Raw genomic sequence first — 55,687 nt, 5'->3', positions numbered from 1 at the left:
TCCGCGTCCGACGGACTGGCGCCGTCATGTACGCTTTCTCCCGATCGATCCGGTATGAGTCATGCTGAAGCTGCTGCCTGGGCCGGGAGGGCCCGACATCCGCCGGTGAGATGAAGCTTGCCCGACCGGGACCTCGTAGGCAAGGCAAGGGCAACTCCCCGAGCGGCGCCTTGCCCTTCGGCACCGTCTTGCTACCTTTCTACCGCTTGGCCATCGGTACGCCGAGGTCAGGTCAGTCCGATCCGGCGTTCGAGCGTCCGGTCGGCAACTTTGGTCAGCAGGTTATCGGAGCTTGTCGTCGTGGAGAAGAAAGAGACCATCGCCCATCACGAGGCCGGACACGCCGTGATAGCGCGCGTGCTGGACATCCCGGTAAGCTACGCGACCCTCGATGCACACGACGGCGCTGGCGCCGTCGTGACGAGGTCCAGCGCGACGCACCTCGCCCTGGACGACCTTGAGACGCCGGAGAAGTACGCCATTGTCGCGCTGGCCGGCCCGCAAGCGCAGCATCACTATCGTCCCATGTCACTCGCGGCCCAGAATCACGCGTGCGAGGGTGGTTGGCGCGTGGATCGCGCCAACGCGACCAGCCTCCTGGCGATGCTGGTTTTGCGGCAGCACGGCAAGCCGGCGGTGCCGGGCAGCTACGTTGAGTTGGACGGCCCCGAGACAGAGGAGTTCAGCCGCCTATTCAGCCGTACGACCCAAAAGACTGCCGATCTGGTCGAGGAAAACTGGCCTGCAATCCAGCGCGTCGCTGCGGCCCTGCTAAGCCGTCCCGGGCTTACCGAGGATGATATCGACGCCCTAATCGCGGCGCACGACAACTAGCAGGACTATTTTATACCGACGGTTAAATCTGAGTTCGAGCCCTGCCTTCCCTGCCGGGTAACCTCCCATAATATTTAACTGTATCGTTGCCTCATTTGAGGTCGGGCTCGACAAGCTTTGCAAGCTTGCGCAGCGACTCCTGCCAACCGAGATAACATGCCTCGACTGGGATCAGATCGGGTACGTTCTGCTGAACCACCGTCATCTCCGTTCCAACTGAAACGGTCGTCAACGTGACCGTTACTTTCATCTCGCCCGGAAGGTTCGGATCATCGAACACGTCGCTGTAGACGATTGTCTCGCCAGAAACGAGTTTCAGATAGGTCCCGCCGAATGAATGGCTTTGCCCCGTCGTGAAATTTCGGAAGGACATTCTGTGCTTGCCGCCTTCCTTGGCCTCAAGCTCATGGACAGTGCAGGTAAAACCGAAGGGCGGGAGCCAGCTCGCAATCGCATCAGGTTCCAGAAAGGCGCGGTAGACCTTTTTGGGTGGGGCAGCAAAGACCCGGTGCAGTTTAACAGTGTTAGGCATAGATCATATCCTTTCATAAGTTCCCCAGGGCGTTCCCAGCCGCGTTTTACGTATGAACTTCTCTTAGGACGAACGACCTGCACGCCTTCCGACAATCCGCAAAGGTTTCTTCCAATCCATTCTTCGTAAGCTTTCAGTCAGCCACTCGCTGAGAAACGTAACCGCCGCGATGATCGTCCTGCGCGTGAACGGTACATCTCTCAAAACGAATTATAGCTTCTTGTGGCGATCGGCGAGCGCGGTCAGGCGTGCGCGCTCAATCCTTTGAGTTGCGCATCGACGAATTGCGCAAGTTGCTGCCTGAGATTTGGCGATGGTACGGCGACCATACGGTCTTCGAGCCCGAGCGAAATGATCCCGTGCGTGGCTGAAAACATGGTTCGCGCGATCAATAACAGCTCATCGGGATCGCGCTTCGATAAAAGCCGCGAGAGCGGCGAATACATCAGCGCGAACGCCTCCATGACCATATCGAGAATATCTTTGGGAAATGGGCGGTTTTTCTCCATACGATGCTCAAATAGCGATCGGAGCAGATTCGTGTGCTCCACGGCGAACTCGAGATAACCGGTCGCCAAACCATGGAGCTGGGCGCGCGGGTCTTCGCTGGGAACCATGCGTAGTTTCGATGTGAGCAGCTGAACCGTCTCGCGGTTCACGGTCAGGATCAGGCCGTCAAAGTCACCGAACTCATTGTAAACGCTCCCAATCGAGCATTCCGCGGCTTCGGCAACGTCTCGAACTTTCAATGAAATCAGTCCCTTAGACGCGATAATGCGTCGTGCGGTATCGAGCATCAGTGTGCGCCTGCGACTTTTTTTCTGATCGCGCAAAGATTCTTCTTGAACAATGTTCATTTTTCCCGTACCGAATTTTGAACAATGTTCAAAATAGCAGGAGGCCCTTGAATATGCAAACGGTCGTTCTTGAAAACATAGCTCTTACCGCTGTCGACGATGCCCATGCCCTCGCGACCGGCGTCGGCAGGATTGCCGTCAAACTCGTCATGAAGCTCCTCCTATCTCCAATCGACCGGATGGCCCAAGCCAGCGACGTTGCGGGCGTGCTGGTCCACCGCCGCAAGCGGCAGCAGACAGGAAAACGCCGTTGTCCGTTTTCTTTCGGCCACCTGAAACACCTGACATGAGGCCGATCGATGCGCCAATCCCTCTTCCGACTGTTCGACATACTGAGCGACCTGTATCGGCAATCGTTATCCCCGATAACAAGCCTGAATCGTTCACTGGCGGCGGCTCATCAATCTCACATCGCGGCTCGGCGCGCGCTTGCGATCGCAATCGCCGAACCTGAAGTCTTAACGAAGGAGCTACTATGTCACAGCATATGACGCATTCCGATCGTCCCACCAGCGCATGGGTCAACTTTTCCTACATCTGCTTCGTAGCATCTGTCCTGATGGTGGGCGGGGGTATTTTCGCGCTTCCGCTGGATTGGTGGACACGCGCCTACTTCGCAATGGGAATGGGGATGTTGATTCAATCCTGCCTAACGCTCGCCAAGACGGTTCGTGACCTTCACGAGAGCAACCGCATGATCAACCGGATTGAGGAAGCGCGGACGGAAAAGCTCTTGAGCGCCGAGCGGGCTTGACACCAAAATTTCCAAACTGCGGCCCCCCCGTCAAACTTGCCGTTTTGCAATTCAAAGCCATCACAGGAAGCCAATGATCCGGGAACTGATGTCATCACGCCGTTTTGCGCCGTTGTTTTGGGCTCAATTCTGCGCCGCGCTAAATGATAACGTTTTGAAGAACGGCCTTGTCATCATCCTGCTGTATGGGGCTACGACAACGCAGGGCGGCGGCACTCTGGTGACGATCGCCGGCGCGGTTTTTATTTTTCCCTTCTTCGTACTCTCGGGCCTCGGCGGCGAACTCGCAGACAAATACGTCAAGTCCGTCGTGGCGCGACGGTTGAAGTTCGTAGAAATTTTCGCCGCCGCTTTTGCTGCTGTCGGATTCTTCTTGCACTCGATTCCGTTTCTATTCCTGGCGCTCTTTATGTTCGGGACCGTTGCCGCGCTTTTCGGCCCTGTAAAATATGCCATTCTGCCTGATCAGTTGTCCGTCGGAGAACTTGCGACGGGTAATGCGCTGGTGGAGGGCGCGACTTTTCTCGCGATCCTGATCGGCACCATCGCTGGCGGCTTACTGGTCTCCGGTACGGCCCATATGGGCTGGGTCGCCTTCGCGATCGTGCTGCTTGCGTTCCTGTCATGGGCGTTCGCTTCCCGCATACCGATCACGACGCCATCGGCGCCTGAACTAGCCATAACAGCCAACCCCTGGACCTCGACCCTTCGTCTGCTCAGATCACTTTATGCCGAGCGGCGGCTCTGGGATGGCATGCTAATCGTGTCGTGGTTCTGGCTGGCCGGCGCCATCGTGCTGTCGCTGCTGCCCACTTTGATAAAGGATATCATCGGCGGCACCGAGACTGTCGTGACAATGTGCCTCGCGATCTTCGCCATTGGCATTGCCGCGGGTTCGCTGTTTGCCGCTCAGCTTTCGCATGTGAGGCCGAACCTCGCGCTGGTCCCGATCGGCGCGATCGTGATGGGCATTTCCGGCCTCGACATCGCATGGGTGGTGGGTCACGCCACGCCGGCCTCCGGTGTCACGCCGACAGCCTTTCTTACCTCGGTTGATGGCCTGTGGATCGTTGCCAACTTCGCGATCTTCGCCTTCGGTGGCGGCCTGTTCGTTGTCCCCTCCTTTGCCGCCGTACAGGCGTGGTCTATGCCGTCCGAGCGCGCTCGCGTGATTGCAGCTGGCAACATCCTCCAGGCAGGCTTCATGGTGGCGGGCTCGCTGATGGTCGCGCTGGTTCAAGCTGCCGGGCTTTCGATCGCATGGATCTTCTTTGGCCTCGCGCTCGCGTCCTTCGGTTCGATCTTCTTTGTTCTCAGTAAATGGGGCAAGGAAGGCGTCCGCGATTTCGGTGCGCTGTTGTTTCGGGCACTCTTTCGGGTCGAAGTACGGGGATTGGAAAATCTCCCCGAACCTGGCACCCGCATGCTGATTACCCCCAACCACGTCAGCTTGGTCGACGGCCCGCTGATACATGCGACATTACCGATTGACGCCAGCTTCGCGGTCGACACCGGAATCGCAAAGGCATGGTGGGCCAAGCCGTTCCTTCGACAGATCAGACACTACACCATGGATCCGTCCAGGCCGCTTGCAGCACGCGACCTGATCAAGCTTGTCGCGTCCGGGGAGCCGGTCGTCATCTTCCCGGAAGGCCGCATCACGGTCTCTGGCTCTTTGATGAAGGTTTACGACGGTACTGCAATGATCGCGGACAAGGCGGACGCCGTCGTGGTGCCGGTGCGGATCGAAGGCGCCCAGCGCTCATATCTGAGCTACCTGAAGAACGGTGAGATCAAGCGCAGTCTTTTCCCGAAAGTCACGATCTCCATCTTGCCGCCGGTGAAGCTGGCGATTGCCCCCCTCTTGAAGGGCAAGGCGCGGCGCAATGCCGCCGGTAGCGCGTTGCAGGACGTCATGATCGACGCCATGGTGAAGAACGCGATGCTGGACCAAACGCTGTTCGATGGACTGGCACACGCGCATCGCGATCGCGATACCGGTAAGCCGATTATTGAAGACGCGCTTGGCACGTCCTTGACCTACCGTAAGTTGATCCTTGGTGCGCAAGTATTGAGCCGCAAGCTCGAACAAGGCACATCCATCGGCGAGAACGTCGGCGTGCTATTGCCGAACTCGGCCGGCGTGGCGGTCGTATTCATGGCGCTTCAGACCATCGGCCGCGTGCCGGCGATGCTGAACTTTTCGGCCGGCATCTCGAACGTGCAAGCGGCGATGAAGGCGGCGCAGGTTCGCACTGTCCTTACGTCGAAAGCGTTCGTTGAGAAAGCCAAGCTCGACAAGCTCGTGGCGGCGGTCGCAGGCGAAGCCCGCGTGCTCTACCTCGAAGACATCCGGGCCGGAATTGGCTTTGCCGACAAGCTGGCCGGCCTGTTAGCCGGGTCCGCGCCCCGAGTTGCGCGCAAGGCCGATGACCCGGCGGTCGTGCTGGTCACGTCCGGCTCGGAGGGGACGCCTAAAGGTGTGGTGCTGTCCCATCGCAATATCCTCGCCAACGCATCACAGGCAATGGCGCGCGTCGATGCCAACGCCAATGACAAGGTTTTCAACGTCCTGCCGGTGTTCCATTCCTTCGGGTTGACCGGCGGCATGATGATGCCCCTGCTGACGGGCATCCCGATTTTCATGTATCCGTCACCCCTGCACTACCGGATCGTGCCCGAGTTGATCTACCAAACCGGTGCCAGCATCCTGTTCGGAACCGACACCTTCCTCGCCGGCTACGCACGTTCGGCTCACGCTTACGATTTCCGCTCGCTACGGCTGGTGCTTGCGGGCGCGGAGGCCGTCAAGGATCGGACGCGCCAGATCTACATGGAGCGCTACGGTTTGCGTATCCTGGAAGGGTACGGCGTCACCGAAACCGCGCCGGTGCTCGCCATGAATACGCCAATGGCAAATCGCCCGGGCACGGTCGGCCGGTTGTCGCCGCTGATGGAGGCGCGCCTCGATCCTGTCCCTGGAATCGAGGAAGGCGGACGTCTTTCGGTTCGCGGCCCGAACGTCATGCTCGGCTATCTGCGTGCGGAAAACCCGGGTGTGCTGGAGCCCCTGCCGGGCGGATGGCACGATACCGGCGACATCGTCAGCATCGACACTGCCGGCTTTATCACGATCAAGGGTCGCGCCAAGCGCTTTGCGAAAATCGCCGGCGAGATGGTTTCGCTGTCGGTCGTCGAAGCGATGGCGACCACCCTCTGGCCGCAAGCAATTTCGGTCGCGGTTTCGATTCCCGACCAGCGCAAGGGCGAGCGGATTGTGCTGCTCACGACCCAGAAGGATGCCAACCGTGCCGCGATGCAGCGCCACACCAAGGCGTCAGGGATATCGGAATTGGCCGTCCCCGCCGACGTCTGCGTAGTGGACAAGGTCCCACTGCTTGGCTCCGGCAAGACCGACTACGTGGCGGCGACAGCGCTCGGCAAGGAGACGGTACGGATTGCCGGGCGCGAAGTAGCGTGACTGATACACTTTCATCAGGCGTGGTTCTCCTCCATGGCCTGGCAAAAACGCCACGCTCATTCAGGCGAATGGAACGAGCGCTGCAAAAGGAAGGCTTCGCGACGCTGAACCTCGCCTATCCGAGCCGAAAATATCCGCTGGAGGTACTCGTCGAAAATGTTCACACTGCTATACATCCGTTTGCTATGCAGACGGACGCGCTTCACTTCGTCACACACTCCATGGGTGGACTACTCGCGCAATTCTATCTGGCAAGATATCGACCGATCCGGCTACATCGCGTCGTCATGCTCGGCCCACCGAATGGCGGCAGCGAGGTCACGGATTTTCTAAAGGAAACTGCGCCTTATCGTGCATTTTATGGACCTGCCGGTCACCAACTCGGGACGAGCCGGCTGCAATCTTCCGAGCGGCTTCCACTACCGGATTATTCTGTTGGGATCATAGCGGGAAACAAAACGATCGATCCGATCTCGTCCTTCTTTATTGTACCGCAGCCAAATGACGGCAGAGTTTCGGTAAAGAGCACCAGACTAAAAGGCATGAGCGACCATATCGTACTTGGCGCAACGCACTCCGGTTTATTGAGACACCAGAGCGCGATCAATCAGACTCTGTCCTTTCTGCGTGATGGCCAATTTCTCCGGACCGCTATAGACAGCCATCTTCGAAGCTTTTAGCTGAACGGTAACATCGATCGGAGAATTGACCGCCCCACAGGCAAACCGCGCCGGTGGCGGAGAGAAAGCCCACCATAATCGAGTGATGTTGGACCTGTGCAGACTGATCAAGCGGATGTTCACGGGTCTTTTCCGGAGCCGATCATTGTTAGGGTACCCCCGGTTGCTGGAAACTTTGCGTAGCAACAGTGACCACCGCCTCCCGAGACGGGACAGCTCATCGCCCCGAGTCCAGTTCCTTGGGTAGAGCGATGCCTTAACTCGCAACCGCGTGCCGGCCCACGCAGATGATGCGCTTGCACTCGCAAGATGGTATCTTTGAGTCACGCTTTACCCCTCCTATGGGTTTCTACCGACCTCGGAATGCGTGGTGAGCCGTTCGTTCGTCTGGCTTGTGATGAACTCGATTACCTTCAAGAGCCCGCATAAAGAGTTGCTTATGCAACTGGCGTCGGACTCACCTCGAATTCCTATACGCGTTGCGATAGCCACTGAGAGCCCCGGAGTATGTCGAGAGCTAACGGGGCATTTGCCGCTAACGGGCTCCTCGTTGCGCTTGAATGCAAACATGAAACTCGGCCTCGACGTGTCAATCGCGGATTAAGGAAGATCATGAGGCGCGCTTGGACTTGTCTGAAAGGAATGGATGCAATGACTCGTTGCTCTATCCTGTTTGCCGCGCTGCTTGCAGGTCCCGCCTTCGCACAGGATGCCGTACCAACGGCGTCTGTGGCCGATGCGCCGATCTGTACCGACCGGCCGACCAAGTCCAACTTCGCCTGCACGGTCCCCAAGGGGCTGGTGCAGATCGAAGCGGATGGCTTTACCTGGCTGAACAACACCGCGGGAGGTAACCGGACCGATCAGCTGCTGTTCAGCAATCCCACCGTGAAGTATGGCCTGACCGATAGTTCTGACATCCAGCTGAACTGGGTACCCTTCACGCGGGTGCGGACCGGCGATGCTGTCGGCAATGTGTCCACCCAGTCGGGCATCGGCGACGCAACCGTGCGGTTCAAGCGGCGGCTCACCGGCCCCGAAGGCGACTTCCAACTCGCCGTTCTGCCGTTCGTGAAGTTGCCCACAGCACCCACTGGCATCGGCAATGGCAAGGTGGAGGGCGGCATGGCCGTGCCCATCAACATCAGTGTGCCGAACGGCTGGACGGTGACGCTGGGACCGCAACTCGACGTTCTTGCCGACTCTGATGGCCAAGGCCGGCATCTTGGAGCGACGGGGCTCGTGAACGTAGCGAAGCAGATCGGCAAGTTCACGATCTACAATGAAATCTGGACCAGCCAGAATTTCGATCCTGCCGGGACCGTACAGCAATACAGCTATGATACGGCTTTGGTTTGGCTACCACACCCGACTCTGCAGTTTGATATCGGCGTCAACATCGGCCTCAATCGCAACACGCCCGCCATTGTAAGCTACGTCGGCGTCTCCACACGCTTCTGATGAGGTTGGCATGCTCGCTCATCTTCGCCCAGCGATCACCAGTGTGACAATGTTCACGGCGGTTCTCGACGTTGGCTAAGCGACCATCGCGCTATGGAAGGCAGCACCATCTTGCGCCTGACGAAGCGCCTGGAGCGCTTCCGCATTTCTCAACCTGCGCGCAACCGCAGCGAGCACGTTCAGATGTTCGCCAGATGTCGCTGTCGGCAGAAGAAGCAAAAACACGATATCCACGGGCTCCCCATCGATAGCCTCGAAATCAATCGGCTTCTGAAGGCGCGCGAGTACACCAAAAGCGCTCTTAAGACCTGGAATCCGTGCATGAGGAATGGCAACTCCGCCACCCACGCCGGTCGACCCAAGCCCTTCGCGCTTTAATATTTCGCATGAGACCGTCTTTTCATCAGAACTGGCGGCTACAGCCGCACGAGCGCAAAGATTGCTCAACAAATCGGTTTTGGTTGATGCCTGGACGTCCACAAGAGTGTTTTCCTCCGAGAGATAATCGGCAAGTTGCATTGTGCTTTCCACATTGTTTTTCTATCGTGAGTGTCAGTCTGGTGAGCGAAGCCGATAGCCGACCCCGGTTTCAGTCAGAATGTATTGAGGGCGCTCAGGGTCCTTCTCGATCTTCTGTCTGAGTTGGCGGACATAGACGCGTAAATATTGCGCGTCTGTCATCGAATCCCATAGCTCCCCAAGCAGAAACTTGTGTGTCAGCACCTTACCCGCATGCTGCACGAGGACACGGAGCAGGTCATATTCTTTGGGCGAGAGCTTTGCCTCTCTTTCGCCCATTCTAACAATGCGCCGAACGAGATCGACGGAGAGGTCACCTACCTTAAAGATTGGGCGTTCGCCCTGCGCTTGAAGCTGGTGGCGCAGTGCCGCACGCATGCGTGCGAGCAACTCTTCCATTCCAAACGGTTTTGTCAGGTAGTCATCAGCACCGTAATCGAGCGCCTGGACCTTCCCGGCTTCGTCGCCGCGGCTTGAGAGGACCACGATCGGAACGGATTCGCTGCGAGCACGGATCATCCGCAAGAGTTCGTGTCCCTGGATGTCCGGCAGTCCGAGGTCGAGAATGATCAGATCGGGTTCTTCCTTAAGCAATTCCATCCCCATCTTCCCGTTCGGCGCCTCGATGATCTGGTAGCCTTGTGTCGTCAATCCCATGCGTAGCAGCTTACGAATCGGCGGTTCATCATCGATGATGAGAACCTTGGATGCGGGTGCGTTCATGCGGCGGTATCCAGCGGCTGAGATTGGAGTGGAATCGGCAGGCGGATGGTGAAGGCTGCACCCGACCGGTCTGGCCGATTAGCCGCGACGATCGTGCCGTTCATCGCCTCGACGAAACCGCGCGAGATGGCCAGCCCAAGGCCGGTTCCAGCCCGGACCTGATCTGTCTTCTTTGCGCGGTAGAACTTGTCAAAGATATGCTCGAGATCAGCCTGCGGGATGCCATCGCCTTCGTCGACGACCTGGACACATACTTCATCGCCATCGCGCCAACTCTGAATTCGGATCGTCGTGTCCGGCGGGGCATATTTTGCGGCGTTGTCGAGGAGATTGAACAAGACTTGCTCGAACAGAACCGCATCGATTCCAACCATCGGAGGCTCAGGCGCCAGTTGCACATCGATCTGATGATGGAGAAGGATCTTATTGGCGCGCCACAGCGCGCTGCCGATGATCTCACTCACATCATGCGGAGCCAGGTTCGGCACGACCGCTCCAGACTCAAGCCTGGTCATGTCGAGAAGATTGGCGATGAAACGATTGAGCCTCTCAGACTCGTCGATAATAGTAGCGAGGAGATCCGCCTTTTCGATCTCGCTCAACTTGCCCGACAGATCGCGCAGCGTTCCGGCCGACCCCAGAATCGCCGCAAGCGGCGTCTTGAGGTCATGGGAGATCGAGGTGAGCAGCGCCGACCGCAACCGATCGGTCTCGACCGATCTTTTGACGCGATCCATATCCTCGACCAGATGAACGCGCTCGATGGCCAATGCGCTCTGGTCGATCAAGGCGTCCAGCAGACGGCGCTGGTCGGGCGTGAACAACGGCCCCGACCGATCGCTATCGATACCCACGACGCCGATGGTGCCGCGACCCGTGCGCATGGGCAGGAATAGCCATTTAGCCCCGGGCAGCGTGTCTGAGGCGCGACCCGCGGGACGGTCATTTTGCCACGCCCATTTCGCCGCACCGATGTCCGCTTCGTCCAGCGTATCTTCCGGTGGGTAGCCTGCCTTCACGACAATGCTTCCCTCCTCTGGCAGGAGGAAGACCACCCGGACCTTAAGCATCAACGCGGTCTGGTAGGCAGCGGCCCAGAGTACGTCATCTAGCGTGCCGACGCCCGCAAGCTTGCGGCTGAAGGCGTACAAAGATTCCGTGGTGCGGGCGCGTGTTGCCGCCGCAATGGCCTGAGTGTGGACCCTACCAGCGACATTGGAGACGAACACCGCCATGATGACGAAGAAGGCAAAGGCGGCGATGTTCGTCGGATCGGAGATCGAGAATGTATATAATGGCTCCATGAAGAAGAAATTGTAGCTAAGGGATGCAGCGACGCTGGCCAGGAGAGATGGCCAGAGGCCGAAGCGCACGGCAACGGCGACAATCGCCGTCAGGAAGACGAGATCAACGGTCTCGATGCCAACAAGTGGCAGGATCAACTTTCCGACCGCGAGCGCCCCGGCGACCGCCGCAAGCGACGCCGCAAAGGGGAGCGGATCCGCAAACTTTGGCTTCGGCGTGGTCTTCACAGATTTCTTCGAAACGATCTCTCCTGAGGTCTCGTCACCACCGATCACATGGACGCTGATGCTTCCAGAGCGACGAACCAGGTCATGCACTATCGAGCCATGCAGGATTTCGAACCAGCGCGAGCGGGTCGACTTACCGACGATGATATGGGCGGCGTTGGTGGACTGCGCGTATTTGATGATGTCGTCGGTGATCCGCCGGTCGCCACCTGGGATGGTGTTGGCATCGCCACCCAACGTCTGCGCGAGGCGCAGCGTATCGGCGATACGATCTCGCTCCTCCTCGGTGAGCTGGAGGCTCCGTCTGCCTTCGACCGACAGCGCGATGAATGATGCATGCAGGCGGTCGGCGAGGCGTTTGGCGTAGCGCACGAGTCCGGCGGCGCGGGGATCCTCGCTGACGCAGACGAGCACGCGCTCGCCGGCCGGCCATGGACCCTGGATGGCACGCGACCTCATCTCGGTGAGGAGCTGCTCGTCAACGCGCTCCGCGGTACGACGCAGCGCAATTTCCCGGAGTGCCGTCAGATTCGCCGGCGAGAAGAAGTGTTGCAGGGCACGCTCGGCCTGCTTTGGAACATAGACCTTGCCGTTTTTCAGGCGGTCAATCAGGTCGTCAGGCGTGAGATCGACCAGCTCGATGGCATCCGCCTGGTCGAAAACGACATCTGGAATGGTCTCGCGGACACGCACATGGGTGATCTGCGCGACCACGTCATTCAAGCTTTCGATGTGCTGGATGTTGACCGTGCTGTAGACGTCGATGCCGTGGCTTAAGAGCTCCTGCACGTCGAGATAACGCTTCGGATGGCGGCTGCCCGCAGCGTTAGTGTGTGCGAGCTCATCCACGAGCACGATCTGCGGCAACCGCGCAATGACCGCGTCGATATCCATCTCGTCGAGATGCTGCCCGCGATAGTCGGTCTGCCGGCGCGGAATGACCTCGAGGCCTTCCAACAGGGCGGCCGTCTCCTTGCGGCCATGCGTCTCCACCACACCCACCACAACGTCGCAGCCGTCGTTCTTCCGGGCGCGCCCTTGCTGGAGCATTTCGTAGGTCTTGCCGACGCCGGGAGCGGCGCCGACGAAAATCTTCAGCTTGCCGATACGTCTATCCTCACGCCGGGCAGCCTCCAGGAGGGCCTCCGGCCACGGACGTTGATCGTTATCGAGGTTCTGTTCTGCCATCAGGTTCTCCCGGATGGCCCACGCGGCCAGTCAACTCTTATCGCGCCTCGACCTCATTCAGGGCAAGGTTGAGGGCGAGAACGTTCACGCGCGGCTCCCCGAAAACCCCCAGAGCCCGACCCCGGATTTGCTGGTTGACCAACTCGCGGAGCTGAGCCTCCGGGATGTTTCGCGCCTTCGCTACGCGGGGAACCTGGAAGAGCGCTGCCTCCGGAGAGATGTCCGGATCGAGACCGCTGCCCGTGGTCGTCACCAGATCGATCGGCACCGGCATACCGGGGTTCTCCTGCCTGAGCTTTTCGACGTCGGCCTGTACGCGCTTGAGGAGCGCCTTGTTGGTCGGGCCTAGGTTTGAGCCCATCGAATTGGCCGCATTGTAGGGTGCCGGAACGGTCTTGGAGGAATCAGCGGGATCAGGACCGAGAGTCGCCGACGGCCGCCCGTGGAAATAGCGTTCGCTCGTGAATTGCTGCCCAATCAACTCAGAACCAATGACCGTTCCGTTGCGCTCGATTAGGCTTCCTTGCGCCTGATGAGGAAAGATCGCGCCGGCGATCCCCGTTATGGCGAGAGGATAGATGAGGCCTGTGATCACGGTAAGTGTGATGAGGAACGTGATGGCGGGACGGATTTCTCTCAGCATGATGTCTCTCCTCAGGCGAGGTGCAGGGCCGTGACCACGAGATCGATGGCCTTGATACCGATAAAGGGGATGATGACGCCGCCCAGGCCATAGATCAGCAGATTACGGCGAAGCAGCGGGGCGGCGCCAATTGCCCGGTAGGCCACGCCTCTCAGGGCGAGCGGAATCAACCCGATGATGATCAGCGCATTGAAGATGATTGCCGATAAGATCGCGCTTTGCGGGCTCGCGAGATTCATGATGTTGAGTGCGTTCAATTGTGGATAGAACGCGACGAACATCGCCGGGATGATGGCGAAGTACTTCGCCATGTCGTTGGCGATGGAGAAGGTGGTGAGCGCGCCGCGCGTCATCAACAGTTGCTTTCCGATCTCAACGATCTCGATGAGCTTGGTCGGATTGGAATCGAGGTCGACCATGTTGCCGGCTTCGCGGGCCGCCTGGGTGCCGGTGTTCATGGCAACGCCGACATCAGCCTGGGCAAGCGCCGGCGCGTCATTGGTGCCGTCGCCGCACATCGCGACAAGCTTGCCTTTGGCCTGCTCGTCGCGGATCAGGCGCAGCTTGTCTTCGGGGGTTGCCTGAGCGAGGAAGTCATCGACACCCGCCTCGGCCGCGATCGCGGCCGCCGTGGTCGGGTTGTCGCCGGTGATCATGACCGTGCGGATACCCATGCGCCGCAGCTCGGCGAAACGCTCGCGGATGCCGCCTTTGACGATGTCCTTGAGATAGATGACGCCGAGAAGCCTGCCGTCCTTTGCTACGGCAAGCGGAGTGCCACCGGATTTTGAGACGGCTTCGGCAATCGCGTTGATCTCGCGAACGACATCGGCACTCACCGTCGGCTGCAGGACCCGCACAGCGCTCCCTGCGGCCGGGGACGGCGAGCCGTTGAGATAGTTGAGGATCGCATCCACAGCCCCCTTGCGGACCCATGAGCCGTCAACCTCCATTCCGCTCATGCGGGTCTGGGCGGTAAAGGGAATGAACTTGCCGTGCAGCTCCGCAAGATTGCGCTCGCGGATGCCGTGCTTTTCCTTGGCCAGCACGACGATCGAACGGCCTTCGGGAGTCTCGTCCGCAAGCGAGGCAAGCTGCGCGGCGTCCGCGAGTTCCTGTTCGCTAACTCCTCGAAGGGGCTTGAACTCGGCAGCTTGCCGGTTGCCGAGCGTGATCGTGCCGGTCTTGTCGAGCAGGAGCGTGTCGACGTCGCCGGCCGCCTCGACCGCGCGGCCGGACATGGCGAGCACGTTGAAACGCACAAGGCGATCCATGCCGGCGATGCCAATGGCCGACAGCAGCGCACCGATCGTCGTCGGGATCAAGGTCACGAAGAGTGCGATCAACACCACGACGGAGATAGCACCACCGGCGTAGGCGGCGTAGCTCGGGATCGTCACGGTCGCGAACACGAAGATGATGGTGAGCCCGGCCAAGAGGACGTTCAGCGCGATCTCGTTCGGCGTCTTCTGCCGCTCGGCGCCTTCCACGAGCCGGATCATGCGGTCGATGAAGGTCGAGCCGGGCGCGGCGGTGATGCGCACGCGGATCCGGTCGGACAACACCTGGGTGCCGCCCGTGACCGCCGAACGGTCACCGCCGGATTCGCGGATGACGGGCGCGGATTCGCCGGTGATTGCCGCCTCGTTGACCAAAGCGACGCCGTCAATCACCTCGCCATCGGAGGGAATAGTATCGCCCGCTTCCACGAGCACAACGTCGCCGACCTTCAAGCTCGTGCCGGGAATCTGCTTGTAGCTCTTGCGGTCGGTTCCCGTGAGGAGCTTGGCCTGGGTTTCTGTGCGGGTGCGCCGCAGCGACTCCGCTTGCGCTTTGCCACGGCCTTCGGCGACGGCTTCGGCGAAGTTCGCGAACAAGACGGTGAACCACAGCCACAAGACGATCTGGAACGTGAAACTGACGTTCTCCGCGCCCGTCACGATATCCTTTGCGAAAAAGATCGTTGTGAGCGCCGAAACGACGGCAACGACGAACATCACCGGATTTCTAGCGAGACTCCTGGGATTGAGCTTCTTGAAGGATTCGCCCAACGCAGGAACAAGGATGCGGGCGTCCATCATGCTCATGGGTTTCGACCGGCTCATATGAAAAACTCCAGCGTGTGATTCGTGGCAGGCCGGCAAGAGAAGACTTCAGGCCGGCGCAATCCATTGAATGACGGCGCGAACGGAGATCACGAGTCCTAGGATCATCAGCAGCACGCCGAGCAGACCGATAATGATTCCGGTCACACTGGCGAACGCATCCACCCGTGCCCTATTCCGTCGCTCTGGTCTCGTTGGCTCCATTGATCATGACGGACTGTCAAAATGTCTGCCCCTGGATCATCGAGATGTGATCGACGAGCGGCCCGAGCGCGAGTGCCGGGAAGAACGTCAATCCGCCGATGATGACGATGACGCCCACGACGAGGCCAATGAAGAGGCCGCTGGTCGTCGGAAACGTTCCGGCGGACTCGGGTATGGACTTCTTGGCGGCGAGCGAGCCGGCTATGGCCATGGCCGGGACAATCATGATGAAGCGTCCGACCAGCATCGCGATGCCACCGGTGATATTGTAGAAAAGGATATTCCCGGTAAGCCCGCCGAAGGCGGAGCCGTTGTTGGCAGTCTGCGACACGAAGGCGTAGAGCACCTCGCTGAAGCCGTGCGGCCCGGGATTCGCGATCGAGGCGACGGCCGTGGGATAGACGACGGCGATCGCGGACCAGCCGAGATACATCAGCGGCAGAATCAGGATGGCGAGCATGGCCATCTTGACCTCCTTCGCCTCGATCTTCTTGCCGATATACTCGGGCGTCCGCCCGACCATCAGGCCTGCAACAAAGATCGCAATGATGACGAACAGCAGCATGCCGTAGAGGCCCGCGCCGACGCCGCCGATGATGATCTCGCCAAGCTGCATGTTGATCAGCGGGATCATGCCGCCGAGCGCGGTGAAGGAGTCGTGCATGGCGTTGACGGCGCCGCAGGAGGCCGCGGTCGTGACCACGGCGAACAACGCCGACAGGGGGATACCGAAGCGAACCTCCTTGCCTTCCATGTTGCCGCCAGTGAGGCCAAGTGCGTTCAGGCCCGTCGTTCCGGACGCCTCCGCCCAGTAGCAGACGACAACGCCGGCCACGAACAGGATGCCCATCACAGCAAAGATCGACCACCCTTGACGGCGGTTGCCGACCATGCGGCCGAACACGCTGGTCAGTCCCGCGCCGATGGCGAAGATCGCCACCATGTGGATCAGGTTGGTGATGGCGTTCGGGCTCTCGTAAGGGTGCGCGGCGTTAGCGTTGAAGAAGCCGCCGCCATTGGTGCCAAGATGCTTGATCATCATCTGCGAGGCGACCGGCCCTTGCGCGATCGTCTGCTTGGCGCCTTCGAGCGTGGTCGCTTCCACATATGGGTTGAGATTCTGCGGCACGCCAAGCGCTACAAGGACGATCGCACCGGCCACGCAGATCGGCAGCAGGATGTAGAGCGTCGAGCGGGTGAGATCGACCCAGAAATTGCCAACGGTCCGCGACGATGCGCGTGTAAAGCCACGGATCAGGGCCACCGCGATCGCCATGCCCGTGGCGGCGGACAGGAAATTCTGATGCGTTAGCCCGAGCATCTGCACGAGGTAGGACATCGTGCTCTCGCCGCCATAGTTCTGCCAGTTGGTGTTGGCGATGAAGCTGACCGATGTGTTGAAGGCGAGATCTGGAGCGACAGCCGTCATGCCCTGCGGATTGAGCGGTAGGAATTCCTGAAAGCGCATGAGCGCGTAGAGGAACAGGAAGCCCGCGACATGAAAGAACAGCATCGCGATCGTGTACATGATCCAATGCTGCTCGCGGCTCTCATCGATGCCGGCGATGCGGTAGAGGCCGATCTCAATTGGGCGTAAGACTGGCGACAGGAAAGTGCGCTCGCCGTTGAAGACGCGGGTCATATAAGCGCCGAGCGGAACAACCAGTGCGACAATGATCGCGCAAAAAATCAGGATCTGAATCCAGCCGTTGGCAGTCATGACATGTCCCTCAGAACCGCTCGGGCTTGAGCAACGCGTAGGTGAGGTAGACGAGCAAGCCTCCAGAAACGAGGGCGGCAAGCGAGTAATCGAAGATCATGGAAGCCCTCTTAGAGCTGGTCGCAGGCGTAGGTGTAGGCAACCGCCAGCGCAAAGAACCCGAGGCCGATGACCAGCATGAAGAAGTCCAGCATTTGCCCGCTCCTGCCGAGTGAACTGTTTTGGGTCGTCACGGCGCGCTGACAGCCCTCACTCTGTACGTGGCACCACAGCGCATAGGAATTCGAGAGGGAACGCGGCTCCGCGGTATAGGAATTCCATAAAGATCAGCGCACACTCTTTCTTGGCTCAGAGGGTGTCGGTCGCCAGCCCGCTGCGGCCGCGCAGCTTTCTCCTGAGCGCAGACAGCCGTCTTCGTCGCCGCCGGGCTGGCCCCCAAATCTTTTCTTGATCGGACGAAAGAGTCTGTTTGGACTTGCGACCCTCTGCGGCCATCTCATCTATTGTGGCGCACTGGCAGCCATACGGCGCGAGGCTCTCTTTGGCCCTGCACCCACCAATTTCAATGAGGCTGCCGCATACGGCTTGACTGCGTGCATGGCGCGATTGGCATCTGGTCATCGCCATTCCGCGTCAGTGATATGGCTTCTTTATTTTGCGCTTATGAAATTACCTGGCCTCCCGCCTCGATTTCCTCTGTCGAGATGTGCACCTTGCCGAGTGTCCGACGGCACTTTGCGGCCCCGTCGGTCGGAAGCAAACGCCGCAGCAAAGCCGATTTCTGAGAAGTCGCTGACTGTGGAGCCGCACGGGGCCCCCGCTGTGATCAGGCCCGCGTCGGGGTCGCGGGGACTGAGTTGCAGCGGGCGGCATGAGGCACCCAAGTAGTCGTCAAGCCATTTCACGTCTGGCATGATGAGGATATCTTGGTTCTCAAAGTCCACGAACTCTATAGCTGGTTCAATATTGACAGTTCATGAGAGGTGCGGTTTCACGGACACCGATCAAGAGGGAAGACGTACGAGAGCCGGAGGTATAACTAAGAGCGATGGATCGTGTACGTCCTTTAGGAGCTGTGCGGGAAATCCGGGTTCATGGTAGCCGACCACACGCCCGCACCGGTCAATGTTCTCAGGAGCACATGCTTTCATGAAACAGTCCTGGTGGTTCTCTCCCGGCGAATCGACCTGGGCTATTTTTATCCGCTTGGCGCTCGCTGGTGTATTCATCCCCGAAGGCCTGCAGAAACTGACGCATGCCGACATTCTCGGTGCCGGCCGTTTCGTTAAGATCGGTATTCCCTGGCCAGAATTCTTTGGGCCATTCGTTGGCGTGATTGAAATGCTAGCGGGGATCATGTTCATGATCGGCTATGCTTCGCGCGCGGCGGCCGTGCCGATCATCATCGTCATGATCGTGGCGATCATCTCCACGAAAATCCCAATCCTGTTAGGCCGCAACTGGTGGATATTCAGCCTCCGCGACCTCAATCGCTATGGTTTCTTGAGCTTCACTCACGAGACGCGCACTGATTGGGCGATGCTGATGGGCGCAATCTTCATGTTGCTGTCCGGATCGGGTCGCTGGTCGCTCGATGCGCGCGCTTGGCGACCGAAGTTCAGCCAGCGGACGCAATAGCTGATGGTGAGAGATGACAACGGTTTTGTGAGGCAGGAAAATGCATAATTGCGCTCATATGTTCCCGAAAATTGGCAATCGACAGTTTGGCAACGCTGCCGCCTGAACGGTCGTTCGGTCGCATTACGCCGCGTGGGGGTAGCCGCCTCAGTTTTTTGTGCTTGCGGTCTCGGATGCATTATCGACGGTACTGCAAAAGATCATTAGGAATCTGCGGGTAGCATTTGAGGATTCCAGACAATTTCCCACAGATGCCCGTTGATATCGCGAAAATATCCGGCGTAACCGCCGTAGAACGTGTCTTGTGGAGCCTTGATGATCTCTGCCCCTGCACGTTGCGCTGCATCCATCGTCTCGTCGACTTCCTTCTGGTACAGGACATTATGTCCGATCGTGAAGGCCGTGGAAGAGATGGGATGCTTCGGTAAGCCCGTATCGTGGGAAATATCATCCTGCGCCCAGATCGCGAGCTTCAGACCGCCCGACAAATCGAAGAAGGCCACCGCGCCATGCTCGAACTCGCGACCGATGATCCCTTCAGTCGGAAGGCCGAGGCCGTCACGATAAAAGGCAAGTGACTTCTCGATATCGGCAACGCCGAGCGTGACAACGGAAATACGAGGTTTCATGTCCAGCTCCTTTCTATCGGCACCTGCACGATACAAGCACCCTGATAGTCTTGGGCCGCTACGAGCGTAACGGAAGGACCCGTCGAGCGGGGTCGGGCCAACCTTCCAGAGAGACAGACCGATGCATGCAGATATATCTCCATCTCAACTTTCTTCAGCCATTGGTAAAATCTACGATAGCGCGGTGGAACCCGCATTGTGGCCAGAAGCCCTTGAAGCGTGCTGCGGCCTGATCGGAGCGACGCTCGGATCAGTGAGCCTGTACGATCTAGAAAATCAGAAAAAGAACTTCACAGCCCGTTGGGGCGGCGATCCTTACTGGATGGAACTCCTGCATTCGAAATACGCCAAACTGGATCCCTTCTGGGAGATATATCCGACTTTTCAGGTCGGCGATGTCGCCAATACGGCAATGCTGGTAAAGCGCTTGGGAGTGGAGGAAGATAAAATTCGTCAGCTCCCGTTCTTTACCGAGTGGGCTGAGCCTGCTGGCTATCGCGATGTCGCCGCGAGCGTCCTTTTGCGCAGCTCAACGCGAAGCGGGACGTTCGAACTATTTGTGCCGCCAACGCGCGACCGTGTGGGGTCAAATGATCTTGCTGTTGTTTCATTGTTGACCCCGCATATGCGACGCGCTGCTTCCATCAGCGACCTGCTGGATATGCGCTCGCTTGCGGCGTCGACATTTGAGGAAACGCTCGAAGCGCTTTCGGTAGCCGTCGTGTTAGTCGATGCGAACAGCAGCATCCTTTATTCCAATCACTCCGCTCGAAGAATGTTCAGAGCCCGCGACCCAATATTATCTCAACGCAGCATGCTCGCAGCGTGCGGGATGGACGCAACCACAGCAATTCGAGAAGCTATAGCCCGTGCCGCCTTGGATGAGAGCGAGCTTGGCTATGGCGGAATTGGAGTGCCGCTCAAAAGCCAGGATACACAAACCCCTTTCCATTCTATCGCGCATGTCTTGCCGCTGAAATCGGGAGAATTGCGCCCTGGTCTCTCGCTCGCCGCTGCGGCCGTATTCATTACGCCGTCGGCGAAAAACGCCACGCCTCCGTTCGAAGCTCTGGCTGCGCTTTATGATCTGACACCGACCGAAGCGCGCGTGATGATCGAGATAGCATCGGGGAACAATCGCGCGACAGCCGCAGCCGCCCTCGGCATAGCCGACTCAACCGTAAAGACCCACCTCGCCCGTGTATTTGAAAAAACGAGAACCTCCGGGCAATCGGAATTGGCAAAGTTGATTACCGACTTGACCTCGCCTGCGGCAAATCGCACCGAAACGTAATGCGGTCCCGCTACTCTTCTGAAAATACTATTTGTCAAGAGCAACCTTCCGAACATGTAGAAAATGCGCATCAGCAGAAAAACGGAATCGACGGCGCCTCGGTCTCTATCCCCCGTGCGGCGGACGACAGATATCGGGCACCCAAGCTATCCTGGTCATGAGAGCCTCCCAAACGGTAGAAGATCATGCTGGGCATCGCACGTGTCTGTCGGAACATAGCAATCATCGTGATCCCCATCGCAGCGAGCCTGTCCTTTGCAGGTATGGCGGAAGCTGGTAGCGACGGCAGACCACCAAGAATCGGAAGCTATCAACACCCGCACAGCAATCACTATCAAGATCATCGCGGCGATCACTATCAGGATCATCGTTCGCAGCAGGGGGATCACAATTTCGGAGGCGCGGCCAGCTCAGGCACGCGGATCAGGTGCATCATTCCATTTTGTGGCCACAGCTTCACGCCGCGAGGTGCGCCGCACTATCAAGACCACCGTGCTGGACACTATCAGGACCACCGCAACGATCCGGGCGCTGGGCGCCCACCCCGCCCCCGCGATCCCGGCTATCAAAATCCATATATGCCGGGCAATACGGCAACGCCGCCACGAGGCCCCACCGTCTCGTCGAGCGGAACGGCGACACCACCACGGGGGCCTATCGTCTCGTCCGGCGGAGCCCCACCTCGCGGTCCCATCGTGAGTGGATCGGCACACGCATCGTCGGGTCGACGCTAGATCCGGAGACAATGCTTTAAGCCCGGATCCGGCGCGGGGCCGGAAGCGAAGCGACTACACGGACTGACGCTTTCGCCCGAAGGGCATGGCCTTGACGGCAAGGGACAGCACGCTCCCATTCAAAAGAAAAGCGGCATCCGTCTCGCAGCAAACGGCCGAGCTATCTTCCCAATGTGCTACGGCACCGAGTTCGCCTGTCACCTGGCGCGGCACGATCTCGCGGTCGCGACCTTCTTCTGCGATCCGCATGCGCCCTGGCAGAACGTCGCATACGCCGCTTCATCCCACGCAAGACCGATCTCACAACCTCTCAACCCACCGCCTTCGCCAGTGCATTGCCGCTTCACGCTATCCGGTCGCCTATGTTGAAGTGCCCGCCAGCGAGACCGGCCAGCCCGTTGCCGATCCCGTCAGGCTGATCGTGCCGATGCTGGAACGGTTCATCGCCACGGAGCTTCGCCAAAGCGCAGCGCCAGTAGGAAAAGTCGCGAACTGGAGGTTTTCGTTCCATTCAAACATAAGTCTAGAATCAGGCCCTTTCCGAATTGAAATGAAAGGGCCTTTCCGGCGTTCTTCGACAATAATCCTGCCCATAACCTCGTCGCGGAGATGATCCGCAAGATGCTGAGACCGCAAGATTAGATTTACTGTAGAGACCGGACTTCGACGACCTCCTGTGTGTACCGAAAACTTAACACGGGCATAGCGGTGATGCAGTCCGCCCAGAATGGCACGTTATCTCGGCTTCCAGCGAGGCCCGTCGACCGGAACAATCCGACCAGCGCCAACCAGACCAAGCTGCAAGCTTCTCTCATAAGACCGAAGCATTGCGCGATTCGACCTCAGTTGCCAGCCGGATTAGGTTTCCGACAGGGACAGCCGGTCTCGGCGGCAATTTTTTGATCCTGGGACGCAAGGTGCGCGCATACTCTTGTGATATCCGCTGGGTCTTTCCAATTCCTTAGATCAGTTTCTGTTGAATGTGAGAGTTGATTTTCATGAGCTCCGGATGCGCTTTCAGCAAAGCCTTTAAGCCCGGGTAGTCCATCTCGGCCGCATGATGATCTTCAATCAAAAGTTTGGCGAGTTTGAAGTCGTCGTCGGTGTCGACCGTGATGCGCCAGTCGCTGAGATCTTCTTCATCCGTGCAGTATTCGTGACGGATATCCGGCATCGACGTGCGGATATAACCTGTCACATGCTCGCGCTCGGACGGAAGCCTGGCATTCTCCGCGGCGACGTCGAGTGAGCGTCGGGAAAAAATTTCGAAATCCATGCCGCGAGGGTAGGTCCGCTTTTCGCCGTTCGAGAGATAAATGGACTCGCTCTTCAGGCCCGAATAGATGTCGAGGCCGGCGCGAATCACGTCTGGACAGATGAGCGGGCAATCCGACGTCACGCGGATCACGTGGCGCGCCTCGTGTGCCCGCGCCGCTCCTCGGTAACGTTCCAGTACGTCATTCTCACTGCCACGAAATACCGGAACGTCGAGTGCGGCGCAGAGCTCGACGACGGGACCATCGGAGAGATTCGTTGTCGTCGCGACAATCACGGGCACGCCGACGTCGGCGAGGCGATCGAGATGCGTTTCGAGAAGTGTGCGCTCCCCGGCGCGCATCAAGATCTTGCCCGGAAGGCGGGTGCTCGTCATGCGCGCCTGAGTGATGATGACGACTTCATTTGGCATCGGAGAGAACCGCTAGCTGTCGTTCCGTTTTATACCGACTCCTTGGAGTACTCAGCATATTCGACAGCATGGTCCCTCTGTACCACCACGAGCCAATACCTTGGCGTTGTGCGGAGTGCAGATCACAACGACCCGCTGATGCCATTTTGGCTGATTAATCAGGCCCGCTTTTCCATCAGGAACCACGTCAGGTCGTCAGCAGGGAATGCTGGGTCCCGATGATAGATAAACCCGTAATCGACAAGCTTTAAATCAGGGTATTTGTCCATCATCTCGCCAGCGAAATCCCGCTTCCACAAACGCCCGCTGTGACCGCGATAGCTGATCTCGACCACGGAGGGATTGTAGTATTCCGCCACGAGGACATAGCGATTGCTGGCCTCATGGAGCCTTTCATAAGCCACCGGCAGCATGTCGGGATTGAGGTGGATCAGAACACCGGCGGTAAACGCAAGATCGACGCTCGACCACCCGACCGGTTCGAACAACGTCGTATTGGAAGCAGCTATTCCGGGTATCGTCGCCAGCCTTTCGAAGGCCAGGCTGTTTATTTCGATGGCCTGGAACGCTGCGTCTGGAAGCAGGGTCTTGAGGGCCAGGATATTAAGGCCGATGTTGGCGCCAAGCTCTCGAACCGACCGGACGTTACTGCATCGCCGGACAATCCGGGCAAACATCGCGGTCTTGGCGGCCAGCACGTCCTGACTTTGATTCCGCTCGATGTAGTTGTCGCCAAACTCCCCGGCCCAGAACTCCTCCTGTGCTGTGATCTGGGTCATATGTGCTGGTTCCCCTTGAAGTTTCACGTCATTACTACAACTAAAACGAGCGGCGGATCATTGTATATGCTGTCGTCACGAACCTGCGGAAGACTAACGTTCCTTTCATTGGCTCCGGGCACGCAGGAGAATAAACCCCCGGCAATGTCAGGCGAGCCGAGGAAGAGGCAGATGGAAGGGCTATGATGGATCGCGAGCAGGTCAGGGCTCATTGGCGGGACTGGGCATCGAAATTCGGCACCGCGCTCGGCGCCACCACCAGAACCGGAACCGCGAAGATGCTCGAGATCGACGCATTGGCGCGCCGGATGTCTACGATCGGGCTCGGCAATGCGCCGGCACACGTTCTCGAAGTCGGCTGCGGCAATGGCTTGAACTGCTTCGGCCTTGCCGCAAAATTCCCGCGCATGCAACTCGACGGCATCGACTATACCGCGGAAATGATCGACGCCGCGCGTGAAGCCGCCGTTGCCAACGGCTTCCAGGACAGGTCCAGCTTCCGAATCGGCAATGCGCTCGAACTTTCGGCGGCCTCGGGATTGCGGGCGCAATACGATGTCGTTTTTACCGATCGCTGCCTGATTAACATCGAATCGGTCGACCTGCAGATGCGTGCCATCACCGACCTTGCCGCAAGGGTGCGGGAGGGTGGACATCTGATCATGATCGAGAATTCGATGGCGACCTATGATCGGCAAAATCATTGCCGCACCCTGCTGGACCTGCCCGCGCGCACGCCCGCCGCATTCAACTTGTTCTTCGACGAAACATGCATCCTGCCGCACCTCAAAACGCTCGGCCTTGAGGTCGAGATCGAGGATTTCATTTCGCTTCACGACCTGATGCTCTATGTGCTGGTCCCGGCCATCAATGGGGGCACCGTAGATTACGACCATCCGCTGGTCCACGCAGCAACCCGGCTCAACATAGCGGTATCGGCGGAGATATCGAACGCATTCGGCGCATTTGGGCAAGGCCGGATGTTTGTCTGTCGGAAACCTTGATGCTGGAAACTGACGCCAGCCCGCTCCACGGCGGCCTCTTTCTGGATCTTGACGGCACGCTCGCTGACAGCCTGACGGCGCTGAAAAACGTCTATTATTCCTTTCTCGCCTCCTTCGGCGCGAGCGGCGACGAGGTCGAGTTTCAGCGGCTCAACGGACCGCCGCTTGGCGAGATTATCGAACGGCTGAGGATGGCTCACAAGCTGCCCGGAACACCGGCCGATCTCCTGCAAAAATACTCGGCCATGGTGTCGCAGGCGCAGCAGAGCGTGCGTCCCGCTGCCGGCGCACATGAATTGCTGGCGCACGCCCGCGCATGCGGGTTGAAGATCGCCGTAGTGACGTCGTCACCTAAATTGTCCGCGCAAAGATGGCTCGCATTCGGAGGGCTTGCCGACGAGATCGACGATGTCGTCGGCGGCGATGAGGTGAACGCAGGCAAGCCCGCGGCCGAACCCTACGTCAGGGCATTGAGGCGGCTGAATTGCTCGGCCGCCCTGTCGCATGCCGTCGAGGATTCCCGCATCGGGGCGATGTCGGCAGTTGCCGCGGGGCTCAAAACGTGGGCATTGGCGCCACCGAACAATCGCGCCGGATGGCCCGGTCAGGTCGCGTTCATCGAACGTCTCACCGACCTCCTTGGAAGAATATCGGCATGCTGAATGTTCATCTGCTTCAGTCGGAGCCGAGAGTAACGCTGGGAGCGGCACCGCCAACCATCGGCCCGAACATCGAGGCACGCGTGGATGAAATCTGGCAGCGCGAGAAGGAGCTACGCTCCCGCGATCTCCACAACGGGCGATTGTTCAGCGTCGATTATTGTGACGCCAAAACGATCGTCGGCTGGATTTCGGAATACCGCTACTTCCTCGCACAACGGCGCGAGCCGAGCCTTCATGCCGCGCTGAGGATCAAGCCGCTCGCCGTCACAGGTATCCTATCTTGTCCGGATGGCGTCTTATTCGGCCGGCGCAGCGCTCGCTCCGAGATGGACGCCGGGTGCTGGGAGCTGGTGCCGTCCGGCGGCGTTGACGACGCGGCAGTCGGGCCGGCCGGACAGGTGAGCCTCGAACGATGCATTCTGATCGAACTTGAGCAAGAAACCGGCATCGGAGCGTCCGAGCTGTCGGAGCATTCCAGAGCCGTCGCGCTCGTCGAGGATCCGCAAAGCCACGTCACCGACGTCGGAATCATGCTCGCGACTGCCTCCCCGGCTGCGCAAATCCAGCAGCGCTTCGCGGCGCTTGAGAATCGTGAATATTCTGAACTTGAGATCGTTGCACCCGCAGAGTTGGGGGCCTTTCGGCGCGACCGGGCTGGCTCGTTGGGCGCTGTTTCCGCCGCCCTTCTGGATGCTCTCATGCATGCCGGCTTGTAATACTTATGAAAATCGTCAAAACCCGCGGCAGCCCCGATGCAGCTTTGATCTGCGCCGCGCAAACCTCGTAAAACCGGCTGCCGAGGCGGTCGTTTCCGCCAAGCGGCAGCGTTGCTGCGAACCGAGACTTCCAGTTCGCACCAGGAGCGTAAATTGTGATGCAGAGCCCGGACCTCATCATTGCGGGGCGCAAGATCGGCCCGGACTGTCCTCCTTACATCATCGCCGAACTGTCGGCGAACCATAACGGCAAGCTTTTGAAGGCGCTGGAGCTGATCGAAGCCGCCGCCGCCGCCGGCGCTGACGCGATCAAGATCCAGACCTATACGGCCGACACGATGACCATTCCTCACGATGGCGAGGAGTTTTTGATCAAGGGTGGCCTGTGGGATGGCTACAGGCTCCACCAGCTCTACCAGCAGGCTTACACGCCATATGAATGGCATGGGCAAATGTTCGCGAAGGCGCGTGAGCTTGGGATCACGATCTTCTCCAGTCCCTTTGACGAGACCGCCGTCGACCTGCTCGCAGGGCTCGATGCTCCCGCCTACAAGATCGCATCGTTCGAGTTGATTGACCTGCCGCTGATCAAATATGTCGCCAAACGGGGCAAACCGATGATCATCTCGACCGGGATGGCCAATCTCGGCGAGATTCAGGAGGCGGTCGAAACAGCGCGCAACAACGGCGCCGGCGGCATCGCGCTGCTGCACTGTACCAGTGCCTACCCGGCTCCGATCGAGGAAGCGAATGTGCGCACGGTGGCGCATCTCGGCCAGACCTTCAACGCCGTGTCCGGCCTTTCCGATCATGCACCGGGCTCCGCCGCCTGCGTCGCTTCGATCGCGCTGGGCGGCTCCATAATCGAGAAGCATTTTACGATCTCGCGCGCCGACGGTGGTCCGGACGCCGCGTTTTCGCTCGAACCGCACGAGTTCAAGCGACTGGTCGACGATTGCAAGTCGGCATGGTCGGCGCTCGGATCTGTCGGCTATGGCCCCGTCCAGAGCGAGAAGGCCAACATGCGGTTTCGCCGTTCGATCTACGCAGTCAAGCCGATCAAGGCGGGGGAGCCTCTGACGAGGGAGAACATCCGCGTCATCCGGCCCGGCTTTGGCCTGCCACCAAAGCATCTACCCGATGTCATCGGCCGCACCGCCGCGCGCGACATCGCCTATGGTGAAGCGCTAAAGTGGTCAGCGATCGCGTGACGGTCCCGCCATGGCGCCGCTAACGTCGGTTGAACAGAGACCGGAAAAGATTAATCCTACCGCTTCGAACTAACCACGGGAAATGCCTCTTTCGAAACCAGCATTGGCAGGTCATCTTGGAGAAACGACTTGAGATTTATGAAGAGGGGATCTTCTTCCAATCTAAAATTCGACAACGCCAGCGTCGCACTGCGAAAATATTCTTCAGGATCCCAGCGCTTATCGGGAACTAAAATCGATTTACTGCGAAATCCCTGGAGCATGCAGTAGGAATAAGCCACGGCGCGCCGACGCTGATCCTGCGGCATCGACCAAGCCTTTCGCGACACATCTAACAGAATACTTCTCAGAGCTTCCATGCTGGACGCCTCCTCGATAATACCAAGGCCAGAAAACTTATCTTCACCCGTCGCGATCATTCTATGTCCAGCCGCGGCCATTTCGTAGAGAACCGTTCCACGAACCGTGAGACCGGCATCGCAATGCTTCATGACCTCACCAGCGCTGAGGGCGCCATCTGCGAATCCGATATTCCTGATGTCGGCACAGTATTCACGCAGCGTATTCCACGAACCTTTCCAATCATGGCTGTCGTTCAGCGGATGCGGCTTGATAACCAGGTTGAGATGCGTCAGTTGCCGCGCAAGATCGACGACGTCGACAACAGCTTGCCAGTAATCGTCCGAGAGTTGCCTGGGCCGCGTCAGCGGGGCGTCCTGAAACACATGCGCAAATACACAGACCGTAGGATTTTCGGGGTTGACACCGCAGCTCTCAAGGAATGCCTCGCGAGAAGCCGGCAGCTGATCAACAACATCACGGTTCAATAGCGGCTCGATCGTCCGCGCCAGTGTGCCTTCAACAGCGCCGCCGAACAGGTCAAGCCTGGAATCATCCAGTAAAGCTTGATCGAAAACGTACCTTTCCAGCATCTCCTTCCAGTCGCCGGGAAGACCGGACGACAAGTCGGTCAGATCCCGATATCGCGTAACAGCAATCGGGATGTACTGTTCTACTAGGAATGTTGACGCGCCGTGCATGGCCGCAAAATCAGCCAGCTGTCCCGATACCGAATAGCAAATGTGCCCCAATACACTCGCTTGAACCGGGGACTTTCCAAACATCATGGGAAGGGCTTCGTAGTCGGCCAACACGAGCTTTGCAACTGCGATCAGTTCGTCGCGCAGATTGTCGATGGTGCCGAAGCCAAATCGTCTCAGAAATTCGTTGTAAATCAGAAGGCCGCATCGTGGGGATTGCGGTTCTGACAATGAGCGAATTGCTTGCCGGAGCGAGGATCCCGACTTGCCTTGCAGTCGCCTGCGAAGGTCACTCTCCGCATTGGCCGACCAAACCGGATCAGACAGGAGACGATTGCGAAATTCGGAAATATTGCAGAAGCGACTGACGCCAAACGAGCGAGCGAGCGCCTGGTTCGCTTCAATGCCTGCCTTTTGAACATCACCAAAGTCATCGGCGAAAATCCCGACGATTTCACCTCCCCATATGTGCTGTATGCACTTTGCAACGACGCAATTCGCGAACAGGTGAGAGTGCACATTGGCATTATGATAAAGGTCGAGAATTATGATGCGATCAGACTTGGGCGGGTCAGACTTGGGCGGGGTGGAGGATGTCCAGAATCGTCGATTTTCTTTTAGAAACTCGCTAATATTCATGGCGCCACGAAGACCCCTGCGATCTGGTTTTCAAATTTCTGATCGCGCAAACCAACCCGAAAAGATCACGTTCTATAAGCAGCTCTCCATCTGAGGTCCAGTCGGCCCAGTCCTTCCAATGAACAGCGTTTTTGAAGAATGACTTCTTCGCACTTAAGGTCTGAAAAAGTGGAAGGGCTCGTTCGATGTTGCGCTTTGGTCGCCTCGTCTACGTCACAAGCCAGCCATCCCGTCTTGCTCTAAGACCGAACGTTGGATCTCGGGTCGGAATCTCAAAACACAACAATTTAGATCCTCAAGTTTCGAGCGCGTGGGATAACCGTTCCATAACGTAATCTTGCTGTTCAGCGCTCAAGTTTGGATGAATAGGCAACGTTAGTGCGAAGTCGTAGTATTTTTCGGCAGCCGGAAAATCGCCACGGGAGAATCCCAAGGCCCGGTACCATGGTTGTAGATGGACCGGGATGTAATGGACGTTGACGCCGATACCTGAAGAGCGCATCGCTGCAAAAACTTCGACGCGAGTACGTCTTACGGTTTCATCCAGTTCAATGACATATAGATGCAACGCCGAGAGAGTGCCCTCCGGCACGAACTGGCGAATCACGGGAAGACCGGCAAGCCCTTCATGATAACGCGCCGCGATCGTGTGCCGCCGAGCAACGAATTCGGCGAGGCGATCAAATTGCCTCACGCCGAGCGCCGCCTGAATGTCGGTCATACGGTAGTTGAAGCCGAGCATCACCTGCTCGTAGTACCAAGGGCCTTCGGGAACGGCGGTCATATCAGCGGGATCGCGCGAAATGCCATGGTTGCGCAGCAGGCGCATGCGATGGGCGATCTCGGCAGAACGCGTGGTCGCCGCACCGCCTTCTCCTGTTGTCACAATCTTGACGGGATGGAAGGAAAAAACGGTAACGTCAGCGAGCTCGCTCGAACCGACGGGCCTATTCTGGTAGTATCCGCCTACGGCATGGCTCGCGTCTTCAAGGATGCGGAAGCCGTATCGGTCCGCCAACCGGCGGATGGAGGCAAGATCTGCGGAAGTACCGGCGAAGTCCACTGGAACGACAACCTTCGGCAGGGTGCCGTCGCGTTCGGCCGCTTCGAGCTTGGCGGCCAGTGCCTCGACATCCATGTTTCGGGTCTTGGCATTGATATCGACGAAATCGACGGTCGCTCCGCAGTAGAGACCGCAGTTGGCGGAGGCCACAAAGGTGTTCGGCACCGTCCAGAGTCGATCCGATGGACCGAGCCCGAGCGCAAGACAAGCGACGTGCAGCGCCGCAGTTGCTGAGGAAAAGGCTACCGCTTCAGGCGCGTCGACTGCCCGCGCCAACGTCTCCTCAAACCTCGGGACCATCGGCCCTTGGGTTAGGAAGTCTGACCGAAGGACTTCGACGACCGCCTCGATATCGGCGCTAGAGATGTCCTGACGACCATAGGGAATCATGTCTTGGTCCGTTCATAGAATTCCCGGATCTGTTCCACAGAGTAACGGACGGGGTTTGTACCGGAGTTGTACTCGAAACCCCGCGCTACAGGAGCACCAGTCTCCCCGAGACGGTTCTCCAAATAATCATAGCCGCGATCGTGGAACTTGATCGACGGCCGCATTACATAATGATCACTGAACTCAAGCGTCAAATGGCTATTATCCGCAGGGCACAATATCTCGTGCAGCTTTTCGCCCGGCCGGATACCAATCAAGTTCTGTGGCAGGTGCGGCGCAATCGCCGTTGCAAGGTCGACTATCCGGATCGACGGCAACTTCGGTACAAAGATCTCGCCGCCATGCATACGTTGGAAGCACTTCAGAACGAAGTCGACGCTTTCCTGCAACGATATCCAGAAACGAGTCATGGCGGCGTCGGTAATCGGCAATGACGTCGCGCCTTGCGCTATCAGTTTTTCGAAAAATGGGACGACCGATCCGCGCGAGCCGGCAACGTTACCGTAGCGCACGACCGAAAAGGCGGTACGTCGTTTGCCTGCCATATTGTTGGCAGCAATGAACAGTTTATCCGATGCAAGCTTGGTAGCGCCATACAGGTTGATCGGATTAGCCGCTTTGTCGCTTGAGAGCGCGACCACCTGCTCAACGTCGTTGGCAAGCGCGGCTGCCACAATGTTCTCCGCGCCATGAATGTTGGTGCGGATACATTCCATTGGATTATATTCAGATGCTGTCACCTGCTTCATAGCGGCAGCATGAACGAGATAGTCAATCCCACGCGTCGCTTCGATCAAACGCGCGCGATCACGCACATCGCCAATTAGCCAGCGAATACAGGGCGCGTTTATTTCCTGCTGCATCTCGAATTGCTTGAGCTCATCGCGTGAATAGAAAACCAGGCGCGCCAAGTCGTAGCGCTCGAGTAGTATATTCGCAAATTTGCGCCCGAAGGAGCCTGTACCGCCGGAAATAAATACGGATTTGCCGTTGAACACCTGGACCTCTCTTTGTCTGGGAGTGGCGTAACCGAAGTCCGCGCGATGTCAATGACGGGCCGGTCAGACTAAATCAACGAAGTGGCAAGTGATTGTATGTACCGAAAATTTAAACACGGGCGTAGCGTTAATGCAGCCCGCCCAGAATGGCGTGTGAGCAAATGACACCGGTTCGGTAAACCGGCCTGGAGGCCGGCGCATCCTTGTCCAAAGATCGATAGGTTACGCGCAGCTCCGTCTCGATCTGAGGTCGCCCTCCCAGTGGGCGCGATCTCCACCGCCAATAGCGGCGAAAGCCAGCCCAATGCCAACGCACCAGCGTCTCGGGCCGGACAATCATGAGAACCTGCAGGATCGACGGAAACCAGCGATACAGCTGGACAAAGAACCAGCGATCGCTGTTCGTGAGGCGAACCCGGCTTTTCAGCTTGCGTCGCAACGCTTAGTCCATACATTGCCATCGGCGCCCGCTTTTTCGGTGCCAGATGCAGGGATGAAGGCAAGGTGCGGCAATGCTAAGGGACGATCAGGATAGTGGGGGCGACCCTCACCGCCGTACAAGTCGGAACGTGCTCGGCGAGCCGCTTCAACTTTGTTCGATCAGGCCGATGACGGGGTTTTATCGGGACGGCTGCTGCGACACTGGACCAGAAGACAATGGTAGTCACACGGTCTGCGTCGTCGTAACTGCAGCGTTTCTCGATTTTTCTGTATCGCGCGGCAACGATCTTTCGACTCCATTGCCGGAGTTCGGTTTCCCAGGCCTGAAACCCGGAGACCGTTGGTGCTTATGTGCACCCCGCTGGCAGGAAGCATTCCAAGCAAACCGAGCACCGCGAGTGGTCTTGCGCGCCACTCATGAGGGTGCGCTGACACATTGCTCGCTCGCCGATCTCAAACGCTTTGCAGTGGATCTGGCGTGACCGCCCAACCGCGTCATCAACATTGCAAGTGACGTAGCCGAGTTTATCAAAACCGCGCTGAACTTGATATCTCATGTCATCTCGTGCGTACACTGATCCCCTTTGGCGTCAGGACCCAAACCCTAGCCTCGAGAAAGGGGAATTAGTGGCATTTCGAAAAGACGTCGGCTCTTTCTGGACGAACCCGATCGGTTCCGCTGCAGTCTGGACGGACGTGGGCGTCGCAGCCCAGGCATGCCCTAAAAGCCCTTCGATGATATAGTTCCAAAACTATTTGATCGCGAGCTGACTGCTAACAACTCTGGAAGGCACGCTGCGTGAGCGAATCCGTGTGGTTATTGATCGTCTCACTCGCAGCAATGGTCAGCGGGGTCGCTGTCGGTTCATGGCTGCGCGACCGCCTTCCGGAGCATCATCTCAACGATCAAGCCATCAGTGTTATCAAGTCAGGCGTGGGATTGCTTTCAACACTGGCAGCTCTCATTCTTGGTCTGCTGATCTCGACGGCAAAGATTTCTTATGATTCAACCGCATCCCAGCTAAATCAGATATCATCTGATCTGGTTTTGCTTGACCAATTGCTTTCCGAATATGGCCCGCCGGCCGACGGAGCGAGGGAAGCCTTGCGGCAGCAATCCGCAGCACTGGCAAATGGCATCTGGGCTCCGGCAAGCCAGCTGGGCCATCACGCGTTCGTGGCGTCGGACGCCTGGAAGCGCTTCTCGGCTACTATCTATCAACTGCCAAATGCGACCGAGCAGCAACGCCAGTTCAGGAAGCAAATCGACGAGGTCATAAACCGCGGCGCCCAGGCTCGCCTACATTTGTACACCGACTCGGGCAGCACGCTTCCAGTACCTTTTCTGGTGCTTCTTATTTTCTGGCTCGCCGTTATCTTCGCAAGCTACAGCATTCTCGGAGCGATCAATCCGACTGTAATGGTCTTCGTAGGTCTCTTTGCATTGTCAGCAGCGAGCGCTTTGTTTTTGATTGCTGAACTCAACACGCCCTTCAGCGGGCTCCTGAAGCTACCAGAGACCCAGATCTCGCAAGCCCTTTCACCTTTATCGAGATGATCACTTAACTATACAAGCAAGATCTAAACGATGGAGAAAGTTCGAGTCCTCCAGTCGGCTTCCGAAGTCGCCTAGCCGCGCGGCGACTTTTTTCCAAGTCAAAATCGCTCTGCACCGACGCTGCTGGATCGCGTGCAGTAAATCTGTCGAGAGTTTCGGCAAGATCGTAAGAATGGTTAGCGAAACAGACCGAAATCGATTTCACGAAGAATAAGAATGCAGCAGCCGGCCCAGAAATCTGTAATGTCAGCGTGCTGGAGCCCCCCGCAGCTTGTGGTCCACGCCTCGCCGAACTTGTGCATTCGTTCATCCTTCCTGCCTATAAGGCTCAAGACAAAGTATTCTTGCCAGTCCGTGCATTTCTAAAGACCATGCCACTCGTCTTTGACTTAGATCAAAGCAACCGCCCATCGCGAATGTTCTCGAAGAAAACTGAACTCAAAAAGGAACCCTAACATGAGTGATCTAGTCGTGATCGCGTTTCCTACGGAAGAGAAGGCTGAAGAGGTTCGTCAGAAATTGCTGACGATGCAGAAGGAATATCTGATTGAGCTCGGCGACGCGGTGATCGCAGCGAAGGATGCTCAAGGCCGTGTCAAACTCAACCAGCTACTCAACACTACGACTACGGGTGCGGTTTCGGGTGCTTTTTGGGGAACACTTATCGGCCTGATCTTCTTGATGCCGCTGGCAGGGGCTGCGCTTGGCGCGGCATCCGGTTCACTTAGCGGATATCTAACGGATGTCGGCATCAACGACAAATGGATGAAGGAAACTGCCGCCGCAATTCAGCCTGGGACCGCTGCGCTCTTCGTATTGGTACGTAAGGTCACCGCCGACAAAGTGCTAGAAGGTCTAAGAGGTGAAGGCGGAACGGTGTTGAAAACATCGCTCGATCATACGAAAGAAGTGGCGCTCCAAGCCGCGCTAGCGGGCGTTCAAGCGGCTACTCGTTGATAGGAAGCTAATCGGAGGCTGCCGATTAGTGCTAACGATCAGAGGGTAGATCGGCAGCCTTGCCAGATATTTCCTGGCGCCCTGCGCGGGCGTTAGAATGGGCTTTGGGCACTGGCCATCCGATCCCTCAACAAGCAAGGACGATTGGGTCAAGCTGAAGGCCGCTTCGCTGGTTCGGATACGGTGGGACCCTGAGCGCGATCTTCACCTTCAGCCGCTGCCATATCGCGCGATCCAGATCGGTATCGGTAGAGAAGCTGTGCCGCGTTACGTCGAGCAATGGGTTCAACGGATCACCGACATCACCGATCTCGCGCATACGATCCACAACCTTGTATGTACCGAAAACTTGAACACGGGCGTAGCGGTGATGCGGTCCGCCCAGAATGGCGTGTGAACAAATGACACCGGTTCGGTGAACCGGCCTGGAAGCCGGCGCATCCTTGTCCAAAGATCGAGGGGTTCTGACACGGTTGCAATGGTCGGCATAAAATTGAGTACCCGGCGCAGATGCACCTCGCTCAAGACAATGATGTGGTCCAAACACTCGCGCCGGATCGATCCGATCAGCCGTTCGTTGTCCCGACTATCGGTTCCGACCTGCTCTATGCCTTCGTCATCGTCCGGCTCGACCGCAGAGAGATGGTCTGGATCAACGTCACAACAAATCCGACAGCGGAGTAACTTGAGCAATTCGGAGAGATCGCCTGGCCGTCGCGAGACGATAGCTGTCACCGTTTTGCAGCCGGCTCGGTCAGCAGAATGGGTGTGGTGCCGGGTTCAGCGCCTTCCTCCGCCAATGTCGAAGCCTCCAGCTTCCGCGAAACTCCATTCCGAAACCGCAATGGAGTGGCTGTAGACCTGCCGCGACGGCGCGGACGACATGGATGGAGGCGCTCGCCACGTCGGGCGGGGTAAGGTCGGCCACCGTGATCTCGACTCCATCGCCGGCCAGACGGGCCGCCAATTCAGCAAGGCTCGGAATCGGCTCGTCATGACTCTCCACCTCCGGTTCGTAGCTCGGCGCGTTTCGAAGAAACGCCAACTCCTCCTCTCGCTTAGGCAAATAATAACAAGCGTGGTCGAGAAACTGGCCGCAGCGCACCTCCTCTGGACGCATTGGCCGCGGTCCACTTCCCTCTCGCAGCATCTTCCTCAGGCCGAAGCCCGAGACGGCCTGCTCCAGCATCGCCCCTCGGGCCGCACGCCGGAGACAGGGATGCGCCGCCGCAGTGGCGGATAGGCCGGGCCATGACCGTCCGTCTCCCATGGCTGTGCACAGAACCACCGGAGTCTTTCCCGCGCCCTCGAGCAGGTAAAATGCGACAGAAGCGCCCGCGGACATCAGTTCACCGGCGATGTCGCGGGTCTCGGCATCGCAGAGATTGAGCGGCAGTTGGCGCCCCGGGTCGCGGCAGAGCCACGCGACCATGACCGCGTCCCGTTCAATGAGCTCCAGAACGGCCCGCATCGTTGCACTTTCCAAGTCCGCTCCAGCGGCTAGCCCGTTCGAAGTGACTTGCGCGACGAAATCCGAAAACACGGACGGAAACTTGTAGTACAGTTGACTGGCCAGTACCCACGTCTTCGTTCCGGTTCGCAAATTGTTCGCCAACCTCCAAAAATGAACTGCCTCGCGATCGAAGGGCGCGAATGGAAAGCCTTCGGCGGCATATTGCGCAGCATCATACATTCCAACCCGACGCGGATCGAGCACTAGGCCATCGAGCTCGGCCATACGGGCTTGGACCAGGGTATCAAGATCGCAGCGCGAAGCGGCATATCTTTCGAACGCTTCTCCGATCGCGCCGAGCATTGCTGTCCCTCCCGCCATCCCCTTGCCAGACGCCGGCTCCGGTAGGGTAGGATCGGTTCGAAACGCGCAAAAAGGGGCAATCTCCGCAACCGCAACAAAAGCTTTGCGCGCGAACTGCGGCAGCTCCCGGAGGACCGGCCCGACAATCGGTCCTGTTTCCGGATCGATCCAGTTCCGGAACGCCGTTCGGATCGTCTCTACGTCAGTCTCGTCAACGGTGGCCGAAAGGTCCGGCCGCGGCAGTGCCGGACCATCCGTTCCACAGGTCTCGCACCAAGGCATCGGAACGAAGCCATGGCGCGCCGAGGTCTGCCCGTGCACCTCGACGATCCGCACATGCGCGCGCAGCGACCCTTCAGCAACTGAGCGGAGATAGCGCCGGACCTCCACCGCAACCGATTGCCCGAAGGACCGCGCCACGTCCCACGGCAGAGGTGGGTAATTCACAACCGTCAGACGATCGGCGCGCGCCACCGCCTCGGGATCGGGGTTATGCGCACGGCGCCGCTGACGTGCACAGAGCCAGCAACCCGCGGTGCCTGGAAGGGAGATCGGGCCGATGCAACCCCGCGTGCCGACGATCTCCGCCCCGAGAAAGGCGATCCTGACAGCGCGGCAAGCGCGCTCCAGCTCGACTTGCCGTCCTACCCTGACCGGGGCCAGCGCGCCTACGACGAGGTCCACATCCGGAGGTAAATCCCATTCTCTGTCGGCGCATGCGTGCAAGCGGGCGATGCATTCCGGGGCCATGATTTTGATCCTGCTGCACAGAGCTTCCGGACTGGTTGCCGCGTCGCAATTGCCACCCGGCTCAGGATACCAGAACGACAGGTACGCTATCCCCGAATGGGCGAGTTCTTCGGCCAAGGCCGGCACCCAATCGGCATCGCCAGCAATAAGCACGTGGCCCTCGCGTGGGCGCGGCGCCTGCGTCGCAGCACTTCCAGCATCCGCCACGCCCGCTATCTCAAGCAACTGGGTCAGTTCAGTGTAACAAGCCTCCATTCGGCCGCCGTGCGGCCGAATCCCGTAGACTTCTCCAGAAGTCGGATCGGCATAGGCCAGAAGCGCCTCGATCATCTCCCTGACCGTTTCGCTCCGGATCAGGATCGGGCCGGCTAGGCCGATCAGCAGAACGCCGTCCGGCTCTAGATGAATACGGTCCCGCGTGATCCGCATAACCGTTCTCCGAACCGGCTTGCGCCACCGCCTACGCAGCTTCGACGGGAGCAGCCTCGGCCGGATCAGTCGCCGAATCGGTGCGATTGAAAGCCGCCGCCAAAAGCAACCGTTCCGCCATATTGCGCTTGGAGCTGGGGCAGGGCGCTCGGCCCTCGACCCATTCCTTCGGACATGCGCCCCCACAAACAGGAAGCATTCGGCAGCGGCTGCAGCCGAAGGCGCCGCTCTGAACTTGATCGTTGAAGCTACCAAGGACATCGCGCGTCGTGCCCCGCTCGCCGCTCATGACATCACCAATGGCAAATCGGTTTGGCGTGCCGTAGCTCGGCACATAGGAGACCTCGGTGCAGTTGAAGAGCGTGCCATGCGCATCGACCAGCGCTCCCTGCGGCTGCACCGCAAGGCAGACGACATGCTGCACCTTGGGGACGAGCGGCACCGAAAAGCCCAGCCGTTTCATCTCCACGAACCAGGACAGCTCCATGCGGGCGTAGTCCTCCGGGTCAAGGCTCCGCCGATGGGCATCATTGCCCCAGGAGTGGATCGGCGCCGTATAGAACTGGACCGCACGGTGCAGCCCCTCGTCATGCAGGCGCTGTAGCAGCCGTACAACATCGGGCGCATTCTCCCGGTCGACATTGCAGCGGACCTTGATCTCCACCGGATCGGAGCCGATCGTATCCGCCAGCGCCACGAGGTTCGCAAGGATCTGGTTGAAAGTCGGTTTACCGGATTTCGTATGCCGTCGCCGGTCGTGATACATCGCAGTTCCATCGAGCGACACGGTGATAGACACAACCCCGAGTGTATTCACTAGCTCAGCGCCTATCTTCGGGGACATTGCCAGTCCGTTGGTAACAATGCTCGCCCGGTATTCAACATTCCTTTCTTCCGCAATTCGGCGAAGCTGGGGCGTCAGGAAGCGCATCTGCACAAGTCCGGAAAGCGGCTCGGCGCCAAACCAGCAGAGGTTCAGCTCTGCAAACTTCCCGGCATCCAGTCTGTCTCGGACGTCCCGCAGAATGGCCGTCTCGTTCTCTGTGCTGAGGTTTCTTCGCTCATGCGTCTGGCCGCAGTAGCCACAGCCGAGCTGGCAATGCGCGGTCGGCTGGATTACGTAATTCAGATGAGTATTGGTCCGGATCGCCTCGCGATTGCGCGATAGCACAACCGCGAGCTCGTCCTCCGCCTGCGGCACCAGTATTTCCGCTTCCGACAGCTCGGTCCGGGTCTTGGCGTTCAGTTTCTCGAATGCGCCCGACCGCAAGACTTGCCAGATCGATAGCGGCAACTCGAAAACGACGCCCGTCCGGGTGGCGAGAACCACTAGAAGGGGTGCGTTATCCTCGGAGAATATAGGTGATGCGACAACATATGAGGACAGCTTCTGCATGATCGGGCCTCATTAGCAGCTAAGCACGGTTATCAAACCGAGCAGCGTACCCGCATCAGAAACGTCCGGCGGAATAACATTGGCTTCCGCCGGACGAGGCGAACGGACTTACTTCCGGCCCCCGGCTTTCGCCGCCAGCGCAGCTTCCGCACCGCCGCAGCCGCTGTTCTGACAACCAGTGTTCTGGTCCGACAGCGCCTTAAGCCGGCTCAACTGAGCCTCGGAAAGGCTCGACGCCGCCGTGCCGGTTGTCATTTGTTCGACTGCCTTGCTCAGACTCAGCTTGGCACTAGAAAGGGCTTCGATAACAGAATCGAGTTCTTCGGCCATTTTGGCAATCCTTTCAAATTGAAAGACGCCCATCGCACCCGGAGCCGAAACAAATAAATAATCTTCTCCAAAACCGGCACCGTTGTGCTCCGTGATGGACCGCTCCATTATATGCGATTACTTATGATCAAGCTGTGATGCCCCATGATCAGATTTAGTGCGTTAAATGTTAAAATGATGCCCTCGACATACGCTGTAGCAATTCGGCGACACGATCACCGTCTCAGTTTCAAAATCGCCGGAGCACCTAGAACACTTAGCGCCAAACGATACAGCCCAGCAAATATCAACCGATCCAAAGTGCTGAAATTGCCAGCCGGATTAGGTTTCCGACAGGGACACTTAGGGGTACAGCTGTTATTCGGAGAAACTTCGTCAGAAAGCCGTTTCGATCTGGTGGCGCGAAACCTTCAACCAGCTCGCGTCGCCGGTTTGTCAAAGCAGAGCAGTCTTGCGCCGCGGTTCGGGGAGTTTCGTAATCTCGGGCCGGCATGAAAGTCCGTCGGCGCTTTCAATAAGCTCCCGACAGATGGCGTTCCCGACTTACGAGCGGCTGTCTGAGAATTAGCTTGCGCCAAGCGACGGCTAGGGAGACAGCTCGCGATGAGGTTTCTGGTGATGGCAGTGGCGGTGCTGGCGTTGTTCGCAGTGCCTGCACAAGCGCAGATGGGAGGCGGCAAGCGTGGGCATAAGGGCGGCGGTCCTGCAGCCGCAGGCAACAAGCCCAAGGTCGACGAAAAGGCCTATCAGGAAGCTCTCAAACGCATTCCCGATTCCAAGGAAAAGTACGATCCATGGGCTGTGACTAAGTCGCCTGCAGCTGGAAAGTCTTCGAAGAGTGCGCAATGAAATCATGTTTATGGGTGGGATTACCTATCCGAGCCTGGCGAGAGCTGTGTCGTCGGCAGGCTGATATGCTCTGCTGGAGTCCGCCGATCATCGCGGGATGACCGCCGTCGCCTCCGGCCAGCGTTCAACACGAACCTCTTTGGATTATGCCTTGCGTCGCCATCGGGCATGCCTCAAGTCCGACATCGCGCCAATTCCTAAAAGGGCCCACGAACGGACTCATGCATCACATCTCGGGAACCTGAGGCTCTGGCCGTTTTTAAGGTTGATCCCGAAGGGCCAAGGGCGGTGCCGTTCCCATTGCCCCCGCGTGCAATACGGCGTGACAATCGGCGAGGCTATGGAACCGTCTGCGGCGGACAACAGTTTACCCCGCGACGAAGCGGAGTGGCGCGGCCGGATTTTGATGGTTCAGACGGCGCGGTGTGTCTCCTACTTTCTAGACCGAACCATCCGACTTGAGGGCGAAGGAAAGGGCATGCGCGCCTTGATCCTGGCATTGTCCATTCTAGCGATCATCGATAGCGCGCACTTTGCTATGGCTGGTCTGAGCAGCACGCCTCGCGAGACGTTGATACCTGCCGATACGGCGATCGCTACCGACGAAGCGACTCAGAAGACCGAGGAACAGATCGGCCTCACCAAAACAAAGCGCCGTGAAGTGCAACGTAGGCTAACCAGGCTCGGGTTCGACACCAAGATCAATGGGAAGTTCGATGAATCGACTCGCGCCGTTATCGCGCGCTGGCAGGAGAAAAACGGCTACCCTACGACTGGCTTCCTCAACGCCACCCAGCATAAGGTACTAACGGACACCAGCGCGAACGCCGGCAAATCTGGCCATCAACACCGTCGTCGCGCTGGGGGCCGCGCTCGCTATTCGCGTGGTGTCGGCGGTCCAATCGGCGCGATCGGCGGCGCTGTGCACGGCGTAGGGCGTGCGGTGGGCGGACTGTTCCGCAGATGACTCGTCTAGCTTGGCATTTTGTAGAACGGCTATGACGATTGACTCGCCAAGGGCGAGTTCATGTAGCGGGGCATACGCAGTGGTGGGGCCAGAGGGTGATATCGGAGATGGTCATTCGCGTCGATTTTGACATGTCAGCAGCATGTCCGGTTATGGGGTAATCTGGGAAGCGACGATTGTTTCATGGTTGAAGGCATAAGTCTGAATTTGATTTAAGCGATCAACGGGAGCCTCGGACCATGCGCTCTCCACTCGCTGATTTGAATGGGCTGCCATAAAGCCCGCGCGAATGGAGCATGAACCGCGTAATTCCACGCGCACCTTCTTCAGGTCTTCACACGCACCCCAGTGAATTGACGGCTGTCATCTTGCGATCGGCCCACCTCTTAATGTCTCCGACCGTTAGCACCTTGAGGAATGGGTTGGCGTTGACCAGCTTTTCGCGTGTGGTCCGACACCTCGCGTCAGCGTCGGCCATAAAGGAAGCAGCATCGGCATTTTCTGGGCTGGACCATAGCGCCACGGCGCCTGCGGGTTCCGCGTAATAGGCAAGGTAGAAAGAACCAAGCGTAATCGGCAGAGCGCGCTTGTTTAGCGTCAAGGCATATTCCTCAACCGCGCACCGTCGTCGTGCCCTGGAAGAACCCATCCTCTGATGACGCCACCGTTGGCCCTGGCCGCCCGCCGAAAGCAACACGCTGGAAAAAAGGAGGTCCCTCGCCCAATCCTAAAGGGCGTCCGCGAAAAGATTCCATGTTCGCAGACGTGAAGAGGCTATTCGAAGATGCATTGAAGCAGAAGGTTCCGCTGACGCGCAACGGCCGACGCATGACCCTGGCGAAGGTTGAGCTGGGCTTCGAGCAACTGGCAAACCAGTTTGCCAAGGGTGATCGCCACGCGCGGCGTGACGTTTTTACGTATTCTGAACAGCTGGGCATTGACCTTACCGGTAAGGCAGAAGCTCTCAAAAAGAGACGCTGGCACCAAACCACCAGGAGATCCTCGACGCCTATTTAGCCCGTCAACGATCGTCGGACGAACGGCTTAAAGATGAGCGCGTGATTGCGCCGGTCGATTTGCTCGATAACGACGCGGAAGAAGTGGGCTAGTATGAGCCACACATCAAATGCCCTTGATACGGCAGTCCTTGTGACAATGCTGTTCGAGGCGGCGTTCCCTTCGGCCGAGGCTATCCAGTTGACCCGCTGTCAGACGACAGACCTCGCCGTCGTCGGTTACCCCGATCGCTGCGAAAGTTGCGTGGAGATCGTCAGGTCTTTCATTTGCACTCCAAAAAGGAGACCCAGTTCGCAAGCTCGGTCTGGCGTATCGCGTCACTAACAATATCTGCGTCCAGTCCGAGACGCCATGCGATGTCACGCCGCTTTGGGTCTGCTTCGAGCGCGGACAGATCGGCGGCATATCGTTCGAGTTCAGCAAGATCAGCGAAAAAGCCCTCGTCAACCAAGGTCTGGCCGTAACGACGGATCACGGAAGCAACGTCGTGCAGACGATATTCCGGATGATACTGCACCCCCCAAAATACGCCCCGTCCAAAGCGGATCTCCGCTGCCTGCACCTCGCAGATCGCATTTCGTGCCGTGATGACGGTATCAGCCGGAAGACGGGTAACGACATCGCTATGGATGGCCGGCGCGTCGAATGCCGCGGCGCGACGCGCATGCATTGGATGTAGGTGTCCCTCCGTGGTCAGCGTGATCTTGCGCGCGAATGCCACTTCCCGACCTGCGGGATTGAGCCCAACCTCCCCTCCTGCCGCCACTGCCGCAAGCTGCAATCCCCAGCACGACCCGAACATCGGAATCCCGCGAGCAAAGACCTCGCGAACAAACTCGATCTGCCGCATCGATTCGGCTTCGCACTGGTAGATGTTGAGCGACGAGCCGGTAATGGCAACGCCATGATAGGCATCGATTGGCTGAGGCGACGAAGCACCTTCGTCAGTTCCAAGATAAATATCGACCGCCGCTTGGGGAGCTAGGGTCCGGAGTAGATCGGCGTAGCTCTCGCCCGGAGTCGCCCCCGCAGTTTGCGCAATCCGGCGGCGGCCGGATCGAGAGTTGCCTTCAAGAACCAATAACCGCAGCAAGGCCTATCCCCCGAGGTCACCGCGGATCGCGGCTAGCGTGAGTTTCTCGAACTCGGCTTCGGTCAGTGACCGGGGATTGGCGCTAGCGGTCGGATCCTTGACCGCATCTTTCGCAATCATTCCGGCATCTGCTTCCTTGACGCCGAGTTCCGCCAGCGTATGCGGTACCCCAAGATTCTTCCGCAAGGCCATAATCCAGTTCAGCACAGTATCGAAATCACGGCCCGGCAGGTCGAGTGCGCGAGCAATGTGCGGGATCTTGTCGGCGATGGCTTTCTTGTTGCACACCATGACGTAGGGGAAGATGACACCGTTGGTGAGGCCATGGTGCGTATCGTATCGCGCGCCGACGGGGTGCGACACCGAATGGATCGCGCCGAGCCCTTTCTGGAAAGCCGTGGCTCCCATCGACGCCGCCGCGAACATGTAGGCGCGAGCTTCCAAGTCGCTTCCGTCGGCGACGGCGCGTGGCAAATAGGTATCGACGATCTTTATACCCTCCAGCGCCACGCCATCGGCGAGCGGATGAAAGGCTTTCACACAATAGGCCTCGAAGCAGTGCGCCAGCGCATCCATGCCCGTTGCCATGGTCAGAAACGGCGGTAGGCCGACCACGAGCTCCGGGTCCTCGACGGCGACCTTCGGCATCATCAAGGGGTGAAAGATGATTTTCTTTTCGTGCGTGTCTTCGCGAGTGATCACGCTTGCGCGCCCGACTTCAGAGCCGGTGCCGGCGGTGGTTGGCACCGCGATAATGGGGGCGACGCCGTCGGTGTTGGCTCTTGTCCACTGGTCGCCGACATCCTCGAAATCAAAGACCGGCCGCGACTGGGCAACCATGAACGCCACGCACTTGCCGACGTCGAGTGCCGAGCCGCCGCCGACTGCGACAACGCCATCGTGACCACCCTGCTTGAACGCCACAACGCCGGCCGTCAGGTTGGACTCGACCGGATTGCCTTTGACATCGGAGAAGATGCTGATCGGGATTCCCGCCTCGCGCACGAGCCGTGCGATGCTCGCGATCATGTCAGACTTGGCGAGTCCTGCATCCGTGACAAGCAATGGCCTGGTGATGCCATGAGCCCGGCAGAGATCCGGCAACTCGGCGATGCGCCCGGGCCCCGCAATGACGCGCGTCGGAAAATTCCAGGCTCCAGTGATTTGAACGTGCATGGACGGCTCTCAATGCTTCAGTCGGAGATAATATGATTTGAGCCGGGACATCGTTCACGATATCACTCTTGGGAAGCGTCGGGTTTCAGATGATCTCAAAATAACGGGCAAGTTCCCAATCGGTGATCGCCTTGCGGAATTCGCGCTCCTCCCATTGCCGTGTCATGGCAAAATGCTCGATGAAGAGCTCGCCGAACAATTCTCGGGCAATGGCAGATCCGGCGAGCCGATCCGCAGCCTCCGACAATGTACGCGGCAACGTGCGGGCAGATGCATGCTTCATGTCATAGGCATTTCCGGTGATCGGTTCATCAGGCTCAATCTTGTGCTCGATACCCCAGAGTCCCGAGCCGAGCGCGGCGGCGATGGCTAGATATGGATTGATGTCGGCAGCGGCGATTCGGTATTCGACGCGCTGGCTCGACGGCGATCCCGGTATCACGCGCAAGGCGCAAGTGCGATTTTCGATACCCCAGGTGGCGTCGGTCGGAGCCCAGAAACCCGGGATCAGTCGCGAATAGCTATTCACGGTCGACGCGACCATGGCCAGAAGTTCAGGCAGAAGCGCCTGCTGGCCTCCGACGAAATGACGCATGGTGTCGGACATGTAGCCCGGACGGCCGCTTTCGTGGAATGCCGGCTTGCCATCGGCACCGCGCAGCGACAAATGCAGATGGCCGGACTGGCCGGGATAGGCATCCGACCATTTGGCCATGAACGTCACCATCTTGCCCTGACGTTCGGCCCATACCTTGGAGAAGGTCTTGAACAGGACCGCGCGGTCGGCGGCCGCGAGCGCATCCGTGTACTGGATGGCGGCTTCCAGTACGCCGGGCCCCGTTTCCGTGTGAAAGCTTTCCAGCGGAATGTCCATCTCATCGCATAGCGCGAGCAGCCCGCGATTGAGATCCGCCTCGACCGACGAACGCAGTACGGAATAGCCGAACCAGCCGGGCGTAAGGTTTTTCAGATCGCGAAAGTTCTTCTCCCTGATGCTGTGCGGTGTCTCGTCGAAGACGAAGAACTCGAATTCCGCAGCGACCGTGGCGGTAAATCCCATCTCGGTCGCCCGATCGATCACGCGCTTGAGAAGTCGCCGCGGGCAGAGCTGCGCTGCCGCGTCATCAAACTCGCCGAGAAAGAACAGCATGCCCGGCTCGGTCGGCAATTCGCGGCAGGTGGCGGGGTCAATGCGGGCGGTCGCATCCGGAAATGCGGTGTGCCAGCCGGTGAAGGTCGACTTGTCATAGAGCTGGTCACTGGAGTCCCAGCCGAAGATCACATCGCAGAACTTGAACCCCGATTCGAGCGCGTTGAAAAACTTGTCCCGCGCCAGATATTTGCCGCGGATGACGCCGTCGAGATCGACCACGCCGACCTTGACGTGGGACAGACGGCGCGCCTCGATCAGCGCACGGGCATCTTCAGCACTCTTTACGCTTCTCGCATCCATGGACTGGGCCTCGTTTGGCGTGGCGGCGGATGAGCGTTTGGTCAGACCGGGCAGATCTCCTACAGCTCATCTTCACACGCCGTGACGAATATGTCCGCATTTTCCTTGCTGAAGCAGAGCGGCGGCCGAATCTTCAACCTGCTGCCAATCCTGACCCGGAAGGATCAGCAAACCGTCAAAAGCAGAAAATCATGTTCGCCGGCACCGACACCGCCTATGATCTGGCGAAGAAGTACAAGCTCAAGACGGCTTGGGGTCCGGACATTCTGTCCGACCCGTTGGTCTCTATACCTATGGGCTAGAGAGCGGTTCATATGACGCCAAGGTTCGACGCGATCTGTTGCGGCAACGCGCCTTTGCGTACGAGGACCTAGAGCAGTACGAGCGCGCCGAGAACGACTATGATGCGGCCCTGAAAATCGAGCCTCTGGATCCCAGCTTCTACTCCAAGCGAGGATTCTATTTTTTCAGACGCGGACGTTACGACGATGCGTTAGTCGATTTCCGCAAAGGCAGCGCGTTGGTTCCAACTGATGGAGGATTCCCCTTCGGGGAAGGCGAGGTCCAGCAAAAGCTCCGACAATATGGAAGGCCGTCGAGCGCTACACTGAAGCAATCCGAAAGGATGGCGAGGTCACGAGCTACTACCGCGAACGCGGCAATGCCTACAACGCTCTGGACTCTTTCGAGGAAGCCAAAGCTGACTACGACAAGGCTTTGGCCCTCGGCTACTATCCAGCGTCGGCACCGCGCGAAACTGCCGATGCTCATCTCGGTCGTGGGTTCGCGTCACACCGTCTCGGCCTCTATAGGCAGGCGATCGAGGATTACAACGCCGTGTTGAAAATCATGCCACGATCGAGCCAAACACTCGCGTGGCGTGGCGCGGCGTACCAGAGCCTTGGTAAACGCTCTGAAGCGGTGACCGACTACAAGGCGGCGTTGGAAATTGATCCGCAGAACAAGACCGCCCTGAAAAACCTCAAATCGTTAGGCGAGCAACTGCCCTAAAAGGATACCAATGTCGGCGCAGCGAGCGAATTTCACTATCCTGCTGGGGCTCTTACTCACACCGCTTGCTGGCTTTCTCGGCGTGATCTCTTCGGCGGTTTTGCCGCTGTGGCTTTTTGGATTCCTTCTTGGGCCTACTGCTATAGGCGTCCTTTCTCTCGTGACCATATTTCAGGGAGCGTGTACGCGTGGCCGCTCACTTGCGTGATTCTGCCACTTGCCGCCGCATTCTTAAGACCCGTAACGCATGTCTCGGTGCTGGCGTTTGTGCTCATTGGCCTCGTAGGTGGACCGCTATCATTTGCATCAATAAGTCTGGTGTCCGGTACCCCCTACATCTGGATACGCTTGCAATAGCGTCGGCTGTCACGGGAACTATCCTGGGGGCCATATTTGGTTTTGCTCTCTGGCGGTATGACAAAATTAGGGAGCGAGCCGAAACAGTTGGCGGCAAATCACCTGCGCAAACGCTGAAGTTAGGTGTCGTGATTAGCGCAACTTTCCTGATGCTTGCACTGGCTGGCTTGATGCTAGTTCCGCAGCACGACAAATGTTCAAGCGCAGCGGGGGTTGTTGAGTGATTAGAGCCGAAAGCGGTCCGGGCCCGACAAGACAAAAAGGACTTACCAGTCGCGAACTTTATTGCTGTCCCACCATCCAGAGCGTCGTCATTGTGACGACAATAGCGATGAACTGGAGAAGGACGCGCATTCGCATAAGCTTTTGCGATAGGTTGGGACTACCGCCGCGCATCATGTTGATCAGACCCATGAGCAGTACGGCAGCGACCGCAGCCACCGCGATCGGAATCAAAACGTTGCTCAGGAATAGGGTCATGGTGATGGCGATCTCACGCCCGCTTAATGTAAGTAACTGAGTGAGACGGGAGTGGTTCCGGGCAACCGCGCGTTCTTTGGCCCACAGCCCCATAGAAACGCCCTACGCGGCCCTGAACTCGCTCTTGACGGCCTCAAGACTATTCGCGGCCGCCCGTCCGAATGGCTTTTGAAGCGCGGCCAACATCGGCATGAATGACGCTACCCGCTGGGTAGCCATACCCCTCCGGAGAGCGTAGTCCCGAACTTCGTGCGAAACCAAAGACACTCCTCAGCAGGTCACGGCCGCGACACGCGGGACGGACGCAACGAGGTCGCGCTCTTGGCAAGCCCGCCCGCAACCTTCGGCGTTGATCCCGCTATTACATCTTCGGACGCGGATCATCCTTGGGATTGATGTAGTTGATGCCCCATGGACCGGAGCTGTTGAGCTGAATAATCGTGGCGTCGTCGGCGAAGAACGAGTGCACCGAACGAGCGGCCATAGCAAAGAAACTACCCGCGGGAAGAACCTGAGCTTTGTCGTGATCGTCCGTCGTTCCCATTCCCAGCCGCGCTGCTCCCGAGAGCACGGTGACGATCTCTGGCTTGGGATGAGTGTGCGGCGCAATGTGATAGCCCTTTGGCACCTTCAGCCGAAGAGCAAACAGACCTTCCTTGCCCGGGTCGCCATACAGCACTGCCGCCTGCGCACCCTGCGGGAGGGATGATGGCGCTGGTCCCCACACGATGTCCTGGGGCGCAAACAACTTGTGCTCGCCTGTCTCTTGGCCAACGGCGCTGCCGGCCAGCGTTGTGAGTCCGATAGCCGTTATCGCAACAATGCTGAGAAGAGTATGCCGATTCATTGTGGCTTCTCCTTTGACATAGGCGCGGCCCGTGAACGGCTACGCGCCCGGCGCAGATGCGAAAGTTCAAATCAGACTGCTCAGCCGAGCAGCCTGCCTCGCCGAAACATGAAAATGCCGGGAACGAAACTTCTGGCCACCGCGAGAACGCCACTCTCGCAGTTTTCCAACGCGATCTTCTGGGCAAGCATCACGTCACCGATCGGCAGCTCACCCATTGTTCGAAAACACAGCCCTAGCCTCGGGTGGCCTGTTTCGTCGACCTCGCAGACGTTCGACATGGTGCCGGGATAAATCCTATACCGCCTGCCCGTGTCGCCACCGACGACTTCGAAGTATTCCTTTTCCGCGAACTGCATCCGTTGCACCGGTGACAGCCACTCCCGCAGAAGCCGCAAAGACCGGCCCTCCGCAGTTCGCTCGGCCCCAAGTCTGATGAAAAGCGCCCTTACGGCTCTTATACGCGAGCGTTCGCATGGTGGAAGTCGCGACATGGCGCTGACCGTTTCTACCCGCCGACCAGCCTGGGGAAGAACACGGTTTCTTCCGCGTCCGGGTCGAACGATCGGATTTGCGAGACCTGCCCCGCACCGGTCCGAACCGCGGCGGTGAAGCCGACCTTCGTCAGCTCGCAAAATCGCTGCTCCGCCTTAGCCAGTTCCTGTGCGTCATTCGCATTGAAAAAGTTCCGGCTGTCGCCGGTACGGTCCATCACGATCTGGATTGCCATGATCGTCCTCCTCGGATGCTAATAGCCAAGGACCTCGATCAATTATCCGGCTGAAGCTGCGGAACTTCAAGAAAATAGATTCGTCGCGAACCCAAAATTTGGATTACGCGCTCAAATCACTCGGCACTTCGCCAAACGCTTTCAGCAAAACAGCATCAGCAAACTCACCGCTGGCCGGATCGCCTGTACGGCTGAACGCCACAGCGCCGATATTCCCCTCAGTTCACACAAATTCGCCCAAGCATCTCGTATCGCCGCATTCGTGCTCATGCATTCGACAGCTTCGCGAGGTTCGGGGCCATCAGTGCCCGCGCCGAAGGACAGGCATAGAACCGCAGATCGAAGACGGCTACAACTGGTTCGGCCGCTATCCCAAGAAGGTGCTGCCCTTTCCCGACAAGTATATGAAGTAAGCTGGCGGCAATGGAAATGATCAAGATGAAGAAGGCACGAATCTGTACGGCCGCATGTTAGAAAGCGTTAACTCCGCAGCTTTAGTCCATAGGAATTAGGCAAGATCCCTAGAGACAGCTGGATCGTAAATGAAAGATGAAGCCGACCATGTTGCCGCACTTCTGCCGGCCGAGGTTCGCGCGCGTCTCTACGATCAAGCGTTGGCCCATGCTTGCATTGGCGTATGGGAATGCGAGCTTGAGACGGAGCGCCTAACCTGGACTTCTGGCGTCTACGATATATTCGAGCATCCGATGGGTACCCCGCTGCGGCGCGCGAGCATCGTGGAACTCTATGAGGACCGGTCCCGATGTAATATGGAACGAGCTCGGGCCGAGGCGATCCGGAGCGGTCGTGCAATGTCGCTCGATGCCGAGATTAGGACCTGGCGCGGCGAAAGACGCTGGATACGACTCTCAATCAGCGCGGTCAGAGAGGAGGATCGGCCGGTTCGTATCTTCGGATACAAACAGGACATCACCTCTGACCGGCTAGCACTGGAAAGCCTGCGGCGGAAAGCTGAGACGGACCCGCTCACCGGGCTGGCTAATCGCTCTGTGTTCCAAGCTCGTTATCGGGAAATTGTTGGTGACAATCTCAACTATGGGTTCACGTCGGCGCTCGTGCTGATCGATCTTGACCGTTTCAAGGACCTAAACGATACGTTCGGCCATGAGGCCGGCGATGCATGCCTGCGCGAGATTGGGATGCGTTTGGGACAGGCTTTCAGCAATGCGGGCCTGATCGCCCGGCTGGGCGGTGACGAGTTTGCACTCATCCTGAGCGCTCCAGCAGCTCCTGCCCGGATCGTGCGTTTGCTGCAGGAAACCGTCGTGATGCTGCGCCAGCCGTTTTTCTGGAACGGTCTTAGCCTTAGAGTTGGTGCTTCGATTGGAGTTGCCCTCGTCGGCCGCCCGCATCGCCGGCGGATTACCGAATTGTTCGCAGAGGCCGACATAGCGCTGTATGACGCAAAGGCCGCTGGCCGTAACAGGGTCTATCTGTTCGGCGATGAGGGGCGCAGCCGCTCGGCTAATCCTGAAGCCGCAGCATGATCACAGGCTGAGCGAGTTCGAGCGGCCGTTCCTGAAGAATATCGGTGGGAAAGTGCACGCCGCAGCCGGCGTAGGTGGAAAACGTCGCGTTCAGCGTAGGGAGATACAAGCGAAGCACGTTCGATGCTTGGGCAGGAACGAAGCGGCCAGTAGTCTTGAGCGAAAAGCGAGCCGGATGATGTCGGCGGTCAACGCCTCCTTATCTGCTCGGCCTTTCGGCGTCTTGCGCTGTGTCGAACGATGCTGACCGAAAACCCTGCAGGCAAAGCGCTCCGAAACGGAGAACTCCACCATGACGTGGTCGACGCAGCGACGGCGACGGGAAGGGCTCAGAGGTTTCCCGAGGCAGCCTCTTTCAGGATTAGCTTCTCCAGCGTCAGGTCCGACACAGCCTTGCGCAGCCGGTCATTCTCTTCTCGAGTTCTTTCAAGCGCTTTACCTGATCGGCCCTTCAGATCACCAAACTCCTTGCGTCACCGGAATTCTGCGCTCATCATTGCTGCTTTGCTGATATGGACGTCCGGAACGATGTGAGCGGATGTCCTGGCCGGGCCGGCCTGGCGATTTTTTACACGCACGCGGCGGAGCACGTTTGGCTTGCTGCGAGCCACCGAACGCAGCGCGAACCTAAACGTTCAGGCTGACCTCCGGAGCTATTCATCGACGCGTGGGACGAGCTTCGCTTACGATGCCTTGTGGTGATACTGCAGCGAGATGAGGAGGCTCTTCAGTCCCCGCAGCGGCCAAAGCGTCACGATCAGGACCATCGGAATCCAAAGCGCGGCGTGAACCCAATATGGCGGCTGATATTTAATTTCAGTAACCAGGGCGGCGACGACGATGACGGCACCGGCGATCAATATGACGAATACGGCGGCCCCGTCGCCGACGTTCGCGAAGGTGAAATTCAGACCGCACTTTTCACACTCGGGTTTCAACGTCAGGAATCCGTCGAAGAGCTTTCCCTTGCCGCAGCGCGGGCATCGGCACATCAACCCAGTGAAATATGGTGAAGGCATCTTTGAATGAATCCCTTGTCAGTGATTTCCGTATGCGCACATGGGATAAATAAATTCCCGTCAGGCAAAAAGCCCAGACCGAGCGGTCGACTTAGGACGTCGGCGGCAATCGTAGCCCCGGCGTCCAGATCAAATATGGAAGACCGCTCCCGCGCGCACGTCGGATACGCATAGGCGCCCAAATGCCATCTCGGCGCCTTCAGGCGCCAAAATCCGCTCGCAAGTACAGTTATCTTCAGCGCTGTCGTCATCTTGGATGGCGAAATCCATTTTCCTCTTGTATTCATCGAACGCGTTCCGGCGTCCGCGACGAGGAAGGCTTGCGTTGCTTTATATTCTTCATCTTTGGCGGCGTGACTTGTTCCCTTAACCGAACGCCTCGACCGCCAGCCAAGCTATGACCACCCGGACTGATCAACTCGATTCCCGCATTCTCCAAAGCTGAAACCAATTTCATCAAGGAATCGACATTGCCACGGATGACGCCGTCGCTTGCTTCCATGCGCTGAATGGTCGGGACTGAAAGATCCGCCAGTTCGGCTATTTGCCGTTGATCTATATTCAGGAGCGCGCGGGCGGCTCTGAGTTGATTAGCGGAAATCATGAATTAGCGGCTTCGACTCGACGTGCACGGAGTATATCTACACCATACGAACTGTTGCATCAAGCATCAATTTACATACACAACTCATTTGTGAAGATGTATTAGACATCAGTCTACCGACATCATTCATATAAAACAAAGTGTCAACATGAATTTTTAACTTTTATCTTTGGCTTTTTAAGATTATGTTTCTGGGCTGAATGCCTGCGCTGGAAACAACGAAAATGTATAGGTGTTTGACCTCACCCTTCGCCGCGCGGTTAAACGCCGTAAGGCCCTGCGACGAAAAGCCAGCCCGGTTGCCGCGGCGACGCCCGTGGCAGCAGCTATGCTTGATCGTCCGGCGCGCATGACCGGCCGCGAGCAGATGTGTGAGCATGCGCTGGTTGATCGCGATCTCAATCGCCTGCTGTTCGATTACGAACGGACCGTGCGCTCGCGTTTTACCCGCATCGTCGAGGTGCTCAAGCGTATCTCGACGTATCAGCACGACGAGAATTTTATCGGGCGGGCGCGGCAGCTTGCCCGCGAGCAACTCGGCTTCGATCTTCCGACGCAGGTGCTCGAGGACGCCTGGGTGTCCGGGCTGGATTTGTCCACGCTGCATTCACGCTGCATATTCAGCTCTCTGAAGTTGAGCGTCGATAACGCGCAGACCGAGCAGATCGGTTGGCGCCAACGCTTGCCGCTCGACGAGAATTTTCTGCGTTCGTGCGGTTACCACACCGTGGACATCAGTCCGTGTTCCGACGGCCGGCTGCAGGGCGTCGGAGCCTATGTGCTGCGCTTTTTGCCTGGGCCAAATGTGCGAGTGAAGGGGTATGCCGGCGCACTGTTTAATGTCGAAGCCAATGTGTCAGACTGGGCAGAGCGCGAAATCAAGCGACTGTCGGGCGCTATGGTCGATGGGGACCGCCTGAACTTCCTCAAGATCGCCGTTTATCATTTCAGCAGTTCTTCGCCCGATAATCACGGTTGCGCGGCTCACGGCAGCAACGACCGTCAGGCCACAGAGGCGGCGTTGCAGCGCCTGTGCGAGTTGCGGTCGGCGATCGACCGGACTTTTGGCACGGGCGCGGTGCCTGATGTCTTGCTCATCGGTGTTGATACGGATCTGGATGCGTTGCGCATCCACTTGCCCGACGGCTTCGGTGAACCGAGTGCGCACCGCTACTTTGAGACTGCGCAAATCTACCGCGATACCCTTGGTCTTTCGCCCGAAGCGGCGCGGGTCCATATCGCCGAGACCGTCGCCGTCGCCGAGGGCATGGATGACGGGAGCCAGGGCACCGACCGAATGCACGAAGGTATGCGCCGCCTGGTGCTGGCGCTGGCCGAGGCCAATCTGTCGCAAATCGAATACGTCATCAAGCACCACACCGGCCGCTATAAGACCATCGGGCACGACGAGGAGTACATCATCGCCGGTGAGAAGCTGCGGCCGCTGCAGCTGCGCAATCTGTTTTATCTCGCTCACCTCAATACAATGGAGGAAGGCGCGCCCGACATGGATGTCGGGATTGATATCTTCACCAAGCTCAACGCCGCGCACGGTCTGCCGGTGCCGGTTCTAGTGCATTTCGAATATGACGCACGAGTTCCCAAGTCGCGCGAGCGGGCGATCGCGCGGGGACGGCGGGTGCGTGACGCGATCAAAGCGCGTTACTCCGATTTGGCCGCCAGGGGGCTTCTCAATTGCGCGATTGCGGTGAGCGAACGGGGCGGCGACGAGCGTTGCACCTTCGTCGCCGACAACGCTGTCGATGATCATTGAGGACGTGTGCCGCCCTAAAGAACAAGCGTGTAAGAACCATTCTCGTGTCGACCAATCACATTGGTGCCATATGTCATCTGTCGGGCGTCAGCACTGAATGAAACCAAATTGGCTTAACTGAGAGCAGAGCATTTCTGGTTCATCGTAGCTTCAACAGGATTGTCGCCGACAGATTTCCAGCAATGGCGCAAGCAAGCCGATCTTCCCTCGCGCCGAGCCGGTCGGAGGCTGGTGGAGATAGGCTAAAGAACGTAATGCGGCTCGCGCGTTGGGCGCTGCCGTTAAACTCGCGCGCGCCGCGTCGTCTCGATAATCCTGCGGAAGGGCTAGGCGACCCCGTTCCCAAATAGAGTAGCGTCACTTTCCTACGATCATTACAGACCGTTACGCCGTCCACTGCGGGCCCGAAGACGATGTTAGTCAGGCTCGCGACCCCTTCATCCCTTGGTTCCTGCCGCCGGAGGGGCGGATCGAGGGGCAATGCAGATACTCCGCACTAGGTCGTTCGGCAGATTGAGCTCCAGTTTGCAGACTTCTGCATCGGCTTGAAGTCAAGCAGCGTGGACTAGAGCGAGTGATCGAGCCGGGCGGCATTGATAGGTGGCGTGGCCGATCGAGCCATGTTTCTTACTTTATTTCAAAACATCAATGTTTCATCTGGTTGAAGGCGATCACAACACCAGTTGACGTTGGCTTGTGTGCTAGGAGAGACCTAAAAGTTGCATCGCTCCAGTCAGCAAGACTGAAGACTTTACCCGCCAGCATATCTGATTCCGCCAAAACTTTTAGACCGCCCCGATCGAGAAAGTAGGCGTGGTTGCCGTACAACTCGACCAATTGGTTAACCGCCGGATGATCGTCTGGAAGGACCTGAGCAATCCATCTCAGTCAAGGTCCGCTTCACCTGTGCAGCATTTAGCTTCATGACTGCACCGCGTTCGTTCAGGTGATGCCGCGAAAGCCAGAATCTGCCATTGCACGTTCCTATGTAAGGCTCAATTCCACAGTAATGTCAGCAAATCGCTCCAGGTGCGAAAGGGTACGGTCATGGCAAAACCGACGGCGATACCTAACCCGAGCAAAATCCCGAGCAGATAAAATTCGGGCATCATGAACAGGCGAGCCAGAGGCAAAGGCGAAAGGAAGTGATCTTGAGATGTGCGCGCTTTTTTTTGCATTCGACTGTTAAGAACAACCAACGCAGCAAAAATTCCAAAGTACAGAAAAATCAATACCCAATGAACAACGTTTCCATCCAACCACTTTCTCCACGCACGATTACCGCAGGTGACCCGATGTAACTCAACCTTAGGGTCCGGACTCATAACCAGTAACTGACCAGCGCAGCGATGCAGACGGCTGCGAGGAAATTGATTGCGAGACGATCATATCTGGTGGCGATGCGGCG

The 55,687-nt window shown here is 58.3% G+C and carries 56 protein-coding genes and 6 pseudogenes; 27 read left to right on the top strand and 35 right to left on the bottom strand.

Annotated elements, in window-relative coordinates:
* Nucleotides 1-300: 300 nt before the first annotated feature.
* Complete coding sequence (locus tag B2M20_RS05245; RefSeq protein ID WP_079446024.1) at nt 301-834, top strand: ATP-dependent metallopeptidase FtsH/Yme1/Tma family protein; 534 nt, start codon at nt 301-303, stop codon at nt 832-834.
* Between the two features lie 91 nt (nt 835-925).
* Here the strand turns inward: B2M20_RS05245 and B2M20_RS05240 are convergent, their stop codons facing one another.
* A complete protein-coding gene (locus B2M20_RS05240; RefSeq protein WP_079446023.1) occupies nt 926-1,366 on the bottom strand; it encodes an SRPBCC family protein in 441 nt (146 codons plus the stop codon).
* Nucleotides 1,367-1,608: 242 nt separating this feature from the next.
* Nucleotides 1,609-2,163: a TetR/AcrR family transcriptional regulator gene (locus B2M20_RS05235; protein WP_244553431.1), complete on the bottom strand. Its 555-nt coding sequence runs from the start codon at nt 2,161-2,163 to the stop codon at nt 1,609-1,611.
* Nucleotides 2,164-2,165: 2 nt separating this feature from the next.
* On the opposite strand from B2M20_RS05235, the gene B2M20_RS05230 reads away from it, so the two are divergent.
* From B2M20_RS05230 to B2M20_RS05210, 5 genes are all read left to right on the top strand, one after another.
* Entirely contained in the window at nt 2,166-2,513 is a 348-nt protein-coding gene (locus tag B2M20_RS05230) for a hypothetical protein (RefSeq protein ID WP_173815913.1), read from the top strand.
* A gap of 185 nt (nt 2,514-2,698) precedes the next feature.
* The gene (locus B2M20_RS05225; RefSeq protein WP_244553430.1) at nt 2,699-2,977 is read left to right on the top strand and encodes a YiaA/YiaB family inner membrane protein; all 279 of its coding nucleotides are present in this window, start codon (nt 2,699-2,701) and stop codon (nt 2,975-2,977) included.
* A 73-nt stretch (nt 2,978-3,050) separates the two neighbouring features.
* A complete protein-coding gene (locus B2M20_RS05220; protein ID WP_079446020.1) occupies nt 3,051-6,458 on the top strand; it encodes an acyl-[ACP]--phospholipid O-acyltransferase in 3,408 nt (1,135 codons plus the stop codon).
* Nucleotides 6,455-7,138 (top strand): alpha/beta fold hydrolase, encoded by a 684-nt coding sequence (locus B2M20_RS05215; RefSeq protein ID WP_079446019.1) that lies wholly within the window; start codon nt 6,455-6,457, stop codon nt 7,136-7,138. Before B2M20_RS05220 ends, B2M20_RS05215 begins: the two co-directional genes overlap by 4 nt.
* A 651-nt stretch (nt 7,139-7,789) precedes the next feature.
* Nucleotides 7,790-8,599 (top strand): transporter, encoded by an 810-nt coding sequence (locus tag B2M20_RS05210; RefSeq protein WP_079446037.1) that lies wholly within the window; start codon nt 7,790-7,792, stop codon nt 8,597-8,599.
* 75 nt (nt 8,600-8,674) lie between these two features.
* Here the strand turns inward: B2M20_RS05210 and B2M20_RS05205 are convergent, their stop codons facing one another.
* From B2M20_RS05205 to B2M20_RS20540, 8 genes are all read right to left on the bottom strand, one after another.
* Nucleotides 8,675-9,118: a PTS sugar transporter subunit IIA gene (locus B2M20_RS05205; RefSeq protein ID WP_079446018.1), complete on the bottom strand. Its 444-nt coding sequence runs from the start codon at nt 9,116-9,118 to the stop codon at nt 8,675-8,677.
* Nucleotides 9,119-9,151: 33 nt separating this feature from the next.
* Nucleotides 9,152-9,841, bottom strand: a complete 690-nt coding sequence (locus B2M20_RS05200; protein ID WP_079446017.1) for a response regulator — start codon at nt 9,839-9,841, stop codon at nt 9,152-9,154.
* The gene (locus tag B2M20_RS05195) at nt 9,838-12,561 is read right to left on the bottom strand and encodes a sensor histidine kinase (RefSeq protein WP_079446016.1); all 2,724 of its coding nucleotides are present in this window, start codon (nt 12,559-12,561) and stop codon (nt 9,838-9,840) included. Before B2M20_RS05195 ends, B2M20_RS05200 begins: the two co-directional genes overlap by 4 nt.
* A 37-nt stretch (nt 12,562-12,598) precedes the next feature.
* The gene (locus B2M20_RS05190; RefSeq protein ID WP_079446015.1) at nt 12,599-13,204 is read right to left on the bottom strand and encodes a K(+)-transporting ATPase subunit C; all 606 of its coding nucleotides are present in this window, start codon (nt 13,202-13,204) and stop codon (nt 12,599-12,601) included.
* A gap of 11 nt (nt 13,205-13,215) precedes the next feature.
* A complete protein-coding gene (kdpB, locus tag B2M20_RS05185; RefSeq protein WP_420799268.1) occupies nt 13,216-15,291 on the bottom strand; it encodes a potassium-transporting ATPase subunit KdpB in 2,076 nt (691 codons plus the stop codon).
* Between the two features lie 238 nt (nt 15,292-15,529).
* On the bottom strand, nt 15,530-17,233 hold the full coding sequence (gene kdpA, locus B2M20_RS05180) for a potassium-transporting ATPase subunit KdpA (RefSeq protein WP_079446013.1): 1,704 nt from the start codon (nt 17,231-17,233) through the stop codon (nt 15,530-15,532).
* Between the two features lie 10 nt (nt 17,234-17,243).
* Nucleotides 17,244-17,333, bottom strand: a complete 90-nt coding sequence (locus B2M20_RS05175; protein ID WP_079446012.1) for a K(+)-transporting ATPase subunit F — start codon at nt 17,331-17,333, stop codon at nt 17,244-17,246.
* Nucleotides 17,334-17,343: 10 nt separating this feature from the next.
* Nucleotides 17,344-17,466, bottom strand: coding sequence for a hypothetical protein (locus B2M20_RS20540; protein WP_274533943.1), 123 nt, complete (start codon nt 17,464-17,466; stop codon nt 17,344-17,346).
* A gap of 916 nt (nt 17,467-18,382) precedes the next feature.
* Here B2M20_RS20540 and B2M20_RS05170 point away from each other — a divergent pair.
* Complete coding sequence (locus B2M20_RS05170; protein ID WP_173815915.1) at nt 18,383-18,871, top strand: DoxX family protein; 489 nt, start codon at nt 18,383-18,385, stop codon at nt 18,869-18,871.
* Between the two features lie 203 nt (nt 18,872-19,074).
* On the opposite strand, the gene B2M20_RS05165 is transcribed toward B2M20_RS05170, so the two are convergent.
* Nucleotides 19,075-19,500: a VOC family protein gene (locus tag B2M20_RS05165; RefSeq protein ID WP_079446011.1), complete on the bottom strand. Its 426-nt coding sequence runs from the start codon at nt 19,498-19,500 to the stop codon at nt 19,075-19,077.
* Nucleotides 19,501-19,621: 121 nt separating this feature from the next.
* Between B2M20_RS05165 and B2M20_RS05160 the strand changes: the two genes are divergently transcribed.
* Entirely contained in the window at nt 19,622-20,794 is a 1,173-nt protein-coding gene (locus B2M20_RS05160) for a helix-turn-helix transcriptional regulator (protein WP_079446010.1), read from the top strand.
* A 788-nt stretch (nt 20,795-21,582) separates the two neighbouring features.
* Here the strand turns inward: B2M20_RS05160 and B2M20_RS19435 are convergent.
* The gene (locus B2M20_RS19435) at nt 21,583-21,777 is read right to left on the bottom strand and encodes a hypothetical protein (protein ID WP_079446009.1); all 195 of its coding nucleotides are present in this window, start codon (nt 21,775-21,777) and stop codon (nt 21,583-21,585) included.
* On the opposite strand from B2M20_RS19435, the pseudogene B2M20_RS20755 reads away from it, so the two are divergent.
* Nucleotides 21,709-21,871 (top strand): annotated as a pseudogene (locus tag B2M20_RS20755) (IS30 family transposase); the annotation flags it as partial. The gene B2M20_RS19435 and the pseudogene B2M20_RS20755 sit on opposite strands and share 69 nt — an antisense overlap.
* A 12-nt stretch (nt 21,872-21,883) precedes the next feature.
* Nucleotides 21,884-21,982 (top strand): annotated as a pseudogene (locus B2M20_RS20130) (DUF2274 domain-containing protein); the annotation flags it as partial.
* 507 nt (nt 21,983-22,489) lie between these two features.
* Here B2M20_RS20130 and B2M20_RS05150 read toward each other — a convergent pair.
* Both B2M20_RS05150 and B2M20_RS05145 read right to left on the bottom strand, forming a co-directional pair.
* A complete protein-coding gene (locus B2M20_RS05150) occupies nt 22,490-23,215 on the bottom strand; it encodes a cytidylyltransferase domain-containing protein (RefSeq protein WP_079446008.1) in 726 nt (241 codons plus the stop codon).
* 158 nt (nt 23,216-23,373) lie between these two features.
* Complete coding sequence (locus tag B2M20_RS05145) at nt 23,374-23,994, bottom strand: pseudaminic acid biosynthesis-associated methylase (RefSeq protein ID WP_079446007.1); 621 nt, start codon at nt 23,992-23,994, stop codon at nt 23,374-23,376.
* 185 nt (nt 23,995-24,179) lie between these two features.
* Here B2M20_RS05145 and B2M20_RS05140 point away from each other — a divergent pair, with 185 nt between their 5' ends.
* From B2M20_RS05140 to pseI, 4 genes are all read left to right on the top strand, one after another.
* Complete coding sequence (locus B2M20_RS05140) at nt 24,180-24,998, top strand: class I SAM-dependent methyltransferase (RefSeq protein ID WP_079446036.1); 819 nt, start codon at nt 24,180-24,182, stop codon at nt 24,996-24,998.
* Nucleotides 24,998-25,660 carry an HAD family hydrolase gene (locus B2M20_RS05135; RefSeq protein ID WP_079446006.1) on the top strand — a complete coding sequence of 221 codons (663 nt, stop codon included), beginning with the start codon at nt 24,998-25,000 and terminating at the stop codon, nt 25,658-25,660. Before B2M20_RS05140 ends, B2M20_RS05135 begins: the two co-directional genes overlap by 1 nt.
* Nucleotides 25,654-26,376 (top strand): NUDIX domain-containing protein, encoded by a 723-nt coding sequence (locus B2M20_RS05130; protein WP_079446005.1) that lies wholly within the window; start codon nt 25,654-25,656, stop codon nt 26,374-26,376. The genes B2M20_RS05135 and B2M20_RS05130 overlap by 7 nt, the downstream gene beginning before the upstream one ends.
* Nucleotides 26,377-26,534: 158 nt before the next feature.
* On the top strand, nt 26,535-27,587 hold the full coding sequence (pseI, locus tag B2M20_RS05125) for a pseudaminic acid synthase (RefSeq protein WP_079446004.1): 1,053 nt from the start codon (nt 26,535-26,537) through the stop codon (nt 27,585-27,587).
* Between the two features lie 56 nt (nt 27,588-27,643).
* Here pseI and B2M20_RS05120 read toward each other — a convergent pair whose 3' ends face one another.
* The 3 genes from B2M20_RS05120 to pseB all read right to left on the bottom strand — a co-directional run bounded on the left by B2M20_RS05120 (nt 27,644) and on the right by pseB (nt 31,717).
* Entirely contained in the window at nt 27,644-29,266 is a 1,623-nt protein-coding gene (locus B2M20_RS05120) for a hypothetical protein (protein WP_079446003.1), read from the bottom strand.
* A gap of 295 nt (nt 29,267-29,561) precedes the next feature.
* Nucleotides 29,562-30,719, bottom strand: coding sequence for a UDP-4-amino-4,6-dideoxy-N-acetyl-beta-L-altrosamine transaminase (gene pseC / locus B2M20_RS05115; protein WP_079446002.1), 1,158 nt, complete (start codon nt 30,717-30,719; stop codon nt 29,562-29,564).
* Nucleotides 30,716-31,717: a UDP-N-acetylglucosamine 4,6-dehydratase (inverting) gene (pseB, locus tag B2M20_RS05110; protein WP_079446001.1), complete on the bottom strand. Its 1,002-nt coding sequence runs from the start codon at nt 31,715-31,717 to the stop codon at nt 30,716-30,718. Before pseB ends, pseC begins: the two co-directional genes overlap by 4 nt.
* A 512-nt stretch (nt 31,718-32,229) precedes the next feature.
* On the opposite strand from pseB, the gene B2M20_RS05100 reads away from it, so the two are divergent.
* Both B2M20_RS05100 and B2M20_RS05095 read left to right on the top strand, forming a co-directional pair.
* A complete protein-coding gene (locus B2M20_RS05100) occupies nt 32,230-32,640 on the top strand; it encodes a DUF2237 family protein (protein ID WP_079445999.1) in 411 nt (136 codons plus the stop codon).
* Between the two features lie 317 nt (nt 32,641-32,957).
* Nucleotides 32,958-33,716: a bestrophin-like domain gene (locus tag B2M20_RS05095; protein ID WP_139372844.1), complete on the top strand. Its 759-nt coding sequence runs from the start codon at nt 32,958-32,960 to the stop codon at nt 33,714-33,716.
* Between the two features lie 176 nt (nt 33,717-33,892).
* Here B2M20_RS05095 and B2M20_RS20535 read toward each other — a convergent pair whose 3' ends face one another.
* A complete protein-coding gene (locus B2M20_RS20535; RefSeq protein ID WP_274533942.1) occupies nt 33,893-34,018 on the bottom strand; it encodes a hypothetical protein in 126 nt (41 codons plus the stop codon).
* Nucleotides 34,019-34,172: 154 nt separating this feature from the next.
* On the opposite strand from B2M20_RS20535, the gene B2M20_RS05090 reads away from it, so the two are divergent.
* From B2M20_RS05090 to B2M20_RS19430, 3 genes are all read left to right on the top strand, one after another.
* Nucleotides 34,173-34,673 carry a DUF1269 domain-containing protein gene (locus B2M20_RS05090; protein WP_079445997.1) on the top strand — a complete coding sequence of 167 codons (501 nt, stop codon included), beginning with the start codon at nt 34,173-34,175 and terminating at the stop codon, nt 34,671-34,673.
* Between the two features lie 97 nt (nt 34,674-34,770).
* Entirely contained in the window at nt 34,771-35,070 is a 300-nt protein-coding gene (locus tag B2M20_RS05085; RefSeq protein ID WP_079445996.1) for a DUF4291 family protein, read from the top strand.
* 113 nt (nt 35,071-35,183) lie between these two features.
* Entirely contained in the window at nt 35,184-35,357 is a 174-nt protein-coding gene (locus B2M20_RS19430) for a hypothetical protein (protein ID WP_158081504.1), read from the top strand.
* A gap of 70 nt (nt 35,358-35,427) precedes the next feature.
* Here B2M20_RS19430 and B2M20_RS05080 read toward each other — a convergent pair whose 3' ends face one another.
* The 3 genes from B2M20_RS05080 to B2M20_RS05070 form a co-directional block, all read right to left on the bottom strand.
* Nucleotides 35,428-37,668, bottom strand: coding sequence for a TOMM precursor leader peptide-binding protein (locus tag B2M20_RS05080; protein WP_158081503.1), 2,241 nt, complete (start codon nt 37,666-37,668; stop codon nt 35,428-35,430).
* A 31-nt stretch (nt 37,669-37,699) separates the two neighbouring features.
* Nucleotides 37,700-39,064 carry a radical SAM/SPASM domain-containing protein gene (locus B2M20_RS05075; protein ID WP_079445994.1) on the bottom strand — a complete coding sequence of 455 codons (1,365 nt, stop codon included), beginning with the start codon at nt 39,062-39,064 and terminating at the stop codon, nt 37,700-37,702.
* Nucleotides 39,065-39,172: 108 nt separating this feature from the next.
* The gene (locus tag B2M20_RS05070; RefSeq protein ID WP_079445993.1) at nt 39,173-39,502 is read right to left on the bottom strand and encodes a hypothetical protein; all 330 of its coding nucleotides are present in this window, start codon (nt 39,500-39,502) and stop codon (nt 39,173-39,175) included.
* A gap of 495 nt (nt 39,503-39,997) precedes the next feature.
* Here B2M20_RS05070 and B2M20_RS05065 point away from each other — a divergent pair, with 495 nt between their 5' ends.
* Complete coding sequence (locus B2M20_RS05065; RefSeq protein ID WP_079445992.1) at nt 39,998-40,243, top strand: hypothetical protein; 246 nt, start codon at nt 39,998-40,000, stop codon at nt 40,241-40,243.
* Between the two features lie 478 nt (nt 40,244-40,721).
* Nucleotides 40,722-41,210: a peptidoglycan-binding domain-containing protein gene (locus tag B2M20_RS05060; protein WP_079446035.1), complete on the top strand. Its 489-nt coding sequence runs from the start codon at nt 40,722-40,724 to the stop codon at nt 41,208-41,210.
* A 334-nt stretch (nt 41,211-41,544) separates the two neighbouring features.
* Here the strand turns inward: B2M20_RS05060 and B2M20_RS05055 are convergent, their stop codons facing one another.
* Nucleotides 41,545-41,811, bottom strand: coding sequence for a hypothetical protein (locus B2M20_RS05055; protein ID WP_139372843.1), 267 nt, complete (start codon nt 41,809-41,811; stop codon nt 41,545-41,547).
* 29 nt (nt 41,812-41,840) lie between these two features.
* Between B2M20_RS05055 and B2M20_RS05050 the strand changes: the two genes are divergently transcribed.
* The gene (locus tag B2M20_RS05050) at nt 41,841-42,227 is read left to right on the top strand and encodes a DUF5681 domain-containing protein (protein WP_210189121.1); all 387 of its coding nucleotides are present in this window, start codon (nt 41,841-41,843) and stop codon (nt 42,225-42,227) included.
* 262 nt (nt 42,228-42,489) lie between these two features.
* Here B2M20_RS05050 and B2M20_RS05045 read toward each other — a convergent pair whose 3' ends face one another.
* The 3 genes from B2M20_RS05045 to B2M20_RS05035 form a co-directional block, all read right to left on the bottom strand.
* Complete coding sequence (locus B2M20_RS05045; protein ID WP_079445989.1) at nt 42,490-43,320, bottom strand: type 1 glutamine amidotransferase; 831 nt, start codon at nt 43,318-43,320, stop codon at nt 42,490-42,492.
* A 3-nt stretch (nt 43,321-43,323) separates the two neighbouring features.
* Entirely contained in the window at nt 43,324-44,496 is a 1,173-nt protein-coding gene (locus tag B2M20_RS05040; protein ID WP_079445988.1) for an iron-containing alcohol dehydrogenase, read from the bottom strand.
* An 85-nt stretch (nt 44,497-44,581) separates the two neighbouring features.
* Entirely contained in the window at nt 44,582-45,949 is a 1,368-nt protein-coding gene (locus B2M20_RS05035) for a glutamine synthetase family protein (protein ID WP_079445987.1), read from the bottom strand.
* A 29-nt stretch (nt 45,950-45,978) separates the two neighbouring features.
* On the opposite strand from B2M20_RS05035, the gene B2M20_RS05030 reads away from it, so the two are divergent.
* The 3 genes and pseudogenes from B2M20_RS05030 to B2M20_RS05025 all read left to right on the top strand — a co-directional run bounded on the left by B2M20_RS05030 (nt 45,979) and on the right by B2M20_RS05025 (nt 46,960).
* Nucleotides 45,979-46,251, top strand: coding sequence for a hypothetical protein (locus B2M20_RS05030; RefSeq protein WP_079445986.1), 273 nt, complete (start codon nt 45,979-45,981; stop codon nt 46,249-46,251).
* 238 nt (nt 46,252-46,489) lie between these two features.
* A pseudogene (locus B2M20_RS20750) lies at nt 46,490-46,666 on the top strand (hypothetical protein); the annotation flags it as partial.
* Entirely contained in the window at nt 46,667-46,960 is a 294-nt protein-coding gene (locus B2M20_RS05025) for a tetratricopeptide repeat protein (protein WP_079445985.1), read from the top strand.
* Between the two features lie 639 nt (nt 46,961-47,599).
* On the opposite strand, the gene B2M20_RS05020 is transcribed toward B2M20_RS05025, so the two are convergent.
* The 5 genes and pseudogenes from B2M20_RS05020 to B2M20_RS20125 form a co-directional block, all read right to left on the bottom strand.
* Nucleotides 47,600-47,797, bottom strand: a complete 198-nt coding sequence (locus tag B2M20_RS05020) for a twin transmembrane helix small protein (RefSeq protein ID WP_079446034.1) — start codon at nt 47,795-47,797, stop codon at nt 47,600-47,602.
* Nucleotides 47,798-48,158: 361 nt separating this feature from the next.
* Nucleotides 48,159-48,644, bottom strand: coding sequence for a cupin domain-containing protein (locus tag B2M20_RS05015; RefSeq protein ID WP_079445984.1), 486 nt, complete (start codon nt 48,642-48,644; stop codon nt 48,159-48,161).
* 80 nt (nt 48,645-48,724) lie between these two features.
* The gene (locus tag B2M20_RS05010; protein ID WP_079445983.1) at nt 48,725-49,138 is read right to left on the bottom strand and encodes a hypothetical protein; all 414 of its coding nucleotides are present in this window, start codon (nt 49,136-49,138) and stop codon (nt 48,725-48,727) included.
* Nucleotides 49,139-49,152: 14 nt separating this feature from the next.
* Nucleotides 49,153-49,374: a hypothetical protein gene (locus tag B2M20_RS05005; RefSeq protein ID WP_079445982.1), complete on the bottom strand. Its 222-nt coding sequence runs from the start codon at nt 49,372-49,374 to the stop codon at nt 49,153-49,155.
* A 103-nt stretch (nt 49,375-49,477) separates the two neighbouring features.
* A pseudogene (locus tag B2M20_RS20125) lies at nt 49,478-49,698 on the bottom strand (hypothetical protein).
* A gap of 218 nt (nt 49,699-49,916) precedes the next feature.
* Here B2M20_RS20125 and B2M20_RS04995 point away from each other — a divergent pair.
* Nucleotides 49,917-50,882 (top strand): sensor domain-containing diguanylate cyclase, encoded by a 966-nt coding sequence (locus B2M20_RS04995; protein ID WP_079445981.1) that lies wholly within the window; start codon nt 49,917-49,919, stop codon nt 50,880-50,882.
* Between the two features lie 165 nt (nt 50,883-51,047).
* Here the strand turns inward: B2M20_RS04995 and B2M20_RS04990 are convergent.
* The 3 genes and pseudogenes from B2M20_RS04990 to B2M20_RS04980 form a co-directional block, all read right to left on the bottom strand.
* A pseudogene (locus B2M20_RS04990) lies at nt 51,048-51,355 on the bottom strand (IS3 family transposase); the annotation flags it as partial.
* Between the two features lie 210 nt (nt 51,356-51,565).
* Entirely contained in the window at nt 51,566-51,901 is a 336-nt protein-coding gene (locus B2M20_RS04985) for a DUF983 domain-containing protein (protein WP_079445980.1), read from the bottom strand.
* Nucleotides 51,902-52,184: 283 nt separating this feature from the next.
* A complete protein-coding gene (locus B2M20_RS04980; protein ID WP_079445979.1) occupies nt 52,185-52,505 on the bottom strand; it encodes a helix-turn-helix domain-containing protein in 321 nt (106 codons plus the stop codon).
* Nucleotides 52,506-52,821: 316 nt separating this feature from the next.
* On the opposite strand from B2M20_RS04980, the gene B2M20_RS04975 reads away from it, so the two are divergent.
* The gene (locus tag B2M20_RS04975; RefSeq protein WP_244553429.1) at nt 52,822-54,279 is read left to right on the top strand and encodes a carboxysome shell carbonic anhydrase; all 1,458 of its coding nucleotides are present in this window, start codon (nt 52,822-52,824) and stop codon (nt 54,277-54,279) included.
* Nucleotides 54,280-55,274: 995 nt separating this feature from the next.
* Here the strand turns inward: B2M20_RS04975 and B2M20_RS04965 are convergent.
* Nucleotides 55,275-55,538 (bottom strand): hypothetical protein, encoded by a 264-nt coding sequence (locus B2M20_RS04965; RefSeq protein WP_139372842.1) that lies wholly within the window; start codon nt 55,536-55,538, stop codon nt 55,275-55,277.
* 62 nt (nt 55,539-55,600) lie between these two features.
* Nucleotides 55,601-55,687: pseudogene (locus tag B2M20_RS18955) on the bottom strand (IS5/IS1182 family transposase); the annotation flags it as partial.

The organism is Nitrobacter vulgaris, from assembly GCF_002028545.1.
Taxonomy (GTDB): domain Bacteria; phylum Pseudomonadota; class Alphaproteobacteria; order Rhizobiales; family Xanthobacteraceae; genus Nitrobacter; species Nitrobacter vulgaris.
This window is presented reverse-complemented; position numbering and strand designations above follow the sequence as displayed.

Excerpts from the sequence above, each read along its gene's own strand:
- B2M20_RS05040 (WP_079445988.1), bottom strand. The coding sequence starts at position 44,496 with ATGCACGTTCAAATCACTGGAGCCTGGAATTTTCCGACGCGCGTCATT.
- B2M20_RS04995 (WP_079445981.1), top strand. The coding sequence starts at position 49,917 with ATGAAAGATGAAGCCGACCATGTTGCCGCACTTCTGCCGGCCGAGGTT.
- pseC (WP_079446002.1), bottom strand. The coding sequence starts at position 30,719 with ATGATTCCCTATGGTCGTCAGGACATCTCTAGCGCCGATATCGAGGCG.
- B2M20_RS05160 (WP_079446010.1), top strand. The coding sequence starts at position 19,622 with ATGCATGCAGATATATCTCCATCTCAACTTTCTTCAGCCATTGGTAAA.
- B2M20_RS05210 (WP_079446037.1), top strand. The coding sequence starts at position 7,790 with ATGACTCGTTGCTCTATCCTGTTTGCCGCGCTGCTTGCAGGTCCCGCC.
- B2M20_RS05200 (WP_079446017.1), bottom strand. The coding sequence starts at position 9,841 with ATGAACGCACCCGCATCCAAGGTTCTCATCATCGATGATGAACCGCCG.
- B2M20_RS05075 (WP_079445994.1), bottom strand. The coding sequence starts at position 39,064 with ATGCAGAAGCTGTCCTCATATGTTGTCGCATCACCTATATTCTCCGAG.
- B2M20_RS05130 (WP_079446005.1), top strand. The coding sequence starts at position 25,654 with ATGCTGAATGTTCATCTGCTTCAGTCGGAGCCGAGAGTAACGCTGGGA.
- B2M20_RS05135 (WP_079446006.1), top strand. The coding sequence starts at position 24,998 with ATGCTGGAAACTGACGCCAGCCCGCTCCACGGCGGCCTCTTTCTGGAT.
- B2M20_RS05220 (WP_079446020.1), top strand. The coding sequence starts at position 3,051 with ATGATCCGGGAACTGATGTCATCACGCCGTTTTGCGCCGTTGTTTTGG.
- B2M20_RS05100 (WP_079445999.1), top strand. The coding sequence starts at position 32,230 with ATGCTAAGGGACGATCAGGATAGTGGGGGCGACCCTCACCGCCGTACA.
- B2M20_RS04985 (WP_079445980.1), bottom strand. The coding sequence starts at position 51,901 with ATGCCTTCACCATATTTCACTGGGTTGATGTGCCGATGCCCGCGCTGC.
- B2M20_RS20535 (WP_274533942.1), bottom strand. The coding sequence starts at position 34,018 with ATGCACAAGTTCGGCGAGGCGTGGACCACAAGCTGCGGGGGGCTCCAG.
- B2M20_RS05090 (WP_079445997.1), top strand. The coding sequence starts at position 34,173 with ATGAGTGATCTAGTCGTGATCGCGTTTCCTACGGAAGAGAAGGCTGAA.
- B2M20_RS05020 (WP_079446034.1), bottom strand. The coding sequence starts at position 47,797 with ATGACCCTATTCCTGAGCAACGTTTTGATTCCGATCGCGGTGGCTGCG.
- B2M20_RS05080 (WP_158081503.1), bottom strand. The coding sequence starts at position 37,668 with ATGCGGATCACGCGGGACCGTATTCATCTAGAGCCGGACGGCGTTCTG.
- B2M20_RS05165 (WP_079446011.1), bottom strand. The coding sequence starts at position 19,500 with ATGAAACCTCGTATTTCCGTTGTCACGCTCGGCGTTGCCGATATCGAG.
- B2M20_RS05065 (WP_079445992.1), top strand. The coding sequence starts at position 39,998 with ATGAGGTTTCTGGTGATGGCAGTGGCGGTGCTGGCGTTGTTCGCAGTG.
- B2M20_RS05205 (WP_079446018.1), bottom strand. The coding sequence starts at position 9,118 with ATGCAACTTGCCGATTATCTCTCGGAGGAAAACACTCTTGTGGACGTC.
- B2M20_RS05030 (WP_079445986.1), top strand. The coding sequence starts at position 45,979 with ATGAGCGTTTGGTCAGACCGGGCAGATCTCCTACAGCTCATCTTCACA.
- B2M20_RS05235 (WP_244553431.1), bottom strand. The coding sequence starts at position 2,163 with ATGCTCGATACCGCACGACGCATTATCGCGTCTAAGGGACTGATTTCA.
- B2M20_RS05145 (WP_079446007.1), bottom strand. The coding sequence starts at position 23,994 with ATGACCCAGATCACAGCACAGGAGGAGTTCTGGGCCGGGGAGTTTGGC.
- B2M20_RS05190 (WP_079446015.1), bottom strand. The coding sequence starts at position 13,204 with ATGCTGAGAGAAATCCGTCCCGCCATCACGTTCCTCATCACACTTACC.
- B2M20_RS05005 (WP_079445982.1), bottom strand. The coding sequence starts at position 49,374 with ATGGCAATCCAGATCGTGATGGACCGTACCGGCGACAGCCGGAACTTT.
- B2M20_RS04980 (WP_079445979.1), bottom strand. The coding sequence starts at position 52,505 with ATGATTTCCGCTAATCAACTCAGAGCCGCCCGCGCGCTCCTGAATATA.
- B2M20_RS05140 (WP_079446036.1), top strand. The coding sequence starts at position 24,180 with ATGGATCGCGAGCAGGTCAGGGCTCATTGGCGGGACTGGGCATCGAAA.
- B2M20_RS05225 (WP_244553430.1), top strand. The coding sequence starts at position 2,699 with ATGTCACAGCATATGACGCATTCCGATCGTCCCACCAGCGCATGGGTC.
- kdpB (WP_420799268.1), bottom strand. The coding sequence starts at position 15,291 with ATGAGCATGATGGACGCCCGCATCCTTGTTCCTGCGTTGGGCGAATCC.
- B2M20_RS05120 (WP_079446003.1), bottom strand. The coding sequence starts at position 29,266 with ATGAATATTAGCGAGTTTCTAAAAGAAAATCGACGATTCTGGACATCC.
- B2M20_RS05240 (WP_079446023.1), bottom strand. The coding sequence starts at position 1,366 with ATGCCTAACACTGTTAAACTGCACCGGGTCTTTGCTGCCCCACCCAAA.
- B2M20_RS05010 (WP_079445983.1), bottom strand. The coding sequence starts at position 49,138 with ATGTCGCGACTTCCACCATGCGAACGCTCGCGTATAAGAGCCGTAAGG.
- B2M20_RS05150 (WP_079446008.1), bottom strand. The coding sequence starts at position 23,215 with ATGCCAAATGAAGTCGTCATCATCACTCAGGCGCGCATGACGAGCACC.
- B2M20_RS05085 (WP_079445996.1), top strand. The coding sequence starts at position 34,771 with ATGGGCTTTGGGCACTGGCCATCCGATCCCTCAACAAGCAAGGACGAT.
- B2M20_RS19430 (WP_158081504.1), top strand. The coding sequence starts at position 35,184 with ATGCACCTCGCTCAAGACAATGATGTGGTCCAAACACTCGCGCCGGAT.
- B2M20_RS05070 (WP_079445993.1), bottom strand. The coding sequence starts at position 39,502 with ATGGAGCGGTCCATCACGGAGCACAACGGTGCCGGTTTTGGAGAAGAT.
- pseI (WP_079446004.1), top strand. The coding sequence starts at position 26,535 with ATGCAGAGCCCGGACCTCATCATTGCGGGGCGCAAGATCGGCCCGGAC.
- B2M20_RS05170 (WP_173815915.1), top strand. The coding sequence starts at position 18,383 with ATGAAACAGTCCTGGTGGTTCTCTCCCGGCGAATCGACCTGGGCTATT.
- B2M20_RS05175 (WP_079446012.1), bottom strand. The coding sequence starts at position 17,333 with ATGATCTTCGATTACTCGCTTGCCGCCCTCGTTTCTGGAGGCTTGCTC.
- B2M20_RS05060 (WP_079446035.1), top strand. The coding sequence starts at position 40,722 with ATGCGCGCCTTGATCCTGGCATTGTCCATTCTAGCGATCATCGATAGC.
- B2M20_RS05035 (WP_079445987.1), bottom strand. The coding sequence starts at position 45,949 with ATGGATGCGAGAAGCGTAAAGAGTGCTGAAGATGCCCGTGCGCTGATC.
- kdpA (WP_079446013.1), bottom strand. The coding sequence starts at position 17,233 with ATGACTGCCAACGGCTGGATTCAGATCCTGATTTTTTGCGCGATCATT.
- B2M20_RS05195 (WP_079446016.1), bottom strand. The coding sequence starts at position 12,561 with ATGGCAGAACAGAACCTCGATAACGATCAACGTCCGTGGCCGGAGGCC.
- B2M20_RS19435 (WP_079446009.1), bottom strand. The coding sequence starts at position 21,777 with ATGCGGATCGCAGAAGAAGGTCGCGACCGCGAGATCGTGCCGCGCCAG.
- B2M20_RS05015 (WP_079445984.1), bottom strand. The coding sequence starts at position 48,644 with ATGAATCGGCATACTCTTCTCAGCATTGTTGCGATAACGGCTATCGGA.